The 57671-nt window shown below is 71.9% G+C and carries 40 protein-coding genes and 3 pseudogenes (2 of these 43 cut by a window edge); 30 read left to right on the top strand and 13 right to left on the bottom strand.

Going from position 1 to position 57671, the window contains the following annotated elements:
* Positions 1–663 carry the 5' portion of an N-acetylglucosamine/diacetylchitobiose ABC transporter substrate-binding protein gene (ngcE, locus tag KV381_RS29445; RefSeq protein ID WP_030079760.1) on the bottom strand. It extends 783 nt beyond the left edge of the window, so 663 of the gene's 1446 nt are visible here — the first part of the coding sequence; it begins with the start codon at positions 661–663; the stop codon falls past the left edge of the window.
* Positions 664–1169: 506 nt separating this feature from the next.
* Between ngcE and KV381_RS29440 the strand changes: the two genes are divergently transcribed.
* Positions 1170–5060, top strand: a complete 3891-nt coding sequence (locus KV381_RS29440) for a GH92 family glycosyl hydrolase (protein ID WP_103536898.1) — start codon at positions 1170–1172, stop codon at positions 5058–5060.
* Positions 5061–5134: 74 nt separating this feature from the next.
* Here KV381_RS29440 and KV381_RS29435 read toward each other — a convergent pair whose 3' ends face one another.
* Complete coding sequence (locus KV381_RS29435; RefSeq protein ID WP_050505009.1) at positions 5135–5776, bottom strand: hypothetical protein; 642 nt, start codon at positions 5774–5776, stop codon at positions 5135–5137.
* Between the two features lie 227 nt (positions 5777–6003).
* Here KV381_RS29435 and KV381_RS29430 point away from each other — a divergent pair, with 227 nt between their 5' ends.
* Positions 6004–6624 (top strand): hypothetical protein, encoded by a 621-nt coding sequence (locus KV381_RS29430; protein WP_218786725.1) that lies wholly within the window; start codon positions 6004–6006, stop codon positions 6622–6624.
* 102 nt (positions 6625–6726) lie between these two features.
* Here the strand turns inward: KV381_RS29430 and KV381_RS29425 are convergent, their stop codons facing one another.
* Positions 6727–7347, bottom strand: a complete 621-nt coding sequence (locus tag KV381_RS29425; protein WP_030631761.1) for a histidine phosphatase family protein — start codon at positions 7345–7347, stop codon at positions 6727–6729.
* 163 nt (positions 7348–7510) lie between these two features.
* On the opposite strand from KV381_RS29425, the gene KV381_RS29420 reads away from it, so the two are divergent.
* Positions 7511–8176 (top strand): hypothetical protein, encoded by a 666-nt coding sequence (locus KV381_RS29420; protein ID WP_218786724.1) that lies wholly within the window; start codon positions 7511–7513, stop codon positions 8174–8176.
* An 87-nt stretch (positions 8177–8263) separates the two neighbouring features.
* On the opposite strand, the gene acnA is transcribed toward KV381_RS29420, so the two are convergent.
* Positions 8264–10978 carry an aconitate hydratase AcnA gene (gene acnA, locus KV381_RS29415; RefSeq protein WP_030631755.1) on the bottom strand — a complete coding sequence of 905 codons (2715 nt, stop codon included), beginning with the start codon at positions 10976–10978 and terminating at the stop codon, positions 8264–8266.
* Between the two features lie 195 nt (positions 10979–11173).
* Positions 11174–11737, bottom strand: a complete 564-nt coding sequence (locus tag KV381_RS29410; protein ID WP_218786723.1) for a GNAT family N-acetyltransferase — start codon at positions 11735–11737, stop codon at positions 11174–11176.
* A gap of 199 nt (positions 11738–11936) precedes the next feature.
* On the opposite strand from KV381_RS29410, the gene KV381_RS29405 reads away from it, so the two are divergent.
* Positions 11937–12668, top strand: coding sequence for an alpha/beta fold hydrolase (locus tag KV381_RS29405; protein WP_218786722.1), 732 nt, complete (start codon positions 11937–11939; stop codon positions 12666–12668).
* A 44-nt stretch (positions 12669–12712) separates the two neighbouring features.
* On the opposite strand, the gene KV381_RS29400 is transcribed toward KV381_RS29405, so the two are convergent.
* Positions 12713–13147, bottom strand: a complete 435-nt coding sequence (locus KV381_RS29400) for a VOC family protein (protein ID WP_030079778.1) — start codon at positions 13145–13147, stop codon at positions 12713–12715.
* A 214-nt stretch (positions 13148–13361) separates the two neighbouring features.
* Between KV381_RS29400 and KV381_RS29395 the strand changes: the two genes are divergently transcribed.
* The 13 genes and pseudogenes from KV381_RS29395 to KV381_RS29335 all read left to right on the top strand — a co-directional run bounded on the left by KV381_RS29395 (position 13362) and on the right by KV381_RS29335 (position 28774).
* Positions 13362–13781, top strand: coding sequence for a RidA family protein (locus KV381_RS29395; RefSeq protein WP_030079780.1), 420 nt, complete (start codon positions 13362–13364; stop codon positions 13779–13781).
* Positions 13782–13906: 125 nt separating this feature from the next.
* Positions 13907–14560 (top strand): TMEM175 family protein, encoded by a 654-nt coding sequence (locus KV381_RS29390; protein WP_218786721.1) that lies wholly within the window; start codon positions 13907–13909, stop codon positions 14558–14560.
* Between the two features lie 251 nt (positions 14561–14811).
* Positions 14812–16341 carry a UDP-N-acetylglucosamine 1-carboxyvinyltransferase gene (locus KV381_RS29385; RefSeq protein ID WP_030079782.1) on the top strand — a complete coding sequence of 510 codons (1530 nt, stop codon included), beginning with the start codon at positions 14812–14814 and terminating at the stop codon, positions 16339–16341.
* A 61-nt stretch (positions 16342–16402) separates the two neighbouring features.
* Positions 16403–16600 (top strand): annotated as a pseudogene (locus tag KV381_RS36720) (IS5/IS1182 family transposase); the annotation flags it as partial.
* Between the two features lie 285 nt (positions 16601–16885).
* Positions 16886–17503 carry a DUF1707 domain-containing protein gene (locus KV381_RS29375; RefSeq protein ID WP_218786720.1) on the top strand — a complete coding sequence of 206 codons (618 nt, stop codon included), beginning with the start codon at positions 16886–16888 and terminating at the stop codon, positions 17501–17503.
* Positions 17504–17618: 115 nt separating this feature from the next.
* Positions 17619–19082, top strand: a complete 1464-nt coding sequence (locus KV381_RS29370) for an aminopeptidase P family protein (protein ID WP_218786719.1) — start codon at positions 17619–17621, stop codon at positions 19080–19082.
* 71 nt (positions 19083–19153) lie between these two features.
* Positions 19154–20612, top strand: a pseudogene (locus tag KV381_RS29365) (aminopeptidase P family protein).
* A 302-nt stretch (positions 20613–20914) separates the two neighbouring features.
* Positions 20915–23365: a nitrate- and nitrite sensing domain-containing protein gene (locus KV381_RS29360; RefSeq protein WP_218786718.1), complete on the top strand. Its 2451-nt coding sequence runs from the start codon at positions 20915–20917 to the stop codon at positions 23363–23365.
* Positions 23362–23766, top strand: coding sequence for a roadblock/LC7 domain-containing protein (locus tag KV381_RS29355; RefSeq protein WP_030079793.1), 405 nt, complete (start codon positions 23362–23364; stop codon positions 23764–23766). The genes KV381_RS29360 and KV381_RS29355 overlap by 4 nt, the downstream gene beginning before the upstream one ends.
* A 105-nt stretch (positions 23767–23871) precedes the next feature.
* Positions 23872–25077 carry an ABC transporter substrate-binding protein gene (locus KV381_RS29350; protein ID WP_030079795.1) on the top strand — a complete coding sequence of 402 codons (1206 nt, stop codon included), beginning with the start codon at positions 23872–23874 and terminating at the stop codon, positions 25075–25077.
* Position 25078: 1 nt separating this feature from the next.
* A complete protein-coding gene (locus KV381_RS29345) occupies positions 25079–27193 on the top strand; it encodes an ABC transporter permease (protein WP_030079797.1) in 2115 nt (704 codons plus the stop codon).
* Complete coding sequence (locus KV381_RS29340; RefSeq protein WP_030079799.1) at positions 27190–28035, top strand: ABC transporter ATP-binding protein; 846 nt, start codon at positions 27190–27192, stop codon at positions 28033–28035. The genes KV381_RS29345 and KV381_RS29340 overlap by 4 nt, the downstream gene beginning before the upstream one ends.
* Before the next feature lie 10 nt (positions 28036–28045).
* Positions 28046–28774, top strand: a complete 729-nt coding sequence (locus tag KV381_RS29335) for an ABC transporter ATP-binding protein (RefSeq protein ID WP_030079801.1) — start codon at positions 28046–28048, stop codon at positions 28772–28774.
* Between the two features lie 81 nt (positions 28775–28855).
* On the opposite strand, the pseudogene KV381_RS29330 reads toward KV381_RS29335, so the two are convergent.
* A pseudogene (locus KV381_RS29330) lies at positions 28856–30029 on the bottom strand (FAD-dependent monooxygenase).
* Between the two features lie 365 nt (positions 30030–30394).
* On the opposite strand from KV381_RS29330, the gene KV381_RS29325 reads away from it, so the two are divergent.
* The 8 genes from KV381_RS29325 (at position 30395) to KV381_RS29290 (ending at position 43613) form a co-directional block, all read left to right on the top strand.
* Positions 30395–31864: an aldehyde dehydrogenase family protein gene (locus KV381_RS29325; protein ID WP_030079805.1), complete on the top strand. Its 1470-nt coding sequence runs from the start codon at positions 30395–30397 to the stop codon at positions 31862–31864.
* Entirely contained in the window at positions 31861–33444 is a 1584-nt protein-coding gene (locus tag KV381_RS29320; RefSeq protein WP_030631708.1) for an APC family permease, read from the top strand. The genes KV381_RS29325 and KV381_RS29320 overlap by 4 nt, the downstream gene beginning before the upstream one ends.
* 34 nt (positions 33445–33478) lie before the next feature.
* Entirely contained in the window at positions 33479–35056 is a 1578-nt protein-coding gene (locus KV381_RS29315) for a GMC family oxidoreductase (RefSeq protein ID WP_218786717.1), read from the top strand.
* 60 nt (positions 35057–35116) lie between these two features.
* Entirely contained in the window at positions 35117–35746 is a 630-nt protein-coding gene (locus tag KV381_RS29310) for an alpha-ketoglutarate-dependent dioxygenase AlkB (protein WP_218786716.1), read from the top strand.
* A gap of 96 nt (positions 35747–35842) precedes the next feature.
* Positions 35843–38509 (top strand): SpoIIE family protein phosphatase, encoded by a 2667-nt coding sequence (locus tag KV381_RS29305; protein WP_218786715.1) that lies wholly within the window; start codon positions 35843–35845, stop codon positions 38507–38509.
* A 177-nt stretch (positions 38510–38686) separates the two neighbouring features.
* Positions 38687–39223, top strand: a complete 537-nt coding sequence (locus KV381_RS29300) for a hypothetical protein (protein WP_218786714.1) — start codon at positions 38687–38689, stop codon at positions 39221–39223.
* Positions 39224–39361: 138 nt separating this feature from the next.
* Positions 39362–41674, top strand: coding sequence for a hypothetical protein (locus KV381_RS29295; protein WP_218786713.1), 2313 nt, complete (start codon positions 39362–39364; stop codon positions 41672–41674).
* 388 nt (positions 41675–42062) lie between these two features.
* Positions 42063–43613 carry a sugar transferase gene (locus tag KV381_RS29290; RefSeq protein ID WP_218786712.1) on the top strand — a complete coding sequence of 517 codons (1551 nt, stop codon included), beginning with the start codon at positions 42063–42065 and terminating at the stop codon, positions 43611–43613.
* A 73-nt stretch (positions 43614–43686) separates the two neighbouring features.
* Here the strand turns inward: KV381_RS29290 and KV381_RS29285 are convergent, their stop codons facing one another.
* Positions 43687–44670 (bottom strand): GDP-L-fucose synthase, encoded by a 984-nt coding sequence (locus KV381_RS29285; RefSeq protein WP_218786711.1) that lies wholly within the window; start codon positions 44668–44670, stop codon positions 43687–43689.
* A gap of 114 nt (positions 44671–44784) precedes the next feature.
* On the opposite strand from KV381_RS29285, the gene gmd reads away from it, so the two are divergent.
* From gmd to KV381_RS29265, 4 genes are all read left to right on the top strand, one after another.
* Positions 44785–45798, top strand: a complete 1014-nt coding sequence (gmd, locus tag KV381_RS29280) for a GDP-mannose 4,6-dehydratase (RefSeq protein WP_030079824.1) — start codon at positions 44785–44787, stop codon at positions 45796–45798.
* Positions 45799–46191: 393 nt separating this feature from the next.
* Positions 46192–48450 (top strand): LamG domain-containing protein, encoded by a 2259-nt coding sequence (locus KV381_RS29275; protein WP_218786710.1) that lies wholly within the window; start codon positions 46192–46194, stop codon positions 48448–48450.
* Positions 48451–48453: 3 nt separating this feature from the next.
* Positions 48454–49185, top strand: a complete 732-nt coding sequence (locus KV381_RS29270; protein WP_218786709.1) for a hypothetical protein — start codon at positions 48454–48456, stop codon at positions 49183–49185.
* Positions 49182–50021, top strand: a complete 840-nt coding sequence (locus tag KV381_RS29265; RefSeq protein ID WP_030079829.1) for a glycosyltransferase family 2 protein — start codon at positions 49182–49184, stop codon at positions 50019–50021. The genes KV381_RS29270 and KV381_RS29265 overlap by 4 nt, the downstream gene beginning before the upstream one ends.
* A 12-nt stretch (positions 50022–50033) precedes the next feature.
* On the opposite strand, the gene KV381_RS29260 is transcribed toward KV381_RS29265, so the two are convergent.
* Positions 50034–51197: a glycosyltransferase gene (locus tag KV381_RS29260; protein WP_098027201.1), complete on the bottom strand. Its 1164-nt coding sequence runs from the start codon at positions 51195–51197 to the stop codon at positions 50034–50036.
* A 108-nt stretch (positions 51198–51305) separates the two neighbouring features.
* On the opposite strand from KV381_RS29260, the gene KV381_RS29255 reads away from it, so the two are divergent.
* Entirely contained in the window at positions 51306–52838 is a 1533-nt protein-coding gene (locus KV381_RS29255; RefSeq protein WP_218786708.1) for a hypothetical protein, read from the top strand.
* A 17-nt stretch (positions 52839–52855) separates the two neighbouring features.
* Here KV381_RS29255 and KV381_RS36715 read toward each other — a convergent pair whose 3' ends face one another.
* The 4 genes from KV381_RS36715 to KV381_RS29235 all read right to left on the bottom strand — a co-directional run.
* Positions 52856–53809: a hypothetical protein gene (locus KV381_RS36715; protein WP_256995171.1), complete on the bottom strand. Its 954-nt coding sequence runs from the start codon at positions 53807–53809 to the stop codon at positions 52856–52858.
* 86 nt (positions 53810–53895) lie between these two features.
* Complete coding sequence (locus KV381_RS29245; RefSeq protein ID WP_218786707.1) at positions 53896–55146, bottom strand: hypothetical protein; 1251 nt, start codon at positions 55144–55146, stop codon at positions 53896–53898.
* Entirely contained in the window at positions 55143–56837 is a 1695-nt protein-coding gene (locus KV381_RS29240) for a lipopolysaccharide biosynthesis protein (RefSeq protein ID WP_218786706.1), read from the bottom strand. The genes KV381_RS29245 and KV381_RS29240 overlap by 4 nt, the downstream gene beginning before the upstream one ends.
* Positions 56834–57671 carry the 3' portion of a glycosyltransferase gene (locus KV381_RS29235; RefSeq protein WP_030079841.1) on the bottom strand. The gene runs 425 nt beyond the window's last position, so the window shows 838 of its 1263 coding nt (coding positions 426–1263); its start codon lies off the right edge, out of view; its stop codon occupies positions 56834–56836. Before KV381_RS29235 ends, KV381_RS29240 begins: the two co-directional genes overlap by 4 nt.

Below are 57671 nucleotides of genomic sequence, written 5' to 3'. Positions count from 1 at the left end.
CTTCGCCTTCGCGCAGAGCGCGAGCATGTCGTCCCAGGTCTCCGGGTACGTGGCGTCGAGCTTCTCCAGCGCGGTCTCCGAGTACCAGACGCCGTAGACCGTGTACGCGTAGTACATGATCCAGACCGGGTCGCCGTCGAACTGGCCCATCTCGACGATGCCCGGCCGCAGGGTGTCGCGGACCTTCTTGGCGGGGTCGTCGATGGAGGGGGCGTCGAGCAGCGGGGTCAGGTCGGTGAGCTGCTTCTTGCCGACCAGGACGCCCATGTCCATCTGCTGGGCGCCGGAGTTGTCGATCAGGTCCGGCGGGGTGCCACCGTTGAACCGCGGCTGAAGAACCGACTGGATCTTCTGCGTCGCGGAGAACTTGACCTTCGCCTCGGGGTAGGTCTTCTCGTAGACGGCCTTGGCGTCCTCGGCGTACTTGGTGCCGAAGCCACCGTCGAAGATGACGATCTCCAGCGGCGCGCTGCCGTTGACGGCCAGCGGGTTCTTCTCGGTCTTTTCGCCCTTTTCGACCTTGTCGTCGCTGCTGCTGTCGCCGCTCGCGCAGGCGGACAGGAAGCTCATCGTCGGAACAGCGATCAGGCCGAGTGCGGCAGAACGCTTGATCAGATCGCGACGGCCAAGGCCCTCATTGTTGTGGGCGGAGGTGGATCCCATGCTCAAGTCCTCGCCTTCTCCAGGACTCAGGCGGTGTACCGGTCGCCCGTAGAAAATTCGCCTCAGGCGAAGGGCCCCGCCACCGCGGTCAGTTGCGCTTGGGTCGTGCAGATATGCAGATGTACCGGACAGGGCCGGTGCAGTGGGGATGCCGGAAGACCGTACAGCGAGGACACCCCTGGCGTCCTCGCGACCGTCTCTGTATCCCCCGTGCGCACGTCCGCGCGAAGCGGCTGTGCAGATGCCGACAGGTATAGTCCACTCGTCGCCAACTGAGCAAGATCGAATGCAGGTTTGGGCGGCAGTCTTTCCCGAGTTGAGACCTCACGGACACCTCGGCGCAGCGCCCCCTCCTCCCGCGGCGGCTATTTCCCCATTCCGGCCGATTCGTCGACGAGCCCTGCGGCAACACCCTTGACACGTCCTGTCACTTGGATCCCTACTGGACCTTGCATCCCGCTATGACAACGTTGTCCATGCATTTTCCCGGGGAGGAACGGCTCGGCATGCAGCCACCACGCGGCCTCAACCACGGCTCCGACAAGGCCCCTCACGCGGTCCCCCGCCCGGCCCCGCGCCGGAGACGGACCCCCACAGCAGCCGCCCTGGCGGCATCCCTCGCCCTGGTGGTGATCGCCCCCGCGGTCGCCACCGCCCAGCCCGCGTCGCCGGACCGGAAGCCCTCCGGCGAGCGGACGTTCACCACCTCCTTCGAGGCGGACGAGAAGCAGCCGGACTGGCGCAACACCGTCGAGGAGGGCCCCGACGGCAAGCCCCGCTCCTCCGGCGTCGACGGAGGCTTCTCCTCCGGCATACCGGGCAATGTCACCGACCGGGTCACGGAGCTCCGCGCGAGCGCCGAGAACACCGCCGGCGGCGAGGTCAAGGAGAACCTCGTCGACGTCGAACCGGGCTCCAAGTGGCTGACGTTCGCGAAGACCGGCTGGGTCGAGTTCGATCTGGACGAACCGGTCAAGGTCGTGACGTACGCGCTCACTTCGGCCAACGACCACGCCGAACGCGACCCGAAGGACTGGACGCTCAAGGGCTCGGCGGACGGCAAGGAGTGGACCGACCTCGACACCCGCAGCGGCGAGACCTTCGCCAAGCGGCACGAGACGAAGAGCTACGACTTCGCGGGCGACACCGCGTACCAGCACTTCCGGCTGGAGATCACGGCGAACGGCGGCGCGGACGCGCTCCAGCTCGCCGACGTTCAGTTCTCGAACGGTGACACCTCCGCGCCGGTGCCCGACGAGATGCGCAGCCAGCCCGACCGCGGCCCCTCCGGCTCCCCCACCGCGAAGTCGGGCGCGGGATTCACCGGAAAGAAGGCACTGCGGTACGCGGGTACGCACACGCCCGACGGACGCGCCTACTCCTACAACAAGATCTTCGACGTGAACACGGCCGTCACCAAGGACACCGAGCTGTCCTACCTCGTCTATCCGCAGATGGGCGAGACGGACCTGAACTACCCGGCCACGCACGTCGCGGTGGACCTCGCCTTCACCGACGGCACGTACCTGAGCCAGCTGAAGGCCACCGACAGCCACGGCGGGCTGCTGACCCCGCAGGGCCAGGCGGACGCCAAGCGCCTCTACGTCAACCAGTGGAACAAGGTCGCCGCCCGCCTCGGCACGGTCGCCGCGGGCAAGACGGTCGACCGGATCCTGGTGGCGTACGACTCCCCCAAGGGCCCGGCGAAGTTCCAGGGCTGGATCGACGACATCACGATCGCCCCGAAGAAGCCCGAGAAGCGCAAGGCGCATCTGTCGGACTACGCGCTGACCACCCGCGGCACCAACTCCAGCGGCGGCTTCTCGCGCGGCAACAACATTCCGGCCACGGCGGTCCCGCACGGCTTCAACTTCTGGACGCCGGTGACCAACGCCGGTTCGCTGAGCTGGCTGTACGACTACCACCGGGGCAACAACGAGGACAACCTCCCCACGCTCCAGGCCTTCGGCGCCAGCCATGAGCCGAGCCCGTGGATGGGCGACCGGCAGACCTTCCAGGTGATGCCCTCGGCCGCCTCCGGCACCCCGGACGCCTCCCGGACGGCCCGCGCACTGCCGTTCCGGCACGAGAACGAGACCGCGACGCCGCACTACTACGGCGTCACGTTCGAGAACGGCCTCAAGGCCGAGATGACGCCGACCGACCACGCGGCCCGGATGCGGTTCACCTATCCGGGCAAGGACGCCAGCCTGATCTTCGACAACGTCTCGAACGACGGCGGCATCACGCTGGATCCGAAGACCAGCTCCTTCTCCGGCTACACGGACGTCAAGAGCGGCCTGTCCACCGGTGCGACCCGGATGTTCGTGTACGGCGTCTTCGACGCGCCGGTCACCGACAGCGGCAAGCTGAAGGGCGGCGGGGGCGACGACGTCACCGGGTTCTTCCGCTTCGACGCGGGCAAGGACCGCACGGTCAACCTGCGGCTGGCCACCTCGCTGATCGGCGTCGACCAGGCGAAGCAGAACCTGGCGATGGAGATCCCGGAGTCCGCGTCCTTCCAGAAGGTGCAGCGCAAGGCGCAGAGCGCCTGGGACGACGTCCTGGGCACGGTCGAGGTCGAGGGCGCCGACGCCGACCAGCTGACCACGCTCTACTCCAGCCTCTACCGGCTCTACCTCTACCCGAACTCCGGCCACGAGAAGGTGAAGGGCAAGAACAAGTACGCCAGCCCCTTCTCCAAGGCGACCGGTGAGAACACCCCGACGCAGACCGGCGCGAAGATCGTCGACGGCGAGGTGTACGTCAACAACGGTTTCTGGGACACCTACCGCACGACCTGGCCCGCCTACTCCTTCTTCTCCCCGAAGAAGGCCGGCGAGCTGGTGGACGGGTTCGTCCAGCACTACAAGGACGGCGGCTGGACCTCGCGCTGGTCCTCCCCCGGCTACGCGGACCTGATGACCGGCACCAGCTCGGACGTGGCGTTCGCCGACGCGTACGTCAAGGGCGTGAAGTTCGACGCCGAGGCGGCCTACGACGCGGCGCTCAAGAACGCCACCGTGGCCCCGCCGTCCTCGGGCGTCGGCCGCAAGGGCCTGGAGACCTCGGTCTTCACCGGTTACGCCGACACCGCCACCCACGAGGGCCTGTCCTGGTCCCTGGAGGGTTACGTCAACGACTACGGCATCGCCCGCATGGGCCAGGAGCTGTACAAGAAGACGAAGAAGGCGCGGTACAAGGAAGAGTCCGAGTACTTCATGAACCGGGCGCAGAAGTACGTCAAGCTCTTCGACGACAAGGCCGGGTTCTTCCAGGGCAAGAAGCCGAACGGCGACTGGCGCCTGCCCTCGGACCAGTACGACCCGCGCGTCTGGGGCTACGACTACACCGAGACCAACGGCTGGGGCTACGCCTTCACCGCCCCGCAGGACAGCCGGGGCCTGGCCAACCTGTACGGCGGCCGCGCGGGCCTGGGCAAGAAGCTGGACACGTACTTCTCGACGCCGGAGACGGCGGGCCCGGAGTTCGTCGGCAGCTACGGCGGGGTCATCCACGAGATGACCGAGGCCCGGGACGTGCGGATGGGCCAGTACGGGCACAGCAACCAGGTCGCCCACCACGCCACGTACATGTACAACGCGGCCTCGCAGCCGTACAAGACGCAGGAGAAGGTCCGCGAGGTGCTGGGCCGGCTGTACGTCGGCAGTGAGATCGGGCAGGGCATCCACGGCGACGAGGACAACGGCGAGCAGTCGGCGTGGTTCCTCTTCTCCTCGCTCGGCTTCTACCCGCTGGTGATGGGCAGCGGGGAGTACGCGATCGGCTCGCCGCTCTTCAAGAAGGTCACCGTCCGCATGGACAACGGCCGCAAGCTGGTCGTGAAGGCCCCGAAGAACAGCGACAAGAACATCTACGTGCAGGGCGTGAAGGTAAACGGCAAGAAGTGGACCTCCACCGCGCTCCCGCACGACGTGCTGGCCAAGGGCGGCACGCTGGAGTTCGCCATGGGCCCGAAGCCGTCGGCCTGGGGCACGGGCAAGGACGCGGCCCCGGTCTCGGTGCAGAAGGACGACAAGGTCCCGACGCCCAAGGGTGACGCGCTCAAGGGCGACGGCGCGCTCTTCGACGACACCTCGGCCACCACGGCGACGGTGGAGTCGGTGGAGCTTCCGATCGACGGCTCAGCCTCGGCCACGAAGGGCGTCCAGTACACGCTGACCTCGGCGGCGGCGGACAAGGCCCCGAAGGGCTGGACGCTCCAGGGTTCGACGGACGGCGAGAAGTGGACGGACCTCGACCGCCGCTCCGGCCAGTCGTTCGCCTGGGACAAGCAGACCCGGGTGTTCTCGGTGGCCGAGCCGGGTGCGTACCAGCACTACCGGCTCGTCCTGGACGGCTCGGCGACGCTCGCGGAGGTCGAGCTCCTGAGCTGATCCGTCTCCCCGGCAGGTGCGGGGCGACGCAGGGGGCGGGAGTGGCCGAGCCACTCCCGCCCCTTCCTTTTGCGTTACGACGCCGGGGACTTGCGGGCCGAGGTCACCTGGCACGAGTAGACGAGCCGGTCGTTGGTGGGGTGCGAGGCGTGGAGCGAGATGGACCGGTCGCCGCCCGGAGTGACGGTCACCGTCTTGTACTGAGAACTGATGCTCTTGCTCGCGACGGTGGAGTTGGGGTACTTGCCGACCCTGAACTGCACCGTGAAGTTGTACCGGTAGGCGAACTCGGTGGACGCGTTCTGGATGTCGACCTCGTAGGTGATCCGTCCGGTGGAGCGCTGGTAGCTGCAGTTCTCGCCGATGACCTCGCTGTTGGCGGGCGCGTTGTACTGCGGCCGCGACGTCGGACCGCTGCCGCCGCTGCCACCGGTGGTGCCGCCCGACGTGCTGCCGCCGCTTCCGCCGCTTCCGCCGGAGGAGAGCCCTCCGGAGGTGAGCCCTCCGGAACCGCTCGATCCGCCCGACGAGGCGCCCGGAACGTCGGGCAGTCCGCTCGGCCGCAACGAGAACGACGGATTCGGCATGCTCGGCTGCACAGGAGCGTCGCCGAGGCCGCCGAAGGCCTTGTCGCTCGGGTTGTCGGTGCAGCCGGAGAGAGCGATGGCGGCGGTGAGTGCGAGAGTTGCTGCGCCGACGGCGCGACGAACACGCATGTGATGATCCCCCGAAATGAATGCGTAGCTGGCTCAGTCGAAGCGGATTCGGCTGGTGCGGTCCGTTCGCCGAACGGCGACGGGCCCGGCGCAGGCTACCGGATCACGCCACCGGAATCGCAGTCGCTCACGGCCCGAGCGCCGTGTGTGGCACGAGCCGAGGCCTTGGTAGTTTGGGCCGCTCGCACACTCATGTGTGGGCAACGCATTCACATCGGGGGACGACTTTGAGCCAGCCCTGGCAGCCACAGCCACCGCAGCACAACCCGTACGGTCAGCCCGCACCGCAGCAGCAGCCGGGGTACGGCTACCCGGCCGCCCCCTACCCTCCCCAGCAGCCGATGCAGCAGGGCTGGGGCTCCCCCTACCAGCAGGGCTTCCGGCCCGCCGGCGGCCCGCGGGCGGGCAAGGCCTTCTTCCTCGGGCTGCTCGTCTCGGGAGCCCTCGGGCTGGTGTACTCGGGCATCCTGCTGGCCACCCACAAGGACCTGTCCCGGGTGGGCCTCCAGGCGAGCTACCTGGTCCTCGCGGCCGCGCTCGCGGTGGGCGTGGGCGCGGTGGTGGGCCGCACCGGGGGCCGTGGGGCCGGACCGCAGGTGTGGGCCGCGATCCTGGCCGCGCTGGCCGCGTACTTCGGCGTCGCCAACGGCTATGTGTTCACGCTGCTCGACGCCGGCGGTGTCGATCTGCTCGAACTGGTGCTGGAGAACGAGCCGCTGGCCCCGCACAAGTTCTGGTGGCATCGCCTCAACGGCGGCGTCGCCCTCGTGGGTCTGGTCGTGGCCGCGGGGGGCGCCTTCGCCGTGGCCAACGTGATCGGCAAGAAGCAGCAGCCTCAGCAGTACTGAACCCGCGCCCGAGAGCGCACGAGGGCCGCCGCCCATCCTCGTATCCGAAGAGGATGGGCGGCGGCCCTTCTGTTCGAGCCCCCGCGGTTCGAGCCCCTGGGTTCAAGCCCCCTGCAGGCTCTCCGGCAGGGCCACGTTGAGTGCGACGACGACCGGTCGGCCGTGTTCGGTGCCGAGCCGGGAGACGGCGCCGGTGGCGAGCTGGAAGAGCCGCCCCTCGGCCGGGGTCAGGCCGAGGTAGCGGGCGGTGAGGACGCGCAGGAAGTGCGAGTGCGCGACGAGCGCGATGTCCTCGTCGTCCGCGACCTCCTCGGCGGCCGACCGGACGCCCGCGAGCACCTGGTCGGCCCGTTGCCCGATCTGGGCGGGGCTCTCGCCGGGGTGCTCGTCGGAGCCGGGGTCGACGCCGTCGGTCCACAGGTTCCAGAACGGCCGGGTGCGGCGGATCTCCCGGGTGGTGACGCCCTCGTACCCGCCGTAGTCCCACTCCCGCAGCTCCGGGGTGACCCGGGGCTCGGCGAGTCCGGCCAGTTCGGCGGTGCGGCGGGCCCGGATCATCGGACTGACGAGCGTGAGCCCGATGTGCCGGTCGGCCAGCAGCGGGACGAGCGCGCGGGCCTGGCGCTCGCCGCCGTCGGTGAGGGGAAGATCGGTCCAGCTCGTGTGCTGTCCGGAGCGGGACCACTCGGTCTCGCCGTGCCGGATGAGGATCAGCTCGCCCATGGGGTCCGTTCGCTTTCTGTACAGACGGTGCCGGTGGTGGGGGTGGGACGGGTGAGGACCGCGGGTCCGGGTCCCCGGCCCACGATCGCACCCGGGAGCGGCGGTGCGCCGGAGGCACGTACGGTTGGGCCTTCACCTGATCGATTTCCCGTGGGGGGACCTCATGTCCGACGCTTTTCCGCCTCCGCCGCCCGATCCGGAGCCGCAGGCGGCTCAGGAACCGCAACAGCCCGCGTTCGCCCAGCCGTCCTCGCCGTGGGCGCCGCCCGCCGCGCCGCCGCGAGGGCAGCGGCGTACGGGGCTGATCGTGACGCTGTCCCTGATCGGCGGGCTCGTCGTCACCGGTGCGACGGCGGCCCTGGTCTACGCGTTCATGCAGGAGGCCTCGGAGTCCTTCGCCCGGACCGAGGACCGGGTGACGTCGCGGTACGACACGACGGGGCCGGGGGACGGCGAGGGCTGGGAGGAGTTCGACGAGCTGGAGGACGCCGAGGACTTCGGGGAGTCCGGGGACTTCGAGGCGCCGGAGGACGACGGGCCACCCGCCGAGCAGGACGCCACGATCACGAAGTGCACGCGGGACGCGCTGATCAACTGGATCTCCGCCGACATCAAGGTGGTGAACGGGAGCACGAGCACGGCGTCCTACGTCGTCTTCGTCTCGTTCCTCGACCGTGACGGCGATGTGGTGACCGAGGGCCTCGCGGTGACGGACGACGACGTCGCCCCCGGCGCGACCGCCAGGATCGAGGCCCAGGGCGTCGGCGAGGTGCCGGCGGGCACGAAGTGCCGGATCGACCGGGTCGAGCGCGAAGCGATGACCGGCTGACCCGAGGGCCCAGCACGGCGGAAGGGCCGCACCCCGGGAGGTCCCGGGTGCGGCCCTTCTTCAGTCGGCCGCCGGCCGCCGGATCGGCTAGCTGCGGATCAGGCTGCGGAGCACGTACTGCAGGATGCCGCCGTTGCGGTAGTAGTCCGCCTCGCCGGGGGTGTCGATGCGGACGACCGCGTCGAACTCCACACCGGTGTCGGTGGTGACCTTGACCGTACGGGGGGTGGTGCCGTTGTTCAGCTCGGTGACGCCGGTGAAGGAGAAGGCCTCCTCGCCGGTGAGACCGAGGGTCTCGGCGTTCTGTCCCTCGGGGAACTGGAGCGGGAGGACGCCCATGCCGATGAGGTTCGAGCGGTGGATGCGCTCGTAGGACTCGGCGATGACGGCCTTGACGCCGAGGAGCGCGGTGCCCTTGGCGGCCCAGTCGCGGGACGAGCCGGAGCCGTACTCCTTGCCCGCGAGGATCGCGAGGGGGGTGCCGGCGGCCTGGTAGTTCTGCGAGGCGTCGTAGATGAACGACACCGGACCGTCGGCCTGGGTGAAGTCGCGGGTGTAGCCGCCCTCGGTGCCCGGCGCGATCTGGTTGCGCAGGCGGATGTTGGCGAACGTGCCGCGGATCATGACCTCGTGGTTACCGCGGCGCGAGCCGTAGGAGTTGAAGTCACGGCGCTCGATGCCGTGCTCCGTGAGGTACTTGCCCGCCGGGGTGTCGGCCTTGATGGCGCCGGCCGGGGAGATGTGGTCGGTGGTGACCGAGTCGCCGAGCTTGGCGAGCACCCGGGCGCCGGTGATGTCCTCGACCGGGGTCGTCTCCATCGTCATGCCCTCGAAGTACGGGGGCTTGCGCACGTAGGTGGACTCGGAGTCCCACTCGAAGGTGTTGCCGGTCGGGATCGGCAGCGCCTGCCACTGGGCGTCGCCCGCGAAGACGTCCTGGTAGGACTTGTTGAACATGTCCTCGCCGATGGCGTTCGCCACGACGTCGTTGACCTCGGCCTCGGAGGGCCAGATGTCGGTCAGGTAGACCGGCTTGCCGTCCTGGTCGACGCCGAGGGCGTCCTTGGTGATGTCGACCTTCATCGAACCGGCGATGGCGTACGCGACGACCAGCGGCGGGGACGCCAGGTAGTTCATCTTGACGTCGGGGTTGATCCGGCCCTCGAAGTTGCGGTTGCCGGAGAGCACCGAGGTGACCGCGAGGTCGTTCTCGTTGACCGCCTTGGAGACCTCCTCCGGCAGCGGACCGGAGTTGCCGATGCAGGTGGTGCAGCCGTAGCCGACGAGGTTGAAGCCGACCTTGTCGAGGTACGGGGTCAGGCCCGCCTTGTCGAAGTAGTCGGTGACGACCTTCGAGCCCGGGGCGAGGGTGGTCTTGACCCACGGCTTGCGGGTCAGGCCCTTCTCGACGGCCTTCTTCGCCACGAGCGCGGCGGCGACCATGACGTAGGGGTTCGAGGTGTTGGTGCAGGAGGTGATCGCGGCGACGGTGACGGCGCCGTGGTCGATCTCGTACGTGGAGCCGTCGGGGGCCGTGACGGTGGTCGGCTTCGACGGGACGCCGTTGGAGGACGCCGGGGAGTCGGAGGCCGGGAAGGACTCCTTGCCCGCCTCCTCGTCGTCGGCGACGTAGTTGCGGACGTCCTGGGCGAACTGCGCCTTGGCGTTCGCGAGGACGATGCGGTCCTGCGGGCGCTTCGGGCCGGCGATGGAGGGGACGACCGTGGCGAGGTCGAGCTCCAGCTTCTCGGAGAAGTCCGGCTCGGCGGCCGGGTCCAGCCAGAGGCCCTGCTCCTTGGCGTACGCCTCGACGAGGGCGACCTGCTGGGCGTCGCGGCCGGTCAGACGCAGGTAGTTCAGCGTCTCGTCGTCGATCGGGAAGATCGCGGCGGTGGAGCCGAACTCCGGCGACATGTTGCCGATGGTGGCGCGGTTGGCCAGCGAGGTGGCGGCGACGCCCTCACCGTAGAACTCGACGAACTTGCCGACGACACCGTGCTTGCGGAGCATCTCGGTGATGGTCAGCACGAGGTCGGTGGCGGTGGTGCCGGCCGGGAGCTCGCCGGTCAGCTTGAAGCCGACGACGCGCGGGATGAGCATGGAGACCGGCTGGCCGAGCATCGCGGCCTCGGCCTCGATGCCGCCGACGCCCCAGCCCAGCACGCCGAGGCCGTTGACCATGGTGGTGTGCGAGTCGGTGCCGACGAGGGTGTCGGGGTAGGCCTGGCCGTTGCGGACCATGACCGTGCGCGCCAGGTGCTCGATGTTCACCTGGTGGACGATGCCGGTGCCCGGGGGGACGACCTTGAACTCGTCGAAGGCGGTCTGGCCCCAGCGCAGGAACTGGTAGCGCTCCTTGTTGCGGCCGTACTCCAGCTCGACGTTCTGGCCGAAGGCGTCCTTCGTGCCGAACTTGTCGGCGATGACGGAGTGGTCGATGACCAGCTCGGCCGGGGCCAGCGGGTTGATCTTCGCCGGGTCTCCGCCGAGCTCCTTGACGGCCTCACGCATGGTGGCGAGGTCCACGACACAGGGAACGCCGGTGAAGTCCTGCATGATCACGCGGGCCGGCGTGAACTGGATCTCCTGGCTGGGCTGCGCCTGGGAGTCCCAGCCGCCGATGGCCCGGATGTGGTCGGCGGTGATGTTCGCGCCGTCCTCGGTACGGAGCAGGTTCTCCAGCAGGACCTTCAGGCTGTACGGGAGGCGCGCGGAGCCCTCTACCTTGTCCAGCTTGAAGATCTCGTACGACTCGTCGCCCACGCGCAGCGTGCTGCGGGCGTCGAAGCTGTTCGCCGACACGACAGTCTCCTTCTTCAATGTGCGCGTCTACCGCGCCGCGCCTCATTGGCAGCCGGCGCCGCGTTTTGCCACCTACGGCCCCGGCCATCCGCTAAGGTAAGGCTTAGTTAGGTAACCCTTACCGGGCGGCGGCTGTGGTGCGCCTCGGCAGATATCTCGATGTCGAGATAACTCTAGTACATAGCCGCCGCTCGGTCATGCCCAGGTGCCCCTGACCGGCGTTCGGCCGGGTGTCGTGCCCGAGGACCACTCGGCGAACCACTGCTCGGCACCGTAGGCCTCGAACCGCTCCACCTCGATGAACCCCAGCCTTTCCGCGAGGCGCATCGAGCGGGCGTTGGCGGTCTGGGTGGCGAGCACCACCGGCTCACCGGGCACCGCGCCGGCGAACCAGCCGAGCACCGCGGCGCAGGCCTCGGCGGCGTACCCGTACCCCCACGCCTGCGGCAGGAAGAGGTAGCCGAGCTCGGCCCTCCCGGCAGCGCGGGCGAGGTGCCCCGAATCCCTGGTGAGCGTGACCTGGCCGATCATCGCCCCGTCGAGGTCGACCACGAAGAGGCCGGAACGCCGTGCGGGCGCCGCGGGTATCGCGCGCTCCAGCTCGTCACGCGGCCGGGCGCCACCCAGATAGGCGCCCACCTCCGGCGAGGACAGCAGCTCGACGAACGCCGGCCGGTCCCGGGCCTCGGGCTCGCGGAGCAGGAGCCGCTCGGTCGCGATCGGTACGGGCGGCCGGGGGACGGATCCGAGTTCGGGCATGGCGGGCAACCTATCGCAGACCCGCGAGAGCGCCCCGGAGCACTGGGGGACCGGAGCACCGGAGGGACTGGAGAAGCCGGAGAGGCCAGAGGGACCGGAGAGGCCGGAGGGACCGGAGAGGCCGGATCACGCATCCGTTCCGGGCCTGCGACGGAGTCGCCGATAGAGTCCCGGTGAGTACGACATCACCGGGGGCCTGATGACGGCAGCGGACGCACCACCGATCGTCTTCGTGCACGGGACACGCTTCAGCGCGGGACAGTGGAGTACACAACTCGCCGCGCTCCGGGAGGAATTCCCGGTGGCCGCCGTCGACCTGCCGGGCCACGGCGCACGCTCGGCCGAGCCCTGGAGCCTGGGCGCCGCGGCCGAGGTCGTCGCCCGCGCCGTGGACGCGCTCGGCCGCGGGCCGGCCCTGGTCGTCGGGCACTCGCTCGGCGGATATGTCGCGCTGGAGTTCGCCCGGCGGCGTTCGGAGCGGTTGCGCGGACTGGTCCTCGCGGGTGCCAGCGCCTCCACCCGGGGGCCGTGGGCGACGCCGTACCGGTGGGTCGCCGGGCTGGTTCCCCGGATACCGGCGGACCGGCTGACCCGGTGGAACGACCGGCTGCTGCTGCGGCACTACCCGAAGGGCGTGGTGGAGGCGACCATCCGGTCCGGCTACGCCTTCCACACCCTGCCCGCCGCCTGGGGCGAGGTGCTGGGACGCTTCGACGCGGGAGCGATGCGCCATGTGGCGGCTCCGGCGCTGATCCTCAACGGCGAGCAGGACACCGTCTTCCGGTCCGGCGAGGCGGACTTCGCCCGCGCGCACCCGGACGCCCGTGTCGAACTGATCCCCCGGGCCGGGCATCTCGCGAACTTCGACGCCCCGGACGCCTTCACCGACGCCGTCCGCCGCTTCGCCCGGCAGCTTCCGGGCGACGGCTGAGAACGCCGGACCGGATCTCTCCGGCAGCTCTCACCCCGTCCGGTTCAGTCGAGGCAGAACTCGTTGCCCTCGACGTCCTGCATCACGAGGCAGGACTCGTTCTCCTCGTCGGCGACCAGCATTTCCACCCGGGTCGCCCCGAGCGGGATCAGTCGCGCGCCTTCGGCCTCCAGTACGGCGACGCGCTCCTCGCCCACCAGGCCGGTGCCGGCCCGTACGTCGAGATGCACCCGGTTCTTGACGACCTTGCCCTCGGGAACGCGCTGGAAGTACATCCGCGGGCCCACCCCCGTGGGGTCCTGGCAGACGGCTCCCGCGTCCCGCTTCTCGGGCGGCAGGGTGAGTTCGTACGCGTCCCACGTGGCGAACCCCTCCGGCACCGGCGGAAGGACGTACCCCAGCACCTCGCACCAGAAGCGGGCTACGCGCCAGGGCGACGCACAGTCGAAGGTGATCTGGACCTGCTTGATCGACGGCATCGGGCCACCCTAGTGGCACGCCGCTCGCCGGGGCTCGGGGGTTTTTCCCGCCGGTGGATGCCGGACCGGCCGGAAAAGGAGGAGCGGGGTGTGGAGCGCGCTGAAAGGATGACGTGCTCCAGAACCCGCCCCGTACATCTCTTACTCCTCGTACACCCCTCTTACTCCTCTTACTCCTCGTACACCTCGTACACCCCGCCAGGAGACACCCACCGTGACCCGCACCAGCGCCGTTTCGCTGATCCGTTCCCGCACCCTCTCCGACGTGGCCGAGTACGCCTACGCCGCCACGGCGCCCGCAGGGTCGCGGCTGATCTTCCTGGCCGGTTCGTGCCCGCTCGACGAGCACGGCGCCACCGTGGCCGTCGGCGACTACGCCGGCCAGGCGGCGAAGGCCATGGAGAACCTGCGGACCGCGCTCGCCGACGCGGGCGCCACGGCCGAGGACGTCATCAGCACGCGGGTCCTCGTGGCGTCGGCCCGGCAGGAGGATCTCGTGGCCGCCTGGCAGGTGGTCCGGGACTCCTTCGGCGACCACGACGTGCCCAGCACCCTGATGGGCGTCACCGTGCTCGGGTACGCCGACCAGCTCGTCGAGATCGAAGCCGTGGCCGCCGTCCTGGACGCCCCGTAACCCGGCGGTTCGGCGACCGGCGCCCGGCGGTTCGGCGCCAGGCAGTTCGGCGGCCACGCAGTTCGGCTTGCCGCCCGTCGGCGTAATGACGGCAGGAGCCTGCTCGCGCCCGCACCCTGAGGCGGGTGAGTGCTGACCGGGCCGCCGCCGAGCAGGCCGACGAGAAGAGCGCGGACCGTCTGACGACCCTGTCCGACGGGATCTTCGCCATCGCGATGACCCTGCTGGTCCTCGACCTCCACATCGAACCGGGCCTGGACAAGGACGAGTTCACCGATGCGGTGCGGCAGGCGCTGCCGGACCTCGGCGCGTACGCGCTGAGCTTCACGATCCTGGCCGGGTTCTGGCGCGACCACCGGTTGATCGTGCGGCTGGTCCCGCGCTTCGAGGGTGTGTCGCTGCGGTTCGCGCTGATGTGGCTCGGCGCCATCGCCCTCGTACCGTTCCCGACCGCCCTGCTCTCCGAATACGCCGCGCGTCCGCTGACCGTGGCCGTGTACGCCGGCATGGTCGCCGTCACGAACCTGCTGGAGCTGGCGATGTTCCTGACCGGCAGGCGGGCGACGGAGCACGGGACGGATGCCGCCCGGGGCGATGTGGGGCGGGCGGTCATCGCCGACCTGGCCTCGACCGCGGCGCTCTTCGCGGCGACGGTGCCGGTCGCCTACCTCGTCTCCCCCGTCGCGGCCATGTGGTGCTGGCTCGCGCTGGTCCCGGTCAAGCTCGGCCTCGCCCACCGGAAGCGCGCCACCGCCCGCCGGCACGGCCGAGCGGGCTGAGGGCCGGGGGGGCGGAGGCCCCGGGGGGGGGCGGAGGGCCCGAGCCGGAGAGCGGAGCCGGAGGGCCGAGGCGGAGGGCCGAGGCGGAGGGCGTCGCTCCGCAGCCCCGTACGGACGCGCAGACCGCGCCCTTCTCACCCGTGCGGGCAACCATGGGAGAGACCGGGCGTACGCGGAGCCGGTACACACCTGTCACTCGAACGGCACACCCCCACATCATCCTCATCTCATATCTGAGATAGCCTGCCGCCATGTCAGACGACTACCTCGTACGTATCGGCAAGCTCATCCGTGACGCCCGCCAGCACCGGGGCTGGACACAGACCCAGCTGGCCGAGGCGCTCGCCACGAGCCAGAGCGCCGTCAACCGCATCGAGCGCGGCAACCAGAACATCAGCCTTGAGATGATCGCCCGCATCGGTGAAGCCCTCGACAGCGAGATCGTGTCGCTCGGTTACGCCGGGCCCATGCATCTGCGGGTCGTCGGCGGCCGGCGGCTCTCCGGGGCCATCGACGTCAAGACCAGCAAGAACGCCTGCGTCGCGCTGCTGTGCGCCACGCTCCTCAACAAGGGCCGCACGGTGCTGCGCCGGGTGGCCAGGATCGAGGAGGTGTTCCGGCTCCTGGAGGTGCTGAACTCCATCGGGGTGCGCACCCGCTGGGTCAACGACGGCGTGGACCTGGAGATCGTGCCGCCCGCGCAGCTGGACATGGAGGCGATCGACGCCGACGCCGCGCGCCGCACCCGCTCGATCATCATGTTCCTGGGCCCGCTGCTGCACCGGATGGAGCAGTTCACCCTGCCGTACGCGGGCGGCTGCGACCTCGGCACCCGCACGATCGAGCCGCACATGATCGCGCTGCGCCGGTTCGGCCTGGAGATCGCGGCCACGGAGGGCCTGTACCACGCGCAGGTCGACCGTTCCGTCTCGCCGGGCCGCCCCATCGTGCTGACCGAGCGCGGCGACACGGTGACCGAGAACGCCCTGCTGGCCGCCGCCCGGCACGACGGCACGACCGTCATCCGCAACGCCTCGTCCAACTACATGGTCCAGGACCTGTGCTTCTTCCTGGAGGCGCTGGGCGTACGGGTCGACGGCATCGGCACCACGACGCTCACCGTGCACGGGGTCCCGCAGATCGACGTGGACGTGGACTACTCCCCCTCCGAGGACCCGGTCGAGGCGATGAGCCTGCTGGCCGCCGCGGTGGTGACCGAGTCCGAACTCACCATCCGCCGGGTGCCGATCGAGTTCCTGGAGATCGAACTCGCGGTCCTGGAGGAGATGGGCGTCGACTGCGACCGCACCCCGGAGTACGCCGCCGACAACGCGCGCACCCGCCTGGTGGACCTGACGGTACGGCCCTCCAAGCTGGAGGCCCCGATCGACAAGATCCACCCGATGCCGTTCCCCGGCCTCAACATCGACAACGTCCCGTTCTTCGCGGCGATCGCCGCCGCCGCGCACGGCCAGACCCTGATCCACGACTGGGTCTACGACAACCGCGCGATCTACCTCACCGACCTCAACCGCCTCGGCGGCCGCCTCCAACTCCTCGACCCCCACCGGGTCCTGGTCGAGGGCCCGACCCGCTGGCGCGCCGCCGAAATGATGTGCCCGCCCGCCCTGCGGCCCGCCGTGGTGGTGCTGCTGGCGATGATGGCGGCCGAGGGCACCTCCGTACTCCGCAACGTCTATGTGATCAACCGCGGTTACGAGGAACTGGCCGAGCGGCTCAACTCGGTGGGCGCGCAGATCGAGATCTTCCGGGACATCTGATCGGCAGGGTGCTGTGCCCGTTGAACCCAAGGGGCACAGCACCGCAGCATGCCATCTGAGCGGGACTCGGTGGCGACGCCTTCCCGCCTCGCGACAGACCCTGCTCGCCCTGGCCCACCTGAGGTGCGGTGACACCTACGCCCAACCGGCCGCCGGGATCGGGACTGTCTACCGTTACATACGTGGAGCCGCCGAGGCCCTGTCCGCCGTCGCCCCCTCCCTGACCGAGTCGATGAGGACGATCCGGCCGAAGGCGTTCCCTCAAGGGGTGGCGCCTCCTGCGGAAAATCCACTGCAGCACCGACCGAGTCACCGACGTCGTGAAGGCCGTCCTGTTCCTTCACCACGCATCAACGTGAGGCCGGAAAAGGCTCACTGGTGTATCGACTCGGACACGCCGAACCTGCGTAAGGACGTGCACCAGGTCGTGGGCGCCGGTTAGGCGTCCGGGCGGCGCACTCCGCCCTGCCCGGTCCGTTGTCACCTCTGCTTCTGCGCGCAGCGGCCCCGTTGGATCGCGAACGGTCTGTCTATTCTGGCGACCATGACCGCAACGCCTCCGGAGCCCGCTCCGCGCCCTGTCCCCTTCGGGGAACTCCGCGCCTCCCACGACGACCGGGAAGCGGTGGTGGAGCTGCTGCGCGAAGCGGCCGTCGAAGGTCGCATCGGTTTCGACGAGCTCGACTCGCGCCTGGAGCAGGCCCTGCGGTCCAGGACGCATGCCGAACTCGCCGAGCTGACCTCTGACTTGCCGAGGCCGCAGCCGGCCGGGAGCGCGCCGCCTCTGGTGCTCAAGGGCGGCCTGTACGGAGCGTCCCGGGGCCCCGGGCGCTGGGAGGTTCCCGGGCAGGTGATCGCCCACGGCGGCGTGGGCGGTGTGAAGCTGGACTTCACCCGGGTCGAGTGCCGCCTCCCGGAGGTGGCGGTGGAGGCGTACGGGGAGACCTCCGGTGTCACGATCGTCATCCCCGACGGCTGGGCCGCGGACACCGGCGGCATGGATCCCGGCTTCGGCGGCCTGAAGGACGAGACCACGTCCGACCGGCTCCCCGGCACGCCCCTGATCCGGCTCACCGGGGACGGCGGCACGGCCGGTGTGGTCGTCCGACACCCCAACCACCGAGAACGGCGCAAGCTGCTCAGGAACCCGCCGCAGGACTGAGGGCACCCGCACCCGCACCCGCCCAGGGGAAAGCGGTGCGGTGACTCTCCTCTTGTCTTGTGCAATGTCACACCGTACATTGCGAGTTCCGGTCCGCGGTCAAGGAGGAACGAGCATGTCGGATGCGCGTCAGGGGCAGGCCGTGGCCGATGAGCCGGACGAGAACAGGGCGCGGAAGAACGGCCTGTACGGGGAGGTGAGCAGCGAGCTGACCGAGAACATGCGGCAGGGCTGGGCGGACACCGAGCGTCATGACCTTGCACCCGTCGCGCAGGCGGCGTACACCGCACACCGCCGGGCGGCGCTCTCCGCCCGGTTCCCCGGTGAACTCCTGGTGGTCCCCGCCGGAAACCCGAAGGTCCGCGCCAACGACACGAACTATCCGTTCCGGCCGTCCTCCGACTACGTCCACCTGACGGGCGACCAGTCGCAGGACTCCGTGCTGGTCCTGGAGCCCGGACCCGGCGGCGAGCACCGGGCCATCGCCTATCTGCTCCCCCGGTCCGACCGCGAGAACGGCGAGTTCTGGCGCGACTACCACGGCGAGCTCTGGGACGGCCGCCGCAACAGCCTCACCGAGAACGAGCGGCTCCTCGGCCTGCCCTGCCGCGATGTCCGCACCCTCACCGAGCGGCTCGCCACGGCCTCCGGCCCCGTTCGGCTGCTGCGCGGGTACGACGCGGGCGTCGACGCCGCCCTCCACGACAGGGTGACCGCCGAGCGCGACGCCGAGTTCCGCGCCACGCTGTCCGAACTGCGCCTGGTCAAGGACGCGTTCGAGATCGCCGACCTGCGGCACGCCTGCCGGGCGACCGTCCGCGGCTTCGAGGACGTGGTGCGCGCCCTCGGCACGGACACACCGACCCCGGAGCGGGTCGTCGAGGGCACCTTCTGGATGCGGGCGCGGATCGACGGCAACGACGTCGGTTACGCGTCGGTCTGCGCGGCGGGACCGCACGCCACGACCCTGCACTGGGGCCGCAACGACGGCGAGGCCCGTCCGGGCGAGCTGCTGCTGATCGACGCCGGGGTGGAGAGCCGCAACCTCTACACCGCCGACGTCACCCGCACCCTGCCGGTCGACGGCCGCTTCACGCCGGTCCAGCGCCGGGTGTACGACGCGGTGTACGCGGCGCAGTCGGCCGGTGTCGCCGCGGTCCGGCCCGGCGCGAAGTACCGGGACTTCCACCATGCCGCCCAGCGGGTGCTGGCCGAACACCTGGCCTCCTGGGGCCTGTTCGGCGGACGGTCGGTGGACGAGGCGTACGGACTCGGGCTGCACCGCCGCTGGACGCTGGCCGGTACGGGGCACATGCTCGGCCTGGACGTCCACGACTGCGCGAAGGCCCGCACCGAGCTGTACGTGGACGGGACGCTGGCGGCGGGCATGGTGCTCACCGTGGAGCCCGGCCTGTACTTCCAGCCGGACGATCTGACCGTACCCGAGGAGCTGCGCGGCATCGGCGTGCGGATCGAGGACGACTTCCTGGTCACCGAGGACGGCAGCGAGAACCTCTCGGCCGGCCTTCCGCGGGCCGCCGACGAGGTGGAGGCGTGGATGGCCCGGCTGCGGGGCTGACGACGGGGCGAGGGGACGACGGGACGACGAGAACGGGCACACGGGCCGGACACCTGATGCGCGGGTGCCGGATGACGGGAGGGCATGCGGTGGAACAGCGGGACGGCTCGCGCGGGGCCAGGAGTCACGACCGTCAGGTACCGGCCGTGGTCGCCGAGGTCTTTCGGCAGGGGTGGGCGGACACGGGCCTAAGGCTTCCGCCCGTCTCCGGGGCCGCGAGCGCGGCCAAGCGGCGTGCGGCGGTGTCCGAGCGGTTCCCCGGCGAGCGGATCGTCGTCCCGGCGGGCGGGCTCAGGACCCGCAGCAATGACTTCGACTACGCCTTCCGGCCGCATTCCGCGTTCATTCATCTCACCGCCGAGCAGGGGACGTCGGCGGTGCCGGACAGCGTGCTCCTCTTCGAACCCGCCGGCAGCGGGCACGAGGTCACCCTGTTCACCCGGCCGCGGTCACCGCGCGACGCCGGTCCGTCCGGGTCGGAGTTCTACAGCGACCGGCAGCACGGCGAGTTCTGGGTCGGCCGCCGCCGCACCCTCCGGGAGACGGCCGACGCACTCGGCGTCGAAGCGGCCGCCCGGGACGGCCTGGAGCGGGCGCTCGGCGGCGGCGTCCCTACCCGGGTGGCGCGGCACGGACGCGTTCGTCGACGCTCTGGTCCCGCCGTCCGCACCGGCCGACGCCGAACTGTTGTCGTTCCTTTCGGAGTTGCGGCTGGTCAAGGACGCGTGGGAGATCGAGCAGCTGCGGGCCGCCGTGGGGCACACGGTCGCCGGCTTCCGGGACGTCGTCGGTGAAATGCCCCGCGCCACCCGCCTCGCCCGAGGTGAGCGGTGGGTCGAGGGCACCTTCAACCGGCGGGCCCGGCTGGAGGGTTACGGCCTGGGGTTCGAGACGATCGCGGCGGCCGGCGCGCACGCGTGCGTGCTGCACTGGATGCACAACGACGGTCCGGTGCGGGAAGGGGAGCTGCTCCTGCTGGACGCGGGTGTCGAGGCGGACTCGTTCTACACGGGGGACGTCACCCGGACGCTGCCGGTCGGCGGCCGTTTCACCGATGTCCAACGGCGCGTGTACGACCTGGTGTTCGCGGCGCAGTCGGCCGGCATCGCGGCCCTGCGGCCCGGTGCGCCGTACGGCGCGTTCCACGACGCCGCGACGCGCGTCATCGCCGAGGGGCTGGACGCCTGGGGTCTGCGGCCCGGCGGCGGGGCGATCCCGCACGAGCCCGACCTGTACCGGCGCTACACGGTCTGCGGCACGGGCCACATGCTCGGCCTGGACTGCCACGACTGCGCGGCCGCCCGCAGCGGGACGTACCCGGGCGGTGTGCTGGAGGAGGGCCATGTGCTCACCGTCGAGCCCGGGTTGTACTTCCAGCCCGACGATCTGACGCTTCCCGAGGAGCTGCGCGGCATCGGTGTGCGGATCGAGGACGACTTCGTCATCACGGCCGAGGGCGCGCTGTGCCTGTCGTCGGAACTGCCGCGCGGCGCGGACGGGATCGAGGCGTGGATGGACGCTTCGCGGTGACGCCATCGAGGCTCCGGGCGGTGTCCGGACACGCCGCGTTGACTCAATAACTCTCTTTTTTGGCACACTTGTGATCGAGGTCAGGCCACCTTTGTGCGGCCGGTGCGCAGATTTTTCAGAGATTCCCCCATCCGGAGGAGCGCACTACGGCATAGGATCATGCCGCGCGCCCCTGGGGCCTCTGCTGCCCCACCAGCATCGCTGACCCCGTCGGCATGTCCTCACCGACACCCCCACAACCCGTTAACAGGTATCTGAGTGTCACCGATATTCGAGCCCGGTTCCGGCCATGGAGCCGCGCAGTGAAAATCAATCGTCGCCTCGTACTCCTCGTCACCGCACCGCTCACCGTCGCCGTCACCTTCTCGGTTCTCGCCCTTGCACCGGCGACGAACCAGGCACTCCAGGCAGGCCGATTGACCTCGATGGTCGATGCCGCCGCCGGAGCGAGCGAGCTGGCCCACCAGTTACAGCGTGAGCGGGCAGCGGCCACCGCCCTGATCTCCGAACAGGGGGACGCGGAAGCCTTCCGGATACGTACGAGCGCCACCGACAAGAGCATCGCCACCTTCCGCGGCCGGACCAAGGGTCTCTCCTCGGTGCCCGGCAGCGCGCAGGGCGCCCTGGACCGGATCGAGCGCTTCATCGAGGAGATGCCCGGGCTCCGCGCCCAGGTGCGCTCGGGCAGCAGCACCGTCTCCGCGCTCGCCTTCGGCTATCGGATCGTGATCGCCGACCTCAACAGCTACCGCGACGGCATCGCGCAGGCGGACGGCGTCGACGCCGACATCGCGGACCGGATCCGTGCCGCGGCCGCCCTGTCGGAGGCCGCCGAGCACACCGCCCAGCAGCAGGTCACCGTGGCGCGAGCCCAGGCCGCCGGCGGTTTCACGACCGCTTCGCAGCGGACCTTCGACGCCGGCCGGCTGGGCTACACCGAGTCGATCGGCGTCATGTTCGACCTCGGGCCCGGCGAATGGCGGACCTGGCTGGAGCGCACCCTCTCCGGGGCGAAGGCGCTGGAGGCCCGCCGGCTGGAGGACGAGATCGGCCGCACGGGCACCGGCAAGGACATCACGGTCACCCCCGAGGAGTGGCAGAAGGCCGCCAACGACCGGCAGGAGCTGCTGCGTTCGGTGGAGAAGCGGGTCGACGCCGCCGTCCACGCCCAGGTCTCCGACGTACGCACCACCCTCGTCTGGACGGCCGGCGCGGAGGTCGCCCTGGTGCTCCTGACGCTGGTCGGCGTCGTCGTCGTCGCGATCCGCCTGGGCCGTGTCATGATCCGGCGGCTGCGTGATCTGCGCAACGCCGCGCACGAGGTCGCCCACTCCGGGCTGCCCGCCGTGATGAACGAGCTGTCCCGGCCCGGCGCGCTGCGCGGGGCGACGCCCGAGGAGGTGGCCCGGCGGACCGGCGACCCGGTCAGGACCACGGGCCAGGACGAGATCGGCGAGGTCGGCGAGGCGTTCAACGCCGTCCACCACGAGGCCGTCCGCCTCGCCGCACAACAGGCTCAGGCGCACGAGCAGTTGGCCGAGACGCTGGTCGGGGTCGCGCGCCGGGGAGCCCGGTTGACCGCGGTCATGGTGTCCGAGCTGGACACCGTGCAGCGCGACGAGGCCGACCCCGTACGGATGAAGACCCTCTTCGCTCTCGACCACCTCGCGGTCCGCATGGAGCGCAACACCAACAACCTGCTGGTGCTGGGTGGTTACGGCAACGCCCGGGTGCGTTCGGCCGATGTCGGGTGCTCCACCGTCATCGTGGCCGCCGCCCAGCAGATCGAGCGGTTCGACCGGGTCTCGCTCGGCGTGATCGAGTCGGGGATCGGCGTCACCGCCCGCGCCGTGCACGACGTGGCGCACATCCTGGCGGAGCTGCTCGACAACGCGACCCGGTACTCGCCCCCGGACAAGCAGGTCGGGGTCGCCGTCTGGCGGCTGTGGGACCGGGCGGTCGTACAGATCGTCGACGAGGGCGTGGGCATCACGGCGGAGCGCCGCGCGGTCCACAACGCCGCGCTGCGCGAACCGCAGGCGGGCATCGGCGACGTACGGTCCATGGGTCTGCATGTGGTGGCCCGGCTCGCCGCGCGCCACGGCATCGTTGTCGAGCTGCGCGACTCCTCGGGCCCCGGCACGATCGCCGAGGTCACGCTGCCCGCGAAGGTGCTGGCCCTGGACTTCAAGGAGGTCCAGGCGCCGTCGCAGAGCGAGCTCGGCAACGATGTCGGCTACGAGGCGCCGCGCCCGGTCACACCGCCGGGGCCGAGCGGTCGGCGGCAGACCACCGCGACGGACGCCCGGCCCGGCCGCGGGGGCGCCCCGGTCGGCTCGGGGGTCATCGCCCGTGAACGGGGGCACGACACCGCGCCCGGCGCCGTACCCACGCGTGAGCACGGGCACGACACGGCGTCCGTGCCCGCGTCCGCCCCCACGGACGAACGGGGGCACGACACCGCTCCCGCGCCGCATCCCGTGCACGACGAGCCGGTGTCGCGGGTCGCCGGGGTCAGTTCCTCGGGGCTGCCGGTGCGGCAGCGCAGAACACCGCAGCAGTGGCCCGCCGGGGGCAAGCGGGGCGGCGCCGAACAGCGGCCCGCCGCCGCTGCTCCGCGGCCGTCGCCCCGCCGCCGGGACAGCCGGCAGGTCTCCGACGTACTGGCGGCCTACGCCCAGGGGATCAACCGGAGCACGAACCACCGGGGGCGTTCCGCCCCGGACGACAACACCGAACGGACCGAGAAATGACCACCTCCTCCGACCTGAGCTGGATCCTGAGCGATTTCGCCGGGCGCATCCCGGAAGTCACCCAGGCGATAGCGGTGTCCGTGGACGGACTCGCGCTGGCCTACGCCGGCGTGGAACGCGACGACGCCGAGCGGCTGGCCGCCATCGCGTCCGGCATCGTCAACCTGCTCTCCGCAGCGGCCCAGTTGACCCAGACCGACCCCGTGGAGCACAGCCTCACCGCGATGGAGGGCGGCTACATGTTCTCGATGGCCGTCTCCAGCGGCGCCTCGCTGCTCGTGACCACGACCAGGGACGCGGACATCGGCGAGGTCAGCTACATGATGTCCGAACTGATCAACCAGGTCGGCGACTCGCTGTCCCCCCAGGTCCGCGACGCGAGCCTGCCGCCCGCGCGCTGACCTCCGGCCCGGCCTCCCCCGGCCGCGCCCCGTCCCGACCGGGACCCCTCGATCCTGCCGCCCCCCGCCCCGCCCGCTGTCCCTCCACCCCTGATGAGAGCCCTCATGTTCCCCTTCACACCATCGAGTCCCCGCCACCGCAGATTCCGTCCCGTCGGCGCTGCCGCCCTCGCCCTCGGCCTCGCGGCCGTCACCGGGTGCAGCGGCGACAGCGGCTCCTCCGACGACACCGTGAAGGTCGGTCTGGTGGCCTCCCTGTCGGGCACGTACGAGCCGGTCGGCACGGAGCTGCGGGACGGCTTCAAGCTGTATCTGGACACCCACGGCAACAAGCTGGGCGGCCGCAAGGTCGAGCTCATCGTGGCGGACGAGGGCGACGGCCCGCCGACCGCCGTGCCCGCGGCCACCAAGCTGGTCAAGAAGGACAAGGTCGACGTGTTGACGGGCTTCGTCGGCGGCGGCTCGGTCAACGCGGTGCTGCCCCTGACCCAGCAGGCGAAGATCCCCTTCCTGGGGTCGAACGCCCGGCCGCCGGTCAAGGACATCGAGTACGTGTGGACGACGAGCTTCCTGTCCGACGAGCCGGGCAAGGCCATCGCTCCGTACATCAAGGAGAAGGTCGACGGCCCGGTCTACGCGATCGGCCCGGACTACCAGGGTGGTTACGACGAACTCCGCGGCTTCACCGATGAGTTCAAGCGGGTGAAGGGCGAGCTCGCCAATCCGGACGGCAAGACCACCTGGACGCCGTTCCCGAAGACGACCAACTTCATGCCGTACTTCGCGGAGATCGCCAAGACGGACGCCAAGGCGGTGTACTGCTTCTACGCCGGCAAGGCCGCGATCGACTTCGCCAAGCAGTACGCCCAGTCCGACATCGCCGATCTGCCGCTGTACACGGCGTTCGTCACCGAGGGCAGCGTGCTCCAGGCCCAGGGGCCGGCGGCCAAGGACATCTACTCCGTCCTGAACTACGCGGCCGACCTCGACAACGAGGCGAACCGCAAGTTCGCCGCCGACTGGACCGCGGAGCACGACACCCAGCCCACCACCTACGCGATGTCGTCGTACGACGCGGCCGCCGTGCTGGACAAGGCGATCGCCGACGCGGCGAAGGACGGCGACGTGACGCCGCAGACCATCAACAAGGCCATCGCGGGTCTCGGCCAGATCGACAGCCCGCGCGGCGCCTGGGAGTTCGGCGACAAGGCGCACTCGCCGGTGCAGACGTGGTACCTGCGCCAGGTGCGGCCGGACGGCTCCCAGCTGGCCAACGTCATGGTCCAGGACCTGGCGACGCTCGGCAGCTGACATGGACCTCCTGGATGCCCACCTCGTACCGGCGGTGGACGGAGTGGCCTTCGGGCTGCTGCTGTTCGTGGTCGCCGCCGGTCTGAGCCTCGCCTTCGGCACGGCGGGCGTACTGAATCTGTCGCACGGCACGCTGTACGCGATCGGCGCCTACACCGGCGCCGAGTTGAGCGACGGGACCTGGGGCGGGCTCGCCCTCGGCCTGGTCGCCGGAACAGCGGCGGCGTGCGTCGCCGGGGCGGGGCTGTCCGCCGCGACGGCTCCGCTCGCCCGGCGTGGGCATCTCGCGCAGGCACTGCTGACGTTCGGGCTCGCCCTGATCGGCGGTGATCTGCTCGTCCAGTTCTTCGGGGCGGACGAACTCCCGGTACGCGTACCCGAGGTCCTCGACTCCTCGGTGACGCTGCTGGGGCACCGCTACCCCGCCTACCGGCTCTGCTTCATCGTGATGGCCGTACTGCTCGCCGCGTTCGGTACCTGGGTGCTGACCCGGACCCGGATGGGCGCGGCGGTACGGGCCGCCGCCGACGACCCGCAGATGCTCGCGGCCACCGGGCTCAGCCCCCGGGCGGTGCACACCGGCGTCCTCGCGGCGGCGGGTGCGCTGGCCGGGGCGGCGGGTGTGCTCGGGGCGCCGATCATCGGCCCCGGGCCCGGCACGTCCGAGAACGTGCTGATGCTCTCCCTGGTGGTGGTCGTGCTCGGCGGCCTGCGCTCGCTGTGGGCGACCTTCTTCGCGGCGGTCGCCGTGGGCGAGGTACAGACGCTGGGCGTCTCGCTGGCGCCCGAGCTGGCCCCGTATCTGCTCTTCGCCGCGATGGCGGCGGTGCTGGTGCTGCGCTCCCGCTTCGCGGAACCGGCGACGGGGCACGGACCCGATGGCCCCGCTCCAGACCCGGTCGCCCGGCTGCGGGGCGCTCTCGCGGCACGGCTGCGACGGCCGTCGGGCGGTGCGGCACGGCCGACGACGACCACGGCGAAGGCGTCGGAGGCGGATCGGGGCCGAGGTCAGGACCGGGCCCCGGACCGGAGCGCCACGGCGCCCCGAGCGGGCGGGAACCGGGCACCGGCGTGGGTCGGCCGGCTGCCCGGCAGGGCCGCGTGGTGGCAGGCGGCTCCGCTGCTCGTGCTGCTCGTGGTGCTCATCGCCCTGCCGGCCCTGCTCGACGCGTACAGCATCTCGCTGGCCGGTTCCGCGCTGGCCCTGGGGCTGCTCGCGGTCAGCGTCACCATCCTCACCGGTTACGCCGGGCTGCCCACCCTGGGGCAGACCGCGCCGTTCGCCGTGGGCGCGTACGCCACCGCGAATCTCGCGGACGCCGGGTGGACCGTGGGCCCCGTCCAGATCGTCCTCTCGGCGCTCGCCGCCGCCGTCTTCTCGGCGGTGGTGGGGCCTGCGGTGATCCGGGCCCGTGGCACCACCGTCCTGATGATCACGCTGGCCGTCGGCGAGCTGACCGGCGCGGTCGTCAACCAGCTCAAGTCCGTGACCGGCGGCGCCGACGGACTCGTCGGTTTCCCGGCCACCCAGGCGCTCTGGGGCGGGGAGGGGATGCTGGCGGAGAGCGAGCTGTACACCTACGCGCTGGTCGTCGCCGTCGTCGCCGTGGCCCTCACCCTGCTCGTCCTGCGCTCCCCGGCGGGGAAGCTGCTGACGGGCACCCGGGGCGCCGAGGCGCGGATGCGCGCCTCCGGGCATCCGGTGGGGCGCTATCTGCTGGTGGCCCACATCTGCGCGGGCGCGCTGGCCGGTGTGGGCGGTTCGCTGATGGTGACCGTCCAGCAGTACCTCTCCCCCGCCGACGTCGGGTTCGAGATCGCCGCGTTCGCCCTGCTGGCGGTGGTCATCGGCGGTACGACGTCGGTGATCGGCGCGCTGTTGGGCGCCGGGCTCATCGTCGCCACCCGGGACTGGGTCGCCGGTTCCTGGCCCGGCCACGGACCGCTGCTGCTCGGCGTGCTCTTCGTCGCCACGGTGTACGTGCTGCCGCGCGGGCTCGCGGGTCTGCGCGGCGGATCCGGCGGCGGCAGCGGACCGTCCTCCGACGCGCCCCGGCCGCCGGACCGGCCGACGCCCGTTCCCACCTCGGCCCCCGCCGGGAAGGTCTCCCCATGACATCCGAACCGACCACCGCGGCACCGGCATCCGCCGCCGCTACCGCCCCGCCGCCGCCCGTGCTGGACCTCACCCGGCTCACCCGCCGGTACGGCACGCTCACCGCGGTCGACGACGTCAGCCTCCGGCTCCCGGCGGGCGCCCGGCACGCCGTCATCGGCCCCAACGGCGCGGGCAAGACCACCCTGCTCAACCTCATCGCGGGCACGGACCGGCCCGACCACGGCACGATCGCTCTCGACGGCGCCGACATCACCCGTACATCCACCGCCAGGCGCAGCCGCCTCGGCATCGCCCGCAGCTTTCAACAGCCGTCCGTGATATCCGAGTTGTCGGTGCTGGACAATGTCGTCCTGGCCGGCTGGCCGCACCATCCGAAGCGCCGCGGGGCATGGCGCAGCCCGTCCCGCTACCGGCAGCACACCGAGTCCGCGGGCCGCCATCTGGAGACCGTGGGGCTGGCGGACCTCGCCCGCCGCCCGGCCTCGACGCTCTCGCACGGGCAGCGCCGCATGCTCGACCTCGCCGCCGCGCTGGCGGGCGCGCCCCGGCTGCTGCTCCTGGACGAGCCCGCGGCCGGACTGACCGACGGCGACATCGGCCGGCTGCTCGGCATCCTCGGCGGTCTGCCGGCGAGCGTGGCGGTCATCCTGGTGGAGCACCACGTCGAGGTGGTCGCCCAGATCGCCTCGACGGTCACGGTGCTGGCCGCCGGAAGGGTGCTCGTCACCGGCGAGACCCAGGAGGTGCTGGCGCACCCCGAGGTCCGCGACGCCTACCACGGCACCGGCCCGGGAGCGGCCGCGACCGAAGCGGCACCCGTCACCGAAGCGAGAGGATGACCGGCCCCCGATGCTCGAACTCACCGGCCTGACCGCGGGCTACCACGGCGGCACCGTCCTCCACGCGCTCGACCTGTCGGTGTCCGCCGGCACGGTCCATGCCGTCGTCGGCCACAACGGCGCCGGCAAGACCACCCTCGTCCACACCGTCGCCGGCCTGATGCGGCCGAGCGCCGGAACCGTCACCCTGGACGGCCGCGAGGTGACGGGCCGGCCCGCGCACCGGATCGCCCGCGCCGGGATCGGGCTCGTACCTCAGGGCCGGCGGGTGTTCGCCGGACTCACCGTCGAGGAGCACCTGCGACTGTCCTACCGTCCGCCGCGCCGCGGCGACACAACGCGCCCCAGCGTGTGGACCCCCGCGCGGGTCCTGGAACTGCTGCCCCGGCTGGGCGAGCGCCGGGGCAACCGGGGTACGGATCTGTCCGGCGGCGAGCAGCAGATGCTGGCGCTGGCCCGCGCGTTGCTCGGTTCGCCACGGGTGCTGCTGCTCGACGAGCCGACCGAGGGCCTCGCGCCGGTCCTCGTCCGGCAGGTCCACGAGCTGGTGACGACGCTGGCCGCGGAGGGCATCGCCGTCCTGCTGGTGTCCCCCAGCCCCGCCCAGGCCGCCGAGTGCGCCCGTACGCTCACGGTCCTCACCTCGGGGCGGGTGACGCTGCGCATGTCCGGTGCGGACGCCCGCGCCGACGCCACCGCGCTGCACGCGGCGCTGGAGCTGGCCCCGACGGCGGCCTGAGACGCGACGACCGTACGGGCACGGGCGCGGTGACCCCGTGAGGCGTGAGGTCACCGCGCCCGTGCCGCGCGCACTCCGCGCCTACCCGGCCTTCATGCTGTGACCGCCGAAGCCGCTGCGCCGGTCGGAGCCCTTGTTCTGGTCCTGCCACCAGGTGTCGAACTCGGCCTGGCCCATGGCGGACCAGTCCGGGGTGTTCTCGACCTGCGCGGCGCCCATCCGGCGGGCGAGGGCCACCATGGCGGACCCGACGGGCCCGCGCCCGGCGTCGTACCCCTCCAGGACCTCCTTCCAGCTGCCCCCGGCCTTCCAGGCGGCCTCCAGCGCGGTGGCGTCCTGGAGCGCCTTCACGCTGCCGCCGCCGATGTGCGGGCGGGCGACGCTGGCGGCGTCACCGACGAGCGCCATCCGTCCGGAGGTGTAGTGCGGCACCTCCAGGTCGTAGATGGGCTGGATGAAGGTGGTGTCGGCGGGGGTGCGGAGCACCCTGGAGGCCCAGTACGGCGGGAAGTTGTCGGCGACCAGGGCGCGAAGTCGCGCGGTGAGTTCGGAGTTGAGCCGGCCCGGCGGCAGTGAGGTGGGCGTCCGCAGGTCGGGGTGGAGGCCGTCGGCCTGCGGCGGCGCGGTGTAGAGCACCCAGTTGAGCCGGTGGCCGCCGACGCCGTCCGGGATGCGGTAGATCATGCAGTGGCCGCCGGGGAAGACAATGTTGTGCGCGTCGTTGCCGTCCGACGGAAGGTCCGCGACGTCCGACGAGGTCCCGCGCCAGCCGATGTATCCGGCGTACGTGGCGTCCGCGCCGGGGAACATGGCCTCGCGGACGACGGAGCGGTATCCGTCGGCCCCGATCACCACGTCGAAGTGCTCCTCGTACCCGTCCGCGAGCCGCAGCGTCACCCCGTCGGCGTCCGGCTCCACCCCGGTGACCACCGCACCGGGACCGGCAGGCGCCTCGCTAGGCCCGGAAGGGGAACGGCTGCTCGCCGACGGCCCGGCCGTGGTCCGCCTCGCCGTCGCGCACGCTCCACACCCGCCGGGTCAGCGGCGCCCAGGGCATCTCCGGCGCGACGTACCCGGCCTCCCGCAGCTCCTCGTACCGGTCGCTCTGGAGGGCGATGCCCACCCCTCGGTCCCGGAGCCGGTCGTCGGCCCGCTCCAGGACGGTGATCCGCTCCGCTCCCCCGCGCGACGCGGCCAGGGCCGCGGCACACCCCGCTATGCTGCCGCCGACCACGGCGACGCTGCCTCCACGCATGACTGGCGCTCCACTCACTCGGTGTTCCGGCTGTCCCGGCCGCCCGGCGGACGCACTTCTCGTGGCGGCCTTCTCAATGGCGGCGCGGCAGGGCGTAAACCGCCCTGTTTCAGGACCTGTTGACCGGCCCATGACGTGAGGTCAGGGCCGGACCGGATCCTATCGGGCGAGGAACGCCCGGCTCCGGGCGGTGCGTGCCCGGCCGGCGGGCCGGCGGGGGCGCGTGCTCCGGACGGCCGCCCCCGCGCTGCGCGCACACCCGGCCGCCCTTACTGTCTGTGCTGACGTCGTCACCCGGGGAGCCGGTCGTCGCCGTGGCCCGCACCCGGCGGGGCGCCCGTCCCGCCCCCGTACAGGAGGAGCCCATGCCGGAGCTGTTCATCGATGGCCAGTGGACCGCGGCCGCCGGGGGGCGGAAGCGGGAGATCCGCTGTCCGGCCGACGGCACGCCGGTGGCCGAGGTCGACGAGGGCGGGGCCGAGGACGCCGCAGCCGCCGTCGCGGCGGCCCGGCGCGCCTTCGACCAGGGGGTCTGGCCGGGTACACCGGCCGCCGAGCGGGGGCGGCTGCTGCTGCGGGTGGCGGAGCTGCTGGAGCGGGACAAGGACGTCTTCGCCCGGGCCGAGTCGCTGGACACGGGGAAGCGGCTGGTCGAGAGCGCCTACGACATGGACGACATCGCGAACTGCTTCCGGTACTTCGGCAACCTCGTCGCGGCCGGGGACGCGGGCCGGGTCGTCGACACCGGGCTCGCGGACGTCGACAGCCGGATCGTGTACGAGCCGGTCGGCGTCTGCACGCTCATCACGCCGTGGAACTATCCGCTGCTCCAGACCGCCTGGAAGGTCGCCCCGGCGCTCGGGGCCGGCAACACGTTCGTCCTCAAGCCGAGCGAGCTGACCCCGCACACCGCCATCCTCCTCATGGGGCTGCTGGCCGAGGCCGGGCTGCCGGACGGGGTCGCCAATCTGGTGCTCGGGGCGGGAGGTGTGGTGGGGGCGCCGCTGACGGAGGATCCGCGGGTGGACCTGGTGTCGTTCACCGGCGGGCTCGTGACCGGGCGGCGCATCATGGCGGCCGCCGCGCCCACCGTGAAGAAGGTCGCCCTGGAGCTGGGCGGCAAGAATCCGAACATCGTCTTCGCCGACGCCGATTTCGACACCGCCGTCGACTACGCGCTGATGGCGGTCTTCCTGCACTCGGGGCAGGTCTGCTCCGCCGGGGCGCGGCTCCTCGTCCAGGACGAGCTGCACGACCGGTTCACCGACGAGCTGGTGGCGCGGGCGGGCCGGATCAGGCTCGGCGGGCCGTTCGACGAGGAGGCGCGCAGCGGGCCGCTGATCTCGGCCGCGCACCGCGACAAGGTCGAGGCGTACGTGGCGGAGGGCATCGCCGAGGGCGCGGTGCTGCGCTGCGGGGGCGCGCGGCCCGAGGATCCGGCGCTGGCGGGCGGCTTCTACTACCCGCCCACCGTGCTGGACGAGTGCGCCACCTCGATGTCCGTGGTGCAGGACGAGTCGTTCGGTCCGGTGCTCACGGTCGAGCGGTTCCGGGACGAGGACGACGCGGTCCGGCTGGCCAACGACACCGTGTACGGGCTGGCGGGCGCGGTCTGGACGCAGGACGGCGGGCGCGCCCACCGGGTGGCCTCGCGGCTGCGGGCGGGCACCGTGTGGATCAACGACTTCCACCCGTACGTACCGCAGGCGGAGTGGGGCGGTATGAAGCAGTCCGGCTTCGGCCGCGAGCTGGGTCCGGCCGGTCTCGCCGAGTACCAGGAGGCCAAGCACATCTGGCGCAATGTCGCGGCGGTCCCCCAGCGGTGGTTCGAGTGAGCGGCGCCAAGGGCCCCGAAGGGCGGGCGGTGCCGGACAGCAGCCATGACGACGACGCGCTCGGCGAGCTGGGCTACAAGCCCGAACTCCGGCGCACGCTCGGCAACTTCCACACCTTCGCCGCCGGGATCAGCTACATCTCGATCCTGACCGGCACCTTCCAGCTGTTCTACTTCGGCGTCAGTTTCGGCGGCCCCGCCTACTGGTGGTCCTGGCCGATGGTCTTCTGCGGGCAGCTGATGGTGGCCCTGTGCTTCTGCGAGCTGGCCGCCCGCTATCCGGTGGCCGGTTCGGTCTACAACTGGGCCAAGAAGATGGGCGGTCCGCACGTCGGCTGGCTCGGCGGCTGGATGATGATGACGGCCACCATGGTCACCCTGTCGGCGGTGGCGCTGGCGTACCAGATCACGCTGCCGCAGATCGACGACTGGTTCCAGTTCGTGGGCGACGGCAGCGGCAAGAACGACCAGGCGGCCAACGCCGTCCTGCTGGGCACGGTGCTCATCCTGTTCTCCACGCTGGTGAACGCGTTCGGCGTGAAGCTCATGGCCCGGATCAACTCCGCGGGCGTCTTCATCGAGCTGATCGCCGCCGTGGCCCTGATCATCTTCCTGGCCGCCCACATCACCCGGGGCCCCAGCACCGCGCTGACGGAGACGTACGGGCTGGGCAGCGGCCAGTCGCTGGGCTACTTCGGCGCGTTCCTCACCGCGTCGCTGGCCTCGGCCTATGTGATGTACGGCTTCGACACCGCGTCCTCGCTCGGCGAGGAGTCGCACAACCCGGGCCGCAACGCGCCCCGCGCCATTCTGCGGGCGCTCATCGCGTCCTTCCTGATCGGTGCGTTCATCCTGCTCTTCGCGCTGCTCTCGGTGCCGGACCTGCACGCCGAGGAGCTGTCGACGGGCGGTCTGCAGTACGTGGTGCTGGCGACGCTCGGCGACACCGTCGGGGAGATCTTCCTCTGGGCGGTGGTCGTCGCGATCACGGTCTGTGTGCTGGCCGTGCAGGCGGCCGGGATCCGGCTGATGTTCGCCATGGCCCGGGACAACAACCTGCCCGCCGGATCGAAGCTGGCCCGGGTCAGCCCCCGCTTCAAGACACCCGTGGTGCCCGCCGTGCTGATCGGGGTGGTGGGCGTCGTGATCCTGGTGGTGAACATCAACCAGCCGCAGATCTTCTCGGTGATCACCAGTATCGCGATCATCATGATCTACGTGGCCTATCTGCTGGTCACCGTGCCCATGCTGCTGCGCCGGCTGCGCGGCGGCTGGGAGCCGCGCGAGGGCGCGTTCTCGCTGGGCCGCTGGGGGCTGCCGGTCAATGTGCTCGCGGTGCTCTGGGGCACGGCGATGTCGCTCAACCTGGCCTGGCCGCGCGCCGAGGTGTACAACGCGACCGGTCCGCAGCACTGGTATCTGCGGTGGGGCGCGTTCCTGTTCATCGGCGTCGTCGCGCTCGGCGGCTTCGCCTACTACTGGTTCGTCCAGCGGCACCGGACCGGCGTCCTCGCCGAGCACCGGTTCGAGGCCCAGGACGACCCCACCGCCCCCACCGCCCCGCCCCCGCCGGCCGGCTGACGTCCCCGCAGGCCGGCCCGACCCTGGAGACCCGATGTCCGAAGCACGCCCTGTACCCGCGTTCGATTACGTCGTCGTCGGCGGCGGTACGGCCGGCGCCGTCATCGCCGCCCGGCTCACCGAGGACCCGGACGTCACCGTCTGCGTCCTGGAGGCGGGCCCCTCGGACGTCGGGGACGACAGCGTCCTGCGGCTGGAGCGGTGGATGGCGCTGCTGGAGTCCGGTTACGACTGGGACTACCCGGTGGAGCCGCAGGAGCGGGGCAACAGCTTCATGCGGCACGCCCGCGCCAAGGTGCTGGGCGGCTGCTCCTCGCACAACTCCTGCATCGCCTTCTGGGCTCCGGCCGAGGACCTCGACGCGTGGGGCGCGCTGGGCTGCACCGGGTGGAGCGCGGCGGACTGCTTCCCGCTCTACCGGCGCCTGGAGACGAACGACGCGCCCGGCGACCACCACGGCCGCTCCGGTCCGGTCACCATCCGTACCGTGCCGCCCCGCGACCCGTGCGGTACGGCTCTGCTGGAGGCCTGCGCGGCGGCGGGCATTCCCACCGTGCCGTTCAACACGGGCTCCACGGTGATCCGGGGCGCGCACTGGTTCCAGATCAACGCCCGCGAGGACGGCACCCGTTCCTCGGCCTCGGTGTCGTATCTGCACCCGGTGCTGGGGAAGCGGCCGAACCTGGAGGTACGGACCGGGCTCCAGGCGAAGCGGCTGCTGTTCGACGGCGACCGGTGCTCGGGGGTGGAGTATCTGGAGCCCGACACCGTGCACAGCGGGGCGGTGCGCGCGCGGCGCGAGGTGATCGTCTCCTGCGGGGCGATCGACTCGCCGAAGCTGCTGATGCTGTCCGGCATCGGCCCGGCCTGGCATCTGCGGGACACCGGCGTGGACGTACGGGTGGACTCCCCCGGCGTCGGCTCGCACCTCCAGGACCATCCGGAGGGCGTGATCATGTGGGAGGCGAAGCGGCCGATGGTCACCACCTCCACCCAGTGGTGGGAGATCGGGATCTTCGCCGACACCGAGCCGGGGCTCGACCGGCCGGACCTGATGTTCCACTACGGATCGGTGCCGTTCGACCTGAACACCTACCGGCGCGGCTACCCGACCTCGGACAACGCCTTCTGTCTGACCCCGAACGTCACCCGCGCCCGGTCGCGGGGCACGGTCCGGCTGCGGACCCGGGACTTCCGGGACAAGCCCCGGGTCGATCCGCGCTACTTCACCGACGAGCACGACGTACGGGTGATGACGTACGGGCTGCGGCTGGCGCGGGAGATCGTCGCGCGGCCGGAGATGGCGGCGTGGGCCGGGGCCGAGCTGGCGCCGGGGCCCGGCGCGACCACGGACGCGGAGCTGTTCGACTACATCCGCGAGACGCACAACACCGTGTACCACCCGGCCGGGACCGTCCGCATGGGCCCGGTGGAGGACGGGGAATCGCCGCTCGACCCGCAGCTGCGGGTCAAGGGGGTCCGGGGGCTGCGGGTGGCCGACGCCTCCGTCATGCCGTTCCTGCCGACGGTCAATCCGTGCATCACCACGATGATGATCGGCGAGAAGTGCGCCGACCTGATCAAGGAAGGTCCTCTCCCCGTCACCGCTTGATCATGCGTCGTCACCGCCCGACTATTCGCACACATGCTCGAATAGCGTTACGCTCACCCCATGGCCGTACACCTGCAGAGCTCACTTTTCGACCAGGAGGCCGAGGTCGGCACCCGCCCCCTGAGCGGGCTGCGCCGTACCGACCTGGGCCACGGAGCCTGGATCGACGTGCTGCCGCAATGGCTCCGGGGCGCGGACACGCTGTTCGAGACGCTGGTACGCGATGTCGCCTGGCGGGCCGAGCAGCGCGTCATGTACGAGCGCGTGGTGGCGGTCCCCCGGCTGCTGGCCCACTTCGGCCGCCGCGACCCTCTTCCGCATCCGGCGCTGGAGGCCGCCCGCACCGAGCTGAGCAGCCATTACGTGGCCGAGCTCGGCGAACCGTTCACCACGGCGGGGCTGTGCTTCTACCGCGACGGACGGGACGGGGTCGCCTGGCACGGGGACACCACCGGGCGGGGAAGCACCGAGGACACCATGGTCGCGATCCTCTCGCTGGGCGCGCCCCGGTACCTCGCCCTCCGGCCGCGCCGCCCGGGCCCCGCCCCCGTGCGCAGGCCGCTCGGCCACGGCGACCTGATCGTCATGGGCGGCAGCTGCCAGCGCACCTGGGAGCACGCGATCCCCAAGACCGCACGGGCCGTCGGGCCGCGCGTCAGCGTGCAGTTCCGGCCCGACGGGGTGCGCTGACGCCGATGCCCCGCCGGCCCGGCCCGGGGCACCGCGGTTGTGCCGGTCCCGGGCAGGGCGGATTCTGAGGGTAATGAAACGGGCCGGGGTCGCGCCGTGAGCGCGGCGAACACGGCGGAGAGCGCCGATTTCCGTGGCCCCCTGGACATCACCAGGGCGGCCACGATGGTTCTGGACGATGAGAGCACCGTCATCGGCTGGAGCCCCGCGGCCGCCGAGCTGCTCGGCTACGAGCCCTCCGAGGTCCTGGGACGGCCGCTGAGCGCGTTCCTCTCGGCGCACCCGGTCACCGTCGGCGGCGCTTCTTCGGACGGGCCGCCCCGGCCGTCCCCGGCGCCCGAACCGCTCGATCCTTCCGGACCGGACGAACCGCTCGATCCTTCCGGACCGTCCGACCCCTCCGATTCCTCCGACGTCGCCGGAACGGCCGCTCCCGGTCTCGGACCCTCGTCCCTCGTCGGCGACGAGATCCACGTGGCCCGCACCCGCGACGGCCATGAGCTGCTGGTGGCGACGGCGACCTGCCCGCTGCCCGGCGGCGCCGGGGGCAGCGGGACACCGGGCGCGCCGGACCGGATCATGGTGGCGGCCGAGGTGGGCGAACTGCGCCACTGGGAGTCCCGGATCGCCCTGCTCCAGGGGCTGGCCACCCAGTCGCCCGTCGGACTGGCGATCTACGACACCGATCTGCGGCTGACCTGGTGCAACACCGCCTACGAACGGGAGATCGGGCAGCCGCTGGCCGCGTTCCGGGGCATGCGGGCCGATGAGCTGTACTCCGGCGGCTCCTTCGTGAGCCCGGGCTACCCCCAGACCCTCGACGGCGTCATGCACCAGGTGATCGACACCGGCGAGCCGATCCTCGACCTGAACTTCCGGGGGCAGCCGCCCAGCGATCCGGGGAGGGACCATCTGTGGTCCTGCGCCTACTACCGGCTGGAGGACGCCCACGGGCATGTGTTCGGCGTCTGCGAGGACGCCTTCGACATCACCGACCGCTACCGGGTCCAGGAACGGCTGGCCCTCCTCGTCGAGGCCGGCCGCCGGATCGGCACGGTCCTGGACGTGGCCACCACCGCCGAGGAGATCGCCGAGGTGGCCGTGCCGGACTTCGCCGCCGCCGTACGGGTCGATGTCACCCGGGCCGCGGTGACCGGGGAGACGGCGGCGGTGGGCAGCACGGCGGACATGTCCCTGCTGCGGGTCGCGGAACGCTCGGAGCCGGGCGGCGGCGCGCCGGACCTCGCCCTGCCGGAGACGGGCCCGCCGGAAGCCGCACAGGCCCCCGACGCCGCCGACGCCTCCGACGACGCCCCGGCAGCCTCCGGCGAGGCCCCGGAGCCGTATCCTCCGGTCGGCTATCCGCCCGGTTCGCCGCAGCACCGCAGTCTGTCCTCCGGCGGGCTCGTGCTCGACGAGGGCACCCTCGTCGTCCCGCTGCGGGCCGGGGGCGGCATCCTGGGGCTCGTCACCTTCGAGCGGGGCGTGGGCCCCGACGCCTCGGGCCGGGCGCTCGCCCCCGACCGGGCGACCACGTTCGACAACGGCGAGGTCGCCCTGGCGGACGAGCTGACCGCCCGGACCGCCGTCTGCATCGACAACGCGCGCCGCTACACCCGCGAACGCACCGCCTCCCTCGCCCTCCAGCGGCAGTTGCTGCCCCACCACCTGCCGCCGCAGTCCGCGGTGGAGACCGCCTACCGCTATCTGCCGGCCGACGATGTGACCGGTGTCGGCGGGGACTGGTTCGACGTGATCCCGCTGTCCGGCACCCGGGTCGGCCTGGTGGTGGGGGACGTGGTCGGGCACGGGCTCCAGGCGGCCGCCACCATGGGCCGGCTCCGCACCTCCGTACGGGCCTTCGCCCAGCTCGACATGGCCCCCGACGAACTGCTGACCCGGCTGGACGACCTGGTGGGGCAGCCCGCGGAGGACCGGTCGGACGCGTACGGCGGGGCGGTCGAGACGTACGACGTGACCACCGGGGCGACCTGTCTGTACGCGGTCTACGACCCGGTCTCCCGGCGCTGCGTCATGGCGCGTGCCGGGCATCTGCCTCCGGCGATCGTCGAACCCGGGGGCCGGGTGTCGTTCCCGGACCTGCCCGCGGGACCGCCGCTGGGCCTGGGCGGCCTGCCGTTCGAGTCGATGGAGATCGACCTGCCGGTGGGCAGCCTGCTGGCGCTGTTCACCGACGGTCTGGTCGAGGCCCGGGACCACGACATCGGGCAGGGCCTCGACGCGCTGGGCGGGGTGCTCGGCGGCGGTTGCGCCTCGCTGGAGGAGCTGTGCGACCGGGCGGTGTCCGAGCTGGTGCCCGGCGGCACGAGCGCCGACGACACGGCGCTGCTCCTGGTCCGTACCCGCGAGCTGGACGCGGAACAGGTGGCCGACTGGGAGTTGACCGCCGAACCGGTGTCGGTGGGCCGCGCCCGCGAACTGGCCACCGGGCAACTGGCCGCCTGGGGACTGGAGGAGCTGTCGTTCGCGACCGAGCTGGTCGTCAGCGAGCTGGTCACCAACGCGGTGCGGTACGGGGGCGGGCCGCTGGGGCTGCGCCTCATCCGGGACCGCACCCTGGTGTGCGAGGTCTCGGACACCGGTCACACCTCGCCGCACCTGCGGCACAGCGCGGAGGACGACGAGGGCGGGCGCGGCCTGTTCATCGTGGCGCAGCTCGTCCAGCGGTGGGGCACGCGGTACACGCCGACCGGGAAGACCATCTGGACCGAGCAGACCCTCCCGTCGGCCGGAACCGGCTGACTCCTGCACTCCTGCACTCTGCACACCTGCACACCTGCCTCATGCGCTCCTGCACGCCTGCGGCCGGGACGGGCCGCTTTGTTGACAACCCAACAGACATCGACTTAGGTGTGCCTTACCTAAGTCGACTGGGTGTCCGTGGTTCTGGTTACCGATGCCGAGAAAGGTGCTCATCACATGAGTGCTGTTCCCTCCACCCGCACCGTCGCCCGCACGGGTCTCGCCGCGTTCGCCGCCGCCGCACTGGCCGTGACCTTCGCCTCCCCCGCCGCCGCCGCGACCGGTACCCGTACGGTCACCGACGGGGGCACCACCTACAACCTGTCGCTCACCGCACCCGACACCGCGGCCGCCTCCGGCGCCAACATCACGGTCAGCGGCAGCGGTTACAACTCCTCGCAGGGCGTCTACGTGAGCCTGTGCGTGGTGGACGGGGCCCAGGGCGACAACAAGCCCTCGCCGTGTCTCGGCGGTCAGGACGAGTCCGGCACCACCGGCGCCTCGCACTGGGTCTCCAGCCTGGGCGGCGGCCTCCCCAACACCTCGCCCTTCGGCGCCGGCGGCACCTTCAGCGTCCAGATACACGTCAAGGCCGACCTCGGCGGCGGCAACGTCTGCGGCGACACCGTCGAGTGCGCCATCGTGACCCGCGCCGACCACACCGACACCAACGACCGCAAGTACGACGTCCACGCCCCCATCGACTTCGTGTGACACGGGCCCGTGCGACACGAACTCGGGTGGCGCAGGCCCGTGTGACACCGAGCAACTTCCTTCAGTAGTACAGCCATGCGCCCGGTCCCGGCAGCTCGCGCCGGGGCCGGGCTCCCCCGCGTCGTGACGAGGAATGACATGACATCCACTCCGGGCACCGCTTCGGGCACCGCCCCCGGCACCCCGCCGAGCGGCCGCGGCAGGCTGAGACGCCGGGCCGGTACGGCCGCCGTCGCCGCCCTGCTGCTCGCGGCGATCCCCGCCGACGCGGCGGTCAGCGCCGACGCCGGCACCCCGAGCACCGCCACCGGTCCGCAGGGCCAGACGCTCACCGTCTCGGCCACCACCGGACTCGACCCGGCCGGGCAGAAGGTCCGCGTCAGCGGCGAGGGGTACGGACTGACCACCGGCATCTACGTCGCCCTGTGCAAGGACAACGGCGACAACCGGGTGCCCTCCCCCTGCCTCGGCGGCGCGGACATGAGCGGCGATTCGCAGACCTCGCAGTGGATCGTGCCTCCGGGCGACCCCTACGAGGGCGATCTCGCGCAGGCCTTCGGGCCCGGCGGAACGTTCGACGTGGAGATCGAGGTCACGGCGAAGGGCGACGGCCTCGACTGCGCCGAGGTCTCCTGCTCCGTCGTCACCCGCGCCGACCACCGCGCCGCGGGCGACCGTACGCAGGACGTCCGGATACCCGTCGCCTTCGCGGGCGAGGAGCCCGGCGAACCGGGCGGCGAGGGCGTCGACGTACCCGCGGGGACCGTCTCCTACAAGGCGGTCGCCGACTTCACCTCGGCGGGCAAGCCGCTGGACCTGCTGCTGCACCCCGAATCGAAGAAGCTGTACGTCGGTGCGGACAACCTCCCCGACACGGCCGACGTCGACGAACGCGGGCTGCATGTGCTGAACCCCGAGGACGGTACGTCGGAGAGCTGGATCAGCCTGGCGCCCGGCTCCACCGGCGAGCTGCGCGCCTCGACGGCCGCCCGCATCGCGGGCCCGCTGCCGGGCGACGGCGTCGTCTACAACTACCCGCTGCGGGGCGTCGGGGCTGCCGAGGCGGGCGACGAGGCGGCCTCGGGCGTCTGGCTCACCGGGTCCACCATCACGGACATCGCCCCCGGGACGACTCCGGAGACGGTGCTGGTCGCCCAGGGCGCGAAGCTCTCCGAGATCGTCCGGGCGACCGGCGAGGCCACCCGGACTCTCACCCTGCCGGGCGGCGCCCAGTTCGCCGCCGACCCCGAGCGGGGCACGCTCTGGTACAGCGACTTCGCGGCCGGCAAACTGCACCGGGTCGACCTCACGTCGTTCGAACCGACCGGCTCCTTCGACGTGCCCGGCGCGCCGGGCATGGCCGGATTCACCGAGACGGACCCGGCCACCGGTGCGGTGTGGGTCGGCGTCAACCGCTCCGTGCGGGTCTTCGACGCCACGGGCACGCTGGTCAAGACGCTCGTCGGGAAGGACCTGGCCCGCGACGCCGCCTTCGACACCGACAGCGGCCGGGCCTTCGTCGTCTGGCAGGACGGCGGGGACCTCTCCGACCCGGCCAACGACAACAACGGCACGCTGACCGTGTACAGCAGCGACGACTTCGCGGTCGCCGCGAAGGACCTGTCGCTGCCCGGCAACCACAGCCAGTCCGGCGCGGCCTCGCTCGCCGTCGAACCGGGCGGCGGCACGGTCTTCGTGACCAGCCCCGCCGAAGGGAAGATCACCAAGCTGGCCCGTCAGGTGTCGCCCCTGGTGACCCGGGCGCCCGTCGACCTCACGGCCCGGGACGGCGAGGAGGTCGCCCTCACCGCGGAGGCGGAGGGCGCCCCGGAGCCCACGGTCCGCTGGCAGGTCAGCACGGACGGCGCGCAGACCTGGAAGGACGTCGAGGGCGCGACCGGTCCGGAGCTCTCCTTCACCGCGCGCACGGCACAGGACGGCTACCGCTACCGCGCCGAGTTCCGCAACGACGTCGGCACCACCCGGACCACCCCTGTGACGCTCACCGTCACGGCGGCCACGGGCGGCGGCGAGACGGGCGGCGACACCGGCGGCTCGGGTGAGACCACGAACGGCGGCGGCAGTACGGGTGGTGACAGTTCATCAGGCACCGCCGGCGCGACCGGCGGCGACGCGTCCACGGGCGGTGACAGCTCGACCGGCGGTGACAGCGGTACGCAGTCGGGCGGCGGCTCCACCTCCGGCGGTTCCACCGGCGGCTCCTCCGGTACGGTCGGCGGCTCCGGTTCGACGGTCGGCGGTTCCGGGTCCGGAGCCGCGGTCGGCGGCGGTGTCGCGGGCGGCGCCGGGGTCACCCCGTCCTCCGGCGGCGGCAGCCTGGCCGCCACCGGGGCGACTGTGATGTCGGTAACTCTCGCAGCAGTCGGGCTCGTTGGCGCCGGACTGCTGGTCCACCGGCGCACCAAACGGCGCACGGACGGCGCGTTCTGACCCCGTAGCGACCCTCGCCGTCCGTTCACCACCCCTGGCGGCACGGCGAGGGATCACGCGAACCCCCTGGCCGGGCACCCGCCCGCCAGGGGGTTCGCGCGTTCCCGGCGCGGCGCACCGGAGCCGAGGCCTCCGCACACCGCCCACGACCGCCTGCCGGCACAAGCGCTTACTCGTCTGTCGCACCCTCAACATCCGTACGCACAAGGCGACATCGGATGGTTCCGGCCGATCGGAGGTGTCTGGACCGAGCCGTCTGAACTTCACGAGAACTCCAGCGAAATGGCACGTGTGTGGATATCGTGCACCGAGCGAGGGCGCATCCGTCAGTCCATGGGATCGACGGATGCGTCCCGTTTGTGGGGGTGCGACTGTGACTGGGGGGTTCATGGGGCATGTCGAAATACCGGAAACCGACCTATCCGGACCGGTGGGGCTCCGGGGCGCGCCGCGTCCCCGCACCGCCGCCTCCCGGAATCGCACGGCGGCCCTGGAGCAGCTGTGGAGGGCCCCGACGGCACAGCGCGACCCGGCCCGCCCGGCACCGGCCCGGCGGCGGAGGGCGCCCGGTCCGGCCCTCGCCGCACTGACCGACCTGCTGGGTCTGGCCGGTCCGGCCTGGCTGCTGCTGCGCGCGGGCGACCAGCCCCGCCCGGTGGCGGCCGCCGCGGTGGCGGGGCTGATGTGGGCCGGGCTGCGCGGCGCCCGGGGTCGGTACGCGGACCCGCCGGGGACCGAGCCGGGCGGCGCGGTCGGCGCGGTCGGGGACTGGCTCGTGCTCATCGGTCTGCTGGCCGTGCTGCACACGGCGGCGGGCAGCCCGGTGGACCCGGCCACGGCCGTGGTGGCCGTGGCGCCCGGGCTGCTCGTCGCCACCGCGGTGGCGGGGCTGCGCCGGTGGCCGCTCTCCGGACGCCGGGACCACCGGGTCCGCAGGGTGCTGCTGGTCGGCGACGCGGCGGGCGTGGACCGGGCGGCCGAGCTGCTCAACTCCCGTACGGATCACGACTTCTCACTGGTCGCCGTGGTTCCGGTGGGGGCCGCACGGCTGGAGCTGGACGGGGTGCAGATGCCGGGGCGTCTCGCCTCCTGCCCGGCCGACGACGATGTGAGCACGGTGCTCGGCGGGGTCTACGCCCATGCGGCGGACCTGGTGCTGGTGGCTCCCGGGCCCCAGCTGACCGGTGACCGGCTGCGGCGGCTCGGCTGGGGGCTGCACGACGGGGGCGTCGCCCTGTCCGTGCTCTCGGAGCTGTCCGGGGTGGCCGCCGAGCGGGTGCGCCCGGTCACGGCGGCCGGGCTCACCCTGCTGCACATCGCGCCGCCGTTGCGGGGCGGCCCGCAGGCGGTGTTCAAGAACGTGCTGGACCGTACGGGCGCCCTGTTCGGACTGCTGGCCCTGGCACCGCTGTTATTGGCGGTGGCGCTGAGCGTCCGCCTCTCCTCGCGGGGGCCGGTCTTCCACCGGCAGGTCCGGCAGGGGCAGCACAACCGGCCGTTCACCATGTGGAAGTTCCGCACGATGGTGGCGGACGCGGAGGAGCTCAAGGCACAGCTCGCCGCGGCCAACGAGGTCGACGGGCCGCTGTTCAAGATGCGCGGCGATCCCCGGGTGACCCCGGTCGGGCGGCTGCTGCGGCGTACCTCGATCGATGAACTTCCGCAGCTGTTCAATGTGTTGCTGGGCCATATGTCGCTGGTCGGTCCGCGGCCGCCGCTGCCGGAGGAGGCCTCGCGCTACGACGAGCGGGAGCATCGCCGGCTCGCGGTGAAGCCGGGGCTCACGGGCCTGTGGCAGGTGAGCGGCCGCTCCGACCTGAGCTGGCAGGAGACCGTCTCGCTGGACCTCTGGTACGTCGACAACTGGTCGGTCGCCGCCGACCTGGGACTCCTCGCCCGCACCGTGCGCGCCGTCACCGACGGCCGCGGGGCGTACTGAGGGCGGGGCGGGCGTGCGGATGCGAGGAGCGGCGCCGGTGTGCCGCCGTGAGACCTCTCACGGCGGCGAACCATCACTGTCCGGACGGGAGTTGGCCCAGCCACCAGGCGTAGGTGCGGGCGATGCCGTCACGCAGCGGGATCTGCGGCTTGAAGCCGAGGGAGGACAGGCGGGTCACGTCGAGCAGCTTGCGGGGCGTCCCGTCGGGCTTCGACGTGTCCCATCCGATACGCCCCTGGTAGCCCGTCACATCCCGTACGGTCTCGGCGAGTTCGCGGATGGTCAAGTCCTCGCCGCAGCCGATGTTGACGGGCTCGTCACCGTCGTAGGCCTCCAACAGGCGTACGCACGCGGCGGCGAGGTCGTCGACATGCAGGAACTCGCGGCGCGGGGAGCCGGATCCCCACAGGGTCACCTCGGGAGCCCCGTCGCGCCGCGCCTCGTGGAAGCGGCGGATCAGCGCGGGCAGGACGTGCGAGGTCTCCAGGTCGAAGTTGTCGCCGGGCCCGTAGAGATTGGTGGGCATGGCGCTGATGTAGGAGGCGCCGTACTGCCGCCGGTAGGACCGGGTCTGGACGATTCCGGCGATCTTGGCGAGGGCGTACGCCTCGTTGGTGGGCTCCAACTCGCCGGTGAGCAGGGCGTCCTCGCGGATCGGCTGGGGTGCGAGCCGGGGGTAGATGCACGACGAGCCGAGGAAGAGCAGCCGCTCGGTCCCGGCCGCGTGCGCGCCGGCGATCACGCTGAGCTGGATGCGCAGGTTGTCCTCCAGGAACTGCACCGGATACGTGCTGTTGGCCATGATCCCTCCGACCTTGGCGGCGGCCAGCACCACGACGTCCGGGCGGACCTCCTTCAGATATGTCTCGGTCCGCGCGGCGTCGCGCAGATCGAGCAGGTCGCGGCCGCGGGTGAGCACCTCGTGGCCGTCGTCGGCGAGGCGGCGGGCCACCGCCGAGCCGACCAGGCCGCGGTGTCCCGCGACGAATATGCGGGAGCCGGGCCGCAGTAGGGAACGGGTGGATTCCTGGGGCGGGAAGGGGAGTTCGGTCGTCATGGCTCGGATTGTGCCAGCAGAAAAGGACTGCGGTGACTCTTTGCCGCAGAACGCTCCAATTCCGATATGTCGGTGAACATCGCCGTCGAGGCGATCAGCAGAGAAGGGGGAATCGTGGCGAAGACCGCGCTCATCACCGGAGTGACCGGCCAGGACGGTTCGTATCTGGCCGAGCTGTTGCTCGACAAGGGGTACACGGTGCACGGGCTCATACGGCGTTCGTCGAGCTTCAACACCGAGCGGATCGACCACATCTACCAGGGCCCCGAGGAGCCGGAGCGCTCCTTCGTCCTGCATCACGCGGACCTCTCCGACGGTGTCGCGCTGGTGAACCTGTTGCGCGACATCCAGCCCGACGAGGTCTACAACCTGGGCGCGCAGTCGCATGTGCGGGTGTCCTTCGACGCCCCGCTGTACACCGGTGACGTCACGGGGCTCGGCACCATCCGGCTCCTGGAGGCGGTCCGGGCCAGCGGTATCCGGACCCGGATCTACCAGGCCTCGTCCTCCGAGATGTTCGGCGCCAGCCCGCCCCCGCAGAACGAGAAGACCCCGTTCCACCCGCGCAGCCCGTACAGCGTGGCGAAGCTCTACTCCTACTGGGCCACGGTCAACTACCGCGAGGCGTACGGCATGTACGCGGTGAACGGGATCCTCTTCAACCATGAGTCGCCGCGCCGGGGCGAGACCTTCGTGACCCGGAAGATCACCCGGGGCGTCGCCCGGATCAAGGCGGGACTCCAGGACCGGCTGCATCTGGGCAACCTGGACGCGGTCCGGGACTGGGGGTACGCCCCGGAGTACGTGGACGCCATGTGGCGGATGCTCCAGTGCGACACCCCCGACGACTATGTGGTCGCCACCGGCGAGGGGGTCAAGGTCAGCCAGTTCCTGGAGTACGCCTTCGAGCACGCGGGCCTGGACTGGCGCGAGCATGTGCGCTACGACCCGAAGTACGAACGCCCCAGCGAGGTCGACGCGTTGATCGGCGACGCCTCGAAGGCCGAGGAGCTGCTGGGCTGGAAGCCCGAGGTGAAGTCGCGGGAGCTGGCCCGCATCATGGTCGACGCCGACATCCGCCAGCTGGACGACCAGCTGACCGGGGCCGCCGTCCGGGTGGACCGATGACGGGGCGGGACCGCCGTCCGGGTGGGCCGGTGCGCGGGCGGCGCCTCGACGTGCGCCGCTCCCCCGGCGGCCGGCCCGGTCCGCTCCACCGCCGGTCCGCCGTTCCCTTACCGGACCGACCGACCGTGTGACCGCCGAGGCCCGGACCGGGCCGGCGGCCACCCATGACCCCCGGCCGGCGCTCGCCGCGCCCGTGACCGGGACGATCGCCGGCGCCACCGCCGATCTCCACCGACCGCTCGGTGGAGCTCAACGCGCCGGCCATGGGCGGGGCCCCGGCCCCGCCTCCCCACTCGCCCGGTCCGCGGCGGAACGCACCGTCCCCGCCGCCGGTCGGGCGAGGCAGGATCCGCGGCCTCTCGGCCGCAGCTCGAATCTCACCTTCGGAGCTGAATGATGAACGGAAGTACGGGGCGCAGAGGCGGAGGACGCGGCCGTGTGCGGGCCGTGTCCGCCGCTCTCGGCCTGCTGGCCGGAGCCCTGACCGCGACCACGGTCGGGGCCTCCGGGGCGGCGGCGCTGACACCACCGGTCGCCATCACCGCGGACGACCTCTCCACCTGGCAGACCAACGGCATCGTCTGGTCGATGGCCGCCGGCGACGGCGTCGTCTACGCGGGCGGCACCTTCTCCACCCTGCGGCCCCCCACCGCGGCCCCCGGCACGAGCGAACAGCCCGCGGTGAACTTCGCCGCGTTCGACGCGGCGACCGGGGCGCCCACCGACTGCTCGCTGTCCTTCACCATCTCCTCGGGGACCGCGACCGTACGGGCCCTCGCCCTCTCCCCGGACGGCGAAACCCTGTACGCGGGCGGCCAGTTCGGCGCGGTCAACGGTGTCGGCGTGAGCAACATCGCGGCGATCGACACCGAGACCTGCACCGTCAGCAACTCCTTCAAGATCGGGGTCTCGGCGACCGTGCGGGGGCTCGCCGTCACCGACGACACGGTCTATCTGGCGGGCGACTTCACCACGGTCGGCGGGCAGACCAGGAGCCACTTCGCCGCCGTCACGACCGGAGCCTCACTGCTGCCCTTCACGGCCAACGCCGACGAGGTCGCACGGGCCGTCGAGGTGACTCCGGACGGGCAGAACGTGCTGCTCGGCGGGGACTTCTTCCGGATCAACGGCACGAACACCCACGCCCTGGCCGTCGTCGACGCCACCACCGGACAGCTCACCAAGTCCTACCCGGGGTTCATCCACAACAACTCCACGGTCCAGGACATCACCACGGACGGAGCCGGCTTCTACACGGGCAACGAGGGCACCGGCGGGGGTGTGTTCGACGGACGCATCGCGCTGAACCTCAGCGACTTCGAGCAGCGCTGGCGGGACACCTGCCTCGGCGCGACCCAGGCCGTGCTGGTGCACTCCGGGGTGCTGTACAGCGGCAGCCACGCCCACGACTGCGCCAGCATGGGCGCGTTCCCGGACCAGCCGCGCAAGCACCTGCTGGCCCAGTCGGTCGACGACCCGAAGCTGCTGCCGTGGTTCCCGGACACCAACGACGGGATCGGGGAGCCGGTCGGGCCGCGTGTGATGAGCCAGACGAGCAGCGGCGGGCGCCACTACCTGTGGGTGGGCGGCGAGTTCACCACCGTCAACACCAAGCCGCAGCAGGGGCTGTCCCGCTTCGCGGACGGCCCGGACACGGGCGCGCCCTGGGTGCCCAACGTCAGCCTCTCCACGCTGACCCCCGGGCAGATCGACGTGAACTGGCAGACCAGCTTCGACACCGACGACGGTGAGCTGACCTACCGGATCTACAAGGACGGCTCCGCCACCCCGATCCACACCACGACCGGCTACTCGGTCTTCTGGGACCGGCCGCAGCTCACCTGGACGGACACCGACGTCGCGCCGGGCGAGACCCACTCGTACCGGATCACGGCGAGCGACGGCACCAACACCAGCGCCAAGTCCCCGGCCCAGTCCGCGACCGTGGCGAGCGCGACGGAGGCGTACCCGGCGCGGGTCCGGTCCGACGGGGCGAGCCTCTACTGGCGCTGGGACGAGGGCATCTCCACCTTCGCGCACGACAGCAGCGGCAATCTGAACAACGGGTTCATGCGCAACGGCCCCGCCTACCGGCAGACCCCGGCGGCGGTCGCCGGGCCCTCGACGGCGATCGGGTTCAACGGCACCGACGAGTACGCGTACAGCAACCGGCTGCACACCCAGCCCGCCCGGTTCACCATCGAGACCTGGATCAGGACGACCACGACCCGGGGCGGTAAGATCGTCGGCTTCGGAAACAAGACCCAGCAGAACAGCACCCGTCACGACAAGCACCTCTACATGCGCAACGACGGGCGTCTCGTGTTCGGCGTCCAGAGCGGCGGGGCCCGCACCGTCGCCACCTCGGGGGCGTACAACGACGGCCAGTGGCACCACGTCGTCGCCACCCAGGGTCCGCTGGGTCAGGGCATGTCCCTGTACGTCGACGGACAACTGCGCGCGTCGAACATCCTGGTCTCCGGCAACGACAACCAGCCGGGCTACTGGCGGGTCGGCGGGGACAATCTGTCCGGCTGGCCGAACCGTCCCACCAGCAACTTCTTCGCCGGGCAGATCGACGAGACCGCCATCTACCCGACCGCGCTGAGCGCTTCCCAGATCAGCGCGCACTACGCCCTCAGGAACGGCTGAGAGATGAGAAACCCGTTCCTGGCCTGCGCCGCCGTCGTCCTGACGGCGGCGGCGCTGGCCGCCTGCGGCTCGTCCGCGGACGGGAACGACCCGGAGGCCGCGGGCGCCCGGCGCCCCGCGGCCCCCGGGCCCGCCGTCCCCGGCCCGTCCGCCACCACGGCCACCGAGCCCACCGCACCGCCCACCGAGGAGCCGGCGGCATCGGGGTCCTCCGCCCCGGCCGCCACGGCCGAGGGCCCGAAGACGCCCGTCGACGAGATCACCCCCGCCACGGGGACGTTCACCAAGAAGCAGAAGGAGTATCTGAAGGACCGGGTGCCGAAGGGGATGGACCCGGCGGCCGTGCTCCAGACCGGCCAGGAGACCTGCGACAAGCTGCGCTACCTCGTCAAGGCCGACCGGGACACCGCGGTCGGCGCGATCGTGACGGGCGAGATCCCGGACGCGAAGGACGCGGTCGCCGGGCTCTGCACCCAGCACCAGGCCCTGGTCGACGAGGCGGCGTACGGCTACCCGGACGGCAAGCACTCCGGGAAGAAGCTCCGGCCGGGCGTGTACCGCTCCGCCTCCCCCACCACGGACTGCTCCTGGCAGATCGAAGGGGCGGGCGGCAAGGAGCTGGCCTCCGGCGCCTCCGACACCGGGAAGTCCCGGAAGATCACCATCCCCGATTCCGCCCGCACGTTCACGTCCACAGGCTGCTATGCCTGGCTGCCCGAAGGAGCCGCGGGATGACCGCAGGTACGCCGAAACTCCCGATAGCCGTGGCGATCCCCACGAAGAACGAGGGTCTGAACATCGCGGAGGCGGTGAAATCGGTGCTCGGCCACTTCGAGGCGGTCGTCGTGGTGGACTCCCACAGCACCGACGACACCGTGAAGATCGCCGAGGAGTGCGGGGCGGAGGTGGTCACGTACACCTGGGACGGCGGCCATCCGCGCAAGAAGCAGTGGTGCCTGGAGAACGTCCGCACGGACCTGGACTGGATTCTGCTGCTCGACGGCGACGAGCGGCTCAGCCCCGGGCTGCTGGCCGAGCTGCGGGAGGCCTTCCGTGATCCGGCGGCCCCGAAGCCGGCCGCGTACGACATTCCGCTCGGCTACTGGTTCTCGGGCAAGCGGCTGCGGCACGGATACACCATCCGCAAGCGGTCGTTGACCGACCGGACCCGCTGCCACTACCCGGAGGTCGGGGACCTGGACGCGCCGGGCATCGGGGAGGTGGAGGGCCACTACCAGCCGGTGGCGGCGAGCGTGGGCACGCTCACCCACCCCATCGAGCACCAGGACCTCGACCCGGTGACCGCCTGGTTCGAGCGGCACAACCGCTACTCGGACTGGGAGGCCTGGCTGGAGCAGCACCCCCAGGTGAAGGAGCAGGTGCGCCAGGTCAAGTCGCGCCAGGGGCAGTTGTTCCACAAGGCGCCGTTCAAGCCGGCGGTGTCCTTCGCCTACATGTATCTCTACAAGCGGGGGTTCCTGGACGGCCGGGCGGGCTTCGACTTCGCGCTGGCGATGAGCTTCTACCGCTGGCAGATCGCGCTCAAGTCCCGTGAGAAGCCGATACGTTGACGTGTACGCCCTTCACCCTCGCCTCCGGCGGACCACGTCCTCGTAGGTCCGCCGGAGGGTGGCGGTGACGGCCTCGATGGTGAACTGCTCGTTCACCAACTCCCAGGCGGCCTTGCCGGCCTGCTCGGCGGCCTCCGGCTCCAGCAGCTCCAGGATCGCGTCGGCGACCTTGCGGGCGTTGGCCGCGTCCTCGCCGACCCGGCTGTCGATGACCCGGCCGGAGCCCGCCCCCGCCACATCGGGGGCCTGCCCGCAGGTGCGGGTGATGACGACCGGGGTGCCGACCGACATCGCCTCCAGCACCGAGACCGGGAACGGCTCCTCGATCGCGGGCAGCACATACACATCGGCCTCGCGGTCGGCGGCCAGCACCTCGTCGTGCTCCAACGGGCCCACGTGGTCGAGGGATGCGGACACGCCGAGCTTCCGGGCGAGCGCCAGGGTGCCGGCCAGCGCACCGGTGTCGGGACCGGCCAGCACGAAGCGGGCGTCCGGGTGGCGGGCGAGGACGTGCGGCATCGCGGCGACGAAGTCCTCGGGCCGCTTGCGCTCCTGGATCCGGGCCAGATACAGCACGGTGGGCGGGCGGCCGGGCTCGCGGGCGGGCTTGCGCTCCTGCGGACGGACCCCGTTGACCAGCCGTACGGTGCGGGTGAGCGGGACGGGGGCGGCGACGGCGTTCACATCGAGCCGCTCCATCTCGGTCAGATGCAGGACGGCGTCCGCCTCGCGCAGCACCTTGCGGACCCCGAGGAGGTCGGTGAGCTGGGCGACCTTCTTCTCGGTGGGGTCGATCATGCCGTGGGTCTGCACGACCAGGGGCGTGCGGGTCGCGAGGGCGAGGAGCGCCGCGGGCAGGGTCACCAGGTCCCGCATCAGATGGACGTGGACGAGGTCGGCGCCGCGCATCATGCGGTGCGCCGTGCGCAGCAGCCCGGCGGAGGTGATGCCGCTGACCTCGAACATCGGGAGGAGGTGGCGTGCCTGGAAGAGGTGGACCGGAACTCCCTCGACCCGGCTGGGCAGTTCACCGCCGGGGAAGCCGTCGCCGAGGGCCATGACGCGTGCGTCGTCGCCGTTCGCCCGCTGGACCTTGGAGAGGTTGAACGCCACGCGCGTCGGACCGCCGAAGGCGTGATCCGGAGTGTGGAGCGTGACAACGTGCAGGATTTTCACCAGAGTTCCCCTCGACTATGGCCACGTCTTCACAGCGTAGCCATCGGCCCCCCTCAAGTGGGCTGATTCGTTAGAGTGTTCAGCGGTTCACTGATCCCGGGGGGGCGCATGACGTCGGTGCACACGTCGGCGCCGGGGCGGGCCGCTCCCACCGTCGTGGGCCCGCGGGGGCCCGGGGCTCCCGGTGGTCCCGCCGAGCGGCCGATCGCCTGGTCGATGCTGTCGCGGGCGCTGTCCGTACCGCTCATCCTCGGCCTGGTCTGCTTCCTGCCCGCGGTGATCGCCGCCCAGCCCGGCGACGGGGTCCGGGACACGGCGTACTGGCTCCAGCTGGTGCTGACCTGCTACGCGGGCGCCCGGCTCGCGACGATGATCCTCTCCACCCGGCGGCGGCTGCTCCAGGGCGTCTTCTGGATGTTCGTGTACATCGCGATGGGCGTGGCGCCGTTCGCCCAGGTGGTGATCGGTCAGACGCCCACGCCGATGGTGGGGCCGCGCCAGGACCTGGTCACGGCCATCGCGATGGTCCTGGTGGGGTGTGCCGCGTACGACCTGGGGGCGCTGCTGGCCTCACGGCGTCCGCTGCGCCGCCGGACCCCCTCCGCGCGCGGCCCGGGCGGCGGGCCCGCCGTCGTCCATCCGCTGCGGCTGCGGCTGCTGGTGCTGGTGGCGTTCACGGCGAGCGCGTTCTACGTGATGAAGCTGGGCGGGCCCGCGGTCTTCTTCGCCAGCAGACAGGAGATCAACGAGACCGTGGCCGCGAGCGGGGTGGTCACGGAGGGGTCCAATGTCGGCTCGGCGTTCCTCAAGGGCTTCGGGCAGGTCCCTGCTCTGCTGGCGCTGCTCTTCTACACCCGCCGTCTGGCCACCTCCTACCGGGCCCGCCGCAGACCGTCGACGGTGCTGGTGTGGGTGGCGCTGGCGGCGCTGAACCTGCTGGTGAACAACCCCATCTCCAACGCCCGTTACTGGTTCCTGACGGTGGTGGTGGCGTTCGTCTTCGCCGCGTTCCCGAGCAGTGCGGCGGTCTACCGGACGGTGCTGACGGCGGGCGTGGTGGGGGCGCTGGTGCTGTTCCCGTACGCGGACAGGTTCCGGTACGAGGAGGGGAGCCAGCGGTCCGTGCAGTCGACCTCGGTCTTCGATCCGCTGGTGACCAAGGACTACGACCAGATGGTGATGTTCGCCAACACCATCTCGTGGGTCGACACCCGGGGCCACACCTACGGCCGCCAACTTGCGGGCTCCGGGCTGTTCTTCGTGCCGCGCGCGGTGTGGAGCGGGAAGCCGGAGGACACCGGGGTCCGGGTCGGGCAGTGGATGGGGCTGCGGATGACCAACCTCTCGGCCCCGCTGTGGACGGAGTTCTGGGTCGATCTCGGCGCGTCCGGCATGATCGGCGGAATGGCGCTGATCGGCTACGCGTCGGCCCGCACCGACCGCCGCTACGCCTTGGCCGTGACCCGGGCGGGGCCGGGCCCCGGGAGCGTGCTGGCCATCGCCGCGCCGCTGATCGCCGGATACACCTTCATCCTGCTGCGCGGCCCGCTCCTCCAGGCGGCGGGGAAGCTGGCCATCGCCGCGCTGTGTCTGGCGGCGATCGCCACGTTCACGGAGCGGCGGGCAGGGCGTCGGCGCTGAGCGATCCGCGACGAGGGTCAGGCCTCGACGCGCACCCAGGTGTCGCCCGCCCGGATCCAGAGGAATCCGTCGCGGCCCTGGCCGCAGTGCATGACGACCCGCCCGGGCGTCCGGATCCGGCCCCTGTCGGTCACCGACCAGGTGTCGCCGTCGAGTTCGGCTCGGAGGAGTTCGGTGAACCGCTTGTTGTGGTCGCGGCGCGTGAAGACGGCCCGGTTGCCGCGGACCGCGAAGCCGTCCGGCCGCTGAACGGGGCTGCGGTAGCTGGTCACGGCACCGGTGGCGGGGGTGATCCGGGTCAGGAAGGTGCCGCCCCGGGAGCTGCCCGGGTACCAGACGAGCCAGGCCCGGTGGTCCTCGGTCGCGGCGGTGCACCCCTGCAGGGGGTGGTCGGGCAGCCGTCCGCCGGGTGACCAGATCGCCTCGCCCCGGGCGTTCCAGCCCGCGAGGCCCGCTCCCGACTCGGGGTGGCTGCCGTAGATGCCCTCGTCCCCGTAGGCGGTCCAGATGGATCCGTCGGCGTCGGTGACCAGGGCGGCGATGTCGTCGCCGAGGCAGAACTCGGCTTCGGGAGAGCCCGACGCGGAGTACACCACGGTGTTGGCCCGCCAGGACTCTCCGTTCTCGCCGCGTGACGTACGGCCGCTCACCAGCAGGAATCGGGAGTCCGGGAGCAGCGCCAGGTAGCTCGGGCTGATCCGGATGTCCGTCACCCGGGTGCGCTGCTCCTCATGGTCCGTGATCGTGACCAGCTCACCCGTGAACGGGGTGTCCGGCCGCCATCCGGGCCATCCTCGGGGGTACCGGCCCCGGCTCAGGTGCTTCAGGGAGACCAGCAGGACGGCGAGCTCACCGGCAGGGCCGACGGTCCACCAGAGGGCTCGTCGTCCCCGCACGGCGTCGGCGGCGGGAAGGCGCCACACCCGGTGCAGGGTGGGGCCGGGGCGGTCGGGCGTGGTGCGGAGAGTCATGGACGGTCGCCTCGGGGACTCCGAGGGCGCGGCCGCTCGAAGATCATGACTTTACCCGTCCCGGCCCGGAAGGCCCGGCCCCCGTTTCAGGCCCGTCCGCCGACCGCGTCCTCGGTGGCCGCCACGGCCCGGTCGGGCGCCACCGCGCGCCGGCGCAGCCGCGCCACTCTGATCCAGGTGGCGACCGCCTTGCAGAGCGAGCCCAGGAACAGCCCCCAGGCCGCGCCCGGGACGCCCCCGACGGCGTAACCGCCCGCGAGGAACGCCACGGCGGTGAGCGAGAAGACGATCTGGATGGCGAGCGTGGTGCGCGGGTCGAGCATGCGCAGGGCGAGCAGCCCGCAGGTGCCGACGGCCATCGCGGCGTACTGGCTGCCGGTCGCCGGGAGCAGTGCGGCGGCCACCGGCCAGGTGTCGCCGAGGAGTTGGCGGCCGGCGGCGTCGGGCAGCAGGGCCAGCACCGTGGCCCAGAGGGCGGCGGTCGCGGCGAGGACGGCGGCGAGGGCGGCGGTGGCCCGGACCCGGCGGCGCTCGTCGCCGATGCGGCCGAGCAGCGGCGGGCCGAAGGACGTGGCGGAGGTGTAGAGGACGTTGAGCGGGCCGAAGAGGGTGGTCGCGCCGCGCAGTGCGCCGACGAGGAGGGGGTTGCCGACCGCGCCGAGACCGAGGACGGAGAGCTGGCCGGTCGCGTTGCCCACGCCGAACTCGACGGTGAAGCGCTGCCCGAGGTGGCCGCGCCGCAGCATCGGGCGCAGCCGCAGCGGGGCTCCGGCGGTGGCGCGGTGCAGGAGGGCGGCGGAGAGCAGGAGTGCGGGCAGGGCGGACAGACCCCAGACGGCGATCAGTCGGGCCGGGGAGACTCCGTGGTCCTGCACGGAGAGCGCGCCGAGCACGCAGGCGAGCCGCAACAGGTCCGAGGCCAGGGCGAGATGGGGCTGCTGGAGGGTGGAGAAGGCGTAGCGTACGGCGTCCTGTCCCAGCACCACCGGGAGGACGAGGCCGAGCATCAGCAGGGCGCGGGCGGTGTCGCCGGGGACGAGGGCGCAGACGACGGCCAGGGGTGCGCCGAGCGCGGCGGTGGCGAGCACGGTGAAGGCGACGGCGGACCGGCAGGCGGACCGGGTCTCCTCCCCCGCGCCGCGCCGGAGCACCAGCGGCTGCCCGGTGTACGCGCCCGAGACGCCGAGGAGCACCGTGAAGACCAGGTAGACCGCGGAGAACCGGGCGAAGTCGGCGAGGGTGGAGAGCCGGGCGGCGGACACCAGCACCAGGATGTTGGTGAGCGCCGCCACGCCCTGGTCCGCGACCGAGCAGAGGACGGCGGTGCGGGCTCTCACCGGCGGGCGGCGGGCAGGTTGACGGAGCGCAGGCCGAGGGTCTCGGCGGGATCGCCGGTGAGCTCGGGTGCGTCCGCCCCGGCGGGCGGGGCGCCGCCGCCTCCGTCGCCGGTGGAGCGGCGGCGGGTGGCCCTGGCGCGGCGCTCGGCCCGGCGCAGGCGGCCCCGGGCCGGGTGGAGCAGGGCGCCGAGCACGGAACCGCCGGAGGCTCCGATGATCTCGCGGATGCGTTCCAGGTCGCTGCGGTGCACCTCGCGCGGGTCGCAGACGATCATGACGCCCTCGACCCGGTCGACCAGGGCGACCGCGTCCGCGTAGGACAGGACGGGCGGGGCCAGGACGATGACGACACCGCCGGGCCGGTCGGCCTCGGCGACGATGCGGCCGACGGACGGTGAGGTCAGGGCGCGCGGGACGTTGTCGGCGGTGGTGCCGGGGATCAGGGCGAAGGCTCCGGAGCCGGGGACGTCGACATTGGAGCGGCCGCCGGTGGGCCAGGTGCCGTCGCTCTCCTCGGCGGCCCACCGCGGCGGCCGCACCTCGTGGGCGGCGGAGCCGAGGTCGTCGGCGAGCGACGGGGTGCGCAGATCGGCCTCGACGAGCAGGACGTCCCGGCCCATCTCGGCGAACGCGGCGGCCAGGTTGGCGGCAGCGGCGGCGGCCGCCGCGTTGTCGCCGCGCGGGGAGGTGACCAGCAGACGGCGGCTCTCGGCGAAGGAGGGGTCGTAGGCGAGCCGGAAGGCGACGGCGCGGTACTCCTCGGCGAGCCGGGAGCCGCCGCGGCCGATGGCGAGCAGGCCGCCGGCGGTGGCGCGTTCCCGGGGCAGGGTGCCGAGCAGGGGTGCACCGAGCGAGTGGACGAGCTCGCGGGTGGAGCGTACGGCGGGGTCGAAGACGAGCCGCACCCAGGAGAGCAGCAGCCCGAGCGCGAGACCGACGACGCCGCCGAGGCCGAGGAGCAGGGGCAGTCCGGGGCCGGTGGGCGCGGTGGGGGCGACGGGCTTCTTGTTGAGGTAGCCGGGGGTGGTGTCCAGGGCCTTCAGCTCGGATATCTTCCGGCTCAGCTCGGAGATGGAGACGATGATGTTGGCGCGGGCGCTGGTGACGTCCTCGGCCGCCGCCGCACCGGCCTGTTCCTCCAGCAGGTCGCGCTTCTCCTCCAGCGGCTTCAGCTGGGCGCGGTAGCCGCCGGCCATGTTCTCGATGCTCTCCTCGGTGCGCGCCTTGCGGTGGGCCAGGTAGGCGCCTGCGAGGGCTTCGGCGCGGGCGCGGGACTGTTCGGGGGTGTCGCCGGTGTAGGAGAAGCGGAGGGTGAGGGTGTTGGGCGGGTTGGTGACCTGGAGTCCGGCGAGCAGCTTGCGGGCGGTGACGTCGTCGCCCGCCTTGAGGAGGGTTCCGGCGGCCAGGGTGCCCACGGTGTCGCTGACGGCGGTCTGGCGCTCGGAGCCGATGTTGATGCCCTTGTCGGCGGTGGCTCCGGCGGCGAAGGGGTCGGAGATCGCGGAGCGGACGAGGACCTCGCCGGTGGCGGTGTAGGTGTCCTCGCCGCCGAGCGCGAGATAGCCGCCGCCGAGCAGGCCGATGATGACGCCGGTGACCAGCAGGGAGCGGTAGCGCAGGAGTTGGCGGAACTGGTCGCGCAGGAGCGCCGGCTCGTCCTGGTCGTCCGGGGCGCGGTGCTGTGGCGTCATCGGCGGGAGCTCCCTCGTGCGTCCGGCAGGGCCTCGGCGAGCAGATCGTCGAAGCGGGCGAGGCCCGCCTCCCGGCTCAGATGGCGGGCGACGTAGCGCGGGCCCTCGGCCCCGAGGGCGTCGGCGGCGGCCGGGTCGGCGGCCAGCTTCCGGACCGCTTCGAGCAGGGCGGCCGGGTCCTCGGGGGCGACGAGGAGCCCGGCGCCCGAGCGGCGGACCTCGTCGGCGGTGCCGCCCTCGTCGGCGACGGAGGCGAGCACGGGGCGTCCGGAGGTGAAGTAGGAGGTGAGCTTGGAGGGGACGCTCATGTCGAGGACGGAGGCGCGCTGGGTGACCGCGAGGACGTCGGCGGCGGCGAGGACGTCGGTGAACTCCTCGGCCCGCGCGGGCTCCAGGAACTCCACGTTGGCGAGTCCCTCGGCGCGGGCGCGCAACGCGTCGCGCTGGTTTCCGTCGCCCATCAGGACAACGCGGAGGCCGGGGTCGAGGCGGGCGGTGTCCACCAGGACGTCCAGGCCCTGCTTGAGACCCATGTTGCCGGAGTGCAGGATCACCGGGACCCCGTCGGGCCAGCCGAGCCGGGCGCGGGTCGCGGCGCGGTCGGCGGTGGGGCCCTGCACATGGGTCCAGTTGGGGACGAGGCGGATGCGGCCGGGGTCGACGCCGAGGGCCCTGACGCCGGGGACGAAGCTCTCGTGGATGACGCCGACGAGGGCGGCCCCGCGCAGTGCGTACCGCTCGGCGGCCGCGGCGACGGCGGCGGCCCTGCCGCCGCCCCGGATGCCGCTCTGTGCGGCGGCGGCGCCCATCAGGTCCTGGACGACGGGAAGATGG

Origin of the sequence: Streptomyces sp. WY228, assembly GCF_019287315.1 — a bacterium.
In the GTDB taxonomy this organism is placed as follows: domain Bacteria; phylum Actinomycetota; class Actinomycetes; order Streptomycetales; family Streptomycetaceae; genus Streptomyces; species Streptomyces caviscabies.
The sequence above is the reverse complement of the archived record's forward strand: the minus strand, read 5'-3'. Positions and strand labels throughout refer to the sequence as shown.

Excerpts from the sequence above, each read along its gene's own strand:
- KV381_RS29440 (WP_103536898.1), top strand. The coding sequence starts at position 1,170 with ATGCAGCCACCACGCGGCCTCAACCACGGCTCCGACAAGGCCCCTCAC.
- KV381_RS29275 (WP_218786710.1), top strand. The coding sequence starts at position 46,192 with ATGATGAACGGAAGTACGGGGCGCAGAGGCGGAGGACGCGGCCGTGTG.
- KV381_RS29255 (WP_218786708.1), top strand. The coding sequence starts at position 51,306 with ATGACGTCGGTGCACACGTCGGCGCCGGGGCGGGCCGCTCCCACCGTC.
- KV381_RS29285 (WP_218786711.1), bottom strand. The coding sequence starts at position 44,670 with ATGACGACCGAACTCCCCTTCCCGCCCCAGGAATCCACCCGTTCCCTA.
- KV381_RS29370 (WP_218786719.1), top strand. The coding sequence starts at position 17,619 with ATGTCGGATGCGCGTCAGGGGCAGGCCGTGGCCGATGAGCCGGACGAG.
- KV381_RS29270 (WP_218786709.1), top strand. The coding sequence starts at position 48,454 with ATGAGAAACCCGTTCCTGGCCTGCGCCGCCGTCGTCCTGACGGCGGCG.
- KV381_RS29435 (WP_050505009.1), bottom strand. The coding sequence starts at position 5,776 with ATGCGTGTTCGTCGCGCCGTCGGCGCAGCAACTCTCGCACTCACCGCC.
- KV381_RS29425 (WP_030631761.1), bottom strand. The coding sequence starts at position 7,347 with ATGGGCGAGCTGATCCTCATCCGGCACGGCGAGACCGAGTGGTCCCGC.
- KV381_RS29315 (WP_218786717.1), top strand. The coding sequence starts at position 33,479 with ATGTCCGAAGCACGCCCTGTACCCGCGTTCGATTACGTCGTCGTCGGC.
- KV381_RS29335 (WP_030079801.1), top strand. The coding sequence starts at position 28,046 with ATGCTCGAACTCACCGGCCTGACCGCGGGCTACCACGGCGGCACCGTC.
- KV381_RS29385 (WP_030079782.1), top strand. The coding sequence starts at position 14,812 with ATGTCAGACGACTACCTCGTACGTATCGGCAAGCTCATCCGTGACGCC.
- KV381_RS29265 (WP_030079829.1), top strand. The coding sequence starts at position 49,182 with ATGACCGCAGGTACGCCGAAACTCCCGATAGCCGTGGCGATCCCCACG.
- KV381_RS29310 (WP_218786716.1), top strand. The coding sequence starts at position 35,117 with ATGGCCGTACACCTGCAGAGCTCACTTTTCGACCAGGAGGCCGAGGTC.
- KV381_RS29325 (WP_030079805.1), top strand. The coding sequence starts at position 30,395 with ATGCCGGAGCTGTTCATCGATGGCCAGTGGACCGCGGCCGCCGGGGGG.
- KV381_RS29355 (WP_030079793.1), top strand. The coding sequence starts at position 23,362 with ATGACCACCTCCTCCGACCTGAGCTGGATCCTGAGCGATTTCGCCGGG.
- KV381_RS29340 (WP_030079799.1), top strand. The coding sequence starts at position 27,190 with ATGACATCCGAACCGACCACCGCGGCACCGGCATCCGCCGCCGCTACC.
- KV381_RS29375 (WP_218786720.1), top strand. The coding sequence starts at position 16,886 with ATGACCGCAACGCCTCCGGAGCCCGCTCCGCGCCCTGTCCCCTTCGGG.
- KV381_RS29345 (WP_030079797.1), top strand. The coding sequence starts at position 25,079 with ATGGACCTCCTGGATGCCCACCTCGTACCGGCGGTGGACGGAGTGGCC.
- KV381_RS29300 (WP_218786714.1), top strand. The coding sequence starts at position 38,687 with ATGAGTGCTGTTCCCTCCACCCGCACCGTCGCCCGCACGGGTCTCGCC.
- KV381_RS29410 (WP_218786723.1), bottom strand. The coding sequence starts at position 11,737 with ATGCCCGAACTCGGATCCGTCCCCCGGCCGCCCGTACCGATCGCGACC.
- KV381_RS29290 (WP_218786712.1), top strand. The coding sequence starts at position 42,063 with ATGGGGCATGTCGAAATACCGGAAACCGACCTATCCGGACCGGTGGGG.
- KV381_RS29420 (WP_218786724.1), top strand. The coding sequence starts at position 7,511 with ATGTCCGACGCTTTTCCGCCTCCGCCGCCCGATCCGGAGCCGCAGGCG.
- KV381_RS29400 (WP_030079778.1), bottom strand. The coding sequence starts at position 13,147 with ATGCCGTCGATCAAGCAGGTCCAGATCACCTTCGACTGTGCGTCGCCC.
- KV381_RS29350 (WP_030079795.1), top strand. The coding sequence starts at position 23,872 with ATGTTCCCCTTCACACCATCGAGTCCCCGCCACCGCAGATTCCGTCCC.
- KV381_RS29240 (WP_218786706.1), bottom strand. The coding sequence starts at position 56,837 with ATGACGCCACAGCACCGCGCCCCGGACGACCAGGACGAGCCGGCGCTC.
- KV381_RS29295 (WP_218786713.1), top strand. The coding sequence starts at position 39,362 with ATGACATCCACTCCGGGCACCGCTTCGGGCACCGCCCCCGGCACCCCG.
- KV381_RS29405 (WP_218786722.1), top strand. The coding sequence starts at position 11,937 with ATGACGGCAGCGGACGCACCACCGATCGTCTTCGTGCACGGGACACGC.
- KV381_RS36715 (WP_256995171.1), bottom strand. The coding sequence starts at position 53,809 with ATGACTCTCCGCACCACGCCCGACCGCCCCGGCCCCACCCTGCACCGG.